This is a genomic window from Luteimonas sp. MC1782 (assembly GCF_014164605.1).
Taxonomy (GTDB): domain Bacteria; phylum Pseudomonadota; class Gammaproteobacteria; order Xanthomonadales; family Xanthomonadaceae; genus Luteimonas.
The window spans coordinates 677176-732546 of sequence record NZ_JACJFT010000002.1 but is presented as its reverse complement, the minus strand read 5'-3'; the positions used below and the strand labels follow the sequence as shown (position 1 = coordinate 732546).

General features: G+C 71.2%; 57 protein-coding genes and 1 pseudogene (2 of these 58 cut by a window edge). 30 read left to right on the top strand and 28 right to left on the bottom strand.

Annotated elements, in window-relative coordinates; all coding sequences use genetic code 11:
• Positions 1-161: the 3' end of a molybdenum cofactor biosynthesis protein B gene (gene moaB / locus H5368_RS12820; RefSeq protein ID WP_182825199.1), read on the top strand. It extends 358 nt beyond the left edge of the window; the window shows 161 of its 519 coding nt (coding positions 359-519); its start codon lies beyond the left edge, outside the window; its stop codon occupies positions 159-161.
• A gap of 40 nt (positions 162-201) precedes the next feature.
• Entirely contained in the window at positions 202-978 is a 777-nt protein-coding gene (ppk2, locus tag H5368_RS12815) for a polyphosphate kinase 2 (RefSeq protein ID WP_182825197.1), read from the top strand.
• 12 nt (positions 979-990) lie between these two features.
• Here the strand turns inward: ppk2 and H5368_RS12810 are convergent, their stop codons facing one another.
• Entirely contained in the window at positions 991-1629 is a 639-nt protein-coding gene (locus H5368_RS12810) for a TlpA disulfide reductase family protein (protein ID WP_182825195.1), read from the bottom strand.
• Between the two features lie 3 nt (positions 1630-1632).
• Positions 1633-2901 (bottom strand): YihY family inner membrane protein, encoded by a 1269-nt coding sequence (locus H5368_RS12805; RefSeq protein WP_182825193.1) that lies wholly within the window; start codon positions 2899-2901, stop codon positions 1633-1635.
• 85 nt (positions 2902-2986) lie between these two features.
• Between H5368_RS12805 and wrbA the strand changes: the two genes are divergently transcribed.
• From wrbA to H5368_RS12790, 3 genes are read left to right on the top strand one after another with little or no spacing between them, the layout of a single operon-like run.
• On the top strand, positions 2987-3577 hold the full coding sequence (gene wrbA / locus H5368_RS12800; protein ID WP_182825190.1) for an NAD(P)H:quinone oxidoreductase: 591 nt from the start codon (positions 2987-2989) through the stop codon (positions 3575-3577).
• The gene (locus H5368_RS12795) at positions 3577-3933 is read left to right on the top strand and encodes a DUF2069 domain-containing protein (protein ID WP_182825188.1); all 357 of its coding nucleotides are present in this window, start codon (positions 3577-3579) and stop codon (positions 3931-3933) included. Before wrbA ends, H5368_RS12795 begins: the two co-directional genes overlap by 1 nt.
• 58 nt (positions 3934-3991) lie before the next feature.
• Positions 3992-4477 carry an asparaginase domain-containing protein gene (locus H5368_RS12790; RefSeq protein WP_182825186.1) on the top strand — a complete coding sequence of 162 codons (486 nt, stop codon included), beginning with the start codon at positions 3992-3994 and terminating at the stop codon, positions 4475-4477.
• A 39-nt stretch (positions 4478-4516) separates the two neighbouring features.
• On the opposite strand, the gene H5368_RS12785 is transcribed toward H5368_RS12790, so the two are convergent.
• The 5 genes and pseudogenes from H5368_RS12785 to sufT all read right to left on the bottom strand — a co-directional run bounded on the left by H5368_RS12785 (position 4517) and on the right by sufT (position 10802).
• A complete protein-coding gene (locus H5368_RS12785; RefSeq protein ID WP_182825184.1) occupies positions 4517-5854 on the bottom strand; it encodes a M20/M25/M40 family metallo-hydrolase in 1338 nt (445 codons plus the stop codon).
• Positions 5855-5889: 35 nt separating this feature from the next.
• The gene (locus H5368_RS12780; protein WP_182825181.1) at positions 5890-7545 is read right to left on the bottom strand and encodes a PKD domain-containing protein; all 1656 of its coding nucleotides are present in this window, start codon (positions 7543-7545) and stop codon (positions 5890-5892) included.
• 119 nt (positions 7546-7664) lie between these two features.
• Complete coding sequence (locus tag H5368_RS13620; protein ID WP_343203910.1) at positions 7665-8621, bottom strand: proprotein convertase P-domain-containing protein; 957 nt, start codon at positions 8619-8621, stop codon at positions 7665-7667.
• Positions 8610-9992, bottom strand: a pseudogene (locus H5368_RS13560) (S8 family peptidase); the annotation flags it as partial. The pseudogene H5368_RS13560 and the gene H5368_RS13620, both read right to left, overlap by 12 nt.
• A 258-nt stretch (positions 9993-10250) precedes the next feature.
• Positions 10251-10802, bottom strand: a complete 552-nt coding sequence (gene sufT / locus H5368_RS12770) for a putative Fe-S cluster assembly protein SufT (protein ID WP_182825177.1) — start codon at positions 10800-10802, stop codon at positions 10251-10253.
• A 96-nt stretch (positions 10803-10898) separates the two neighbouring features.
• Here sufT and H5368_RS12765 point away from each other — a divergent pair, with 96 nt between their 5' ends.
• A complete protein-coding gene (locus tag H5368_RS12765) occupies positions 10899-11300 on the top strand; it encodes a hypothetical protein (protein ID WP_182825175.1) in 402 nt (133 codons plus the stop codon).
• A 40-nt stretch (positions 11301-11340) separates the two neighbouring features.
• Here H5368_RS12765 and H5368_RS12760 read toward each other — a convergent pair whose 3' ends face one another.
• Both H5368_RS12760 and H5368_RS12755 read right to left on the bottom strand, forming a co-directional pair.
• Positions 11341-12723 carry an NAD(P)(+) transhydrogenase (Re/Si-specific) subunit beta gene (locus H5368_RS12760; protein ID WP_182825331.1) on the bottom strand — a complete coding sequence of 461 codons (1383 nt, stop codon included), beginning with the start codon at positions 12721-12723 and terminating at the stop codon, positions 11341-11343.
• 23 nt (positions 12724-12746) lie between these two features.
• Positions 12747-13058: an NAD(P) transhydrogenase subunit alpha gene (locus H5368_RS12755; RefSeq protein ID WP_182825173.1), complete on the bottom strand. Its 312-nt coding sequence runs from the start codon at positions 13056-13058 to the stop codon at positions 12747-12749.
• A 168-nt stretch (positions 13059-13226) separates the two neighbouring features.
• On the opposite strand from H5368_RS12755, the gene H5368_RS12750 reads away from it, so the two are divergent.
• The 3 genes from H5368_RS12750 to H5368_RS12740 are packed head-to-tail and all read left to right on the top strand — an operon-like array spanning position 13227 to position 14629.
• Positions 13227-13811: an RNA polymerase sigma factor gene (locus H5368_RS12750; RefSeq protein ID WP_182825329.1), complete on the top strand. Its 585-nt coding sequence runs from the start codon at positions 13227-13229 to the stop codon at positions 13809-13811.
• On the top strand, positions 13808-14176 hold the full coding sequence (locus H5368_RS12745) for a hypothetical protein (protein WP_182825171.1): 369 nt from the start codon (positions 13808-13810) through the stop codon (positions 14174-14176). Before H5368_RS12750 ends, H5368_RS12745 begins: the two co-directional genes overlap by 4 nt.
• A 6-nt stretch (positions 14177-14182) precedes the next feature.
• Positions 14183-14629 (top strand): DUF3106 domain-containing protein, encoded by a 447-nt coding sequence (locus tag H5368_RS12740; RefSeq protein WP_182825169.1) that lies wholly within the window; start codon positions 14183-14185, stop codon positions 14627-14629.
• Positions 14630-14671: 42 nt separating this feature from the next.
• Here H5368_RS12740 and H5368_RS12735 read toward each other — a convergent pair whose 3' ends face one another.
• The 3 genes from H5368_RS12735 to H5368_RS12725 all read right to left on the bottom strand — a co-directional run bounded on the left by H5368_RS12735 (position 14672) and on the right by H5368_RS12725 (position 20555).
• Positions 14672-15766 (bottom strand): NAD(P) transhydrogenase subunit alpha, encoded by a 1095-nt coding sequence (locus H5368_RS12735; RefSeq protein WP_182825167.1) that lies wholly within the window; start codon positions 15764-15766, stop codon positions 14672-14674.
• Positions 15767-15866: 100 nt separating this feature from the next.
• The gene (locus H5368_RS12730) at positions 15867-18011 is read right to left on the bottom strand and encodes a DUF1631 family protein (RefSeq protein WP_182825165.1); all 2145 of its coding nucleotides are present in this window, start codon (positions 18009-18011) and stop codon (positions 15867-15869) included.
• Positions 18012-18110: 99 nt separating this feature from the next.
• Positions 18111-20555, bottom strand: a complete 2445-nt coding sequence (locus H5368_RS12725) for a DUF1631 family protein (RefSeq protein ID WP_182825163.1) — start codon at positions 20553-20555, stop codon at positions 18111-18113.
• Between the two features lie 101 nt (positions 20556-20656).
• On the opposite strand from H5368_RS12725, the gene H5368_RS12720 reads away from it, so the two are divergent.
• From H5368_RS12720 to H5368_RS12710, 3 genes are read left to right on the top strand one after another with little or no spacing between them, the layout of a single operon-like run.
• Entirely contained in the window at positions 20657-21226 is a 570-nt protein-coding gene (locus tag H5368_RS12720; protein WP_182825161.1) for a nitroreductase, read from the top strand.
• Positions 21208-22179, top strand: a complete 972-nt coding sequence (locus H5368_RS12715) for a 5'-3' exonuclease H3TH domain-containing protein (protein ID WP_255486550.1) — start codon at positions 21208-21210, stop codon at positions 22177-22179. Before H5368_RS12720 ends, H5368_RS12715 begins: the two co-directional genes overlap by 19 nt.
• On the top strand, positions 22176-22736 hold the full coding sequence (locus H5368_RS12710; protein WP_182825159.1) for an NUDIX hydrolase: 561 nt from the start codon (positions 22176-22178) through the stop codon (positions 22734-22736). Before H5368_RS12715 ends, H5368_RS12710 begins: the two co-directional genes overlap by 4 nt.
• 12 nt (positions 22737-22748) lie before the next feature.
• Here H5368_RS12710 and pip read toward each other — a convergent pair whose 3' ends face one another.
• The gene (pip, locus tag H5368_RS12705; protein ID WP_182825157.1) at positions 22749-23696 is read right to left on the bottom strand and encodes a prolyl aminopeptidase; all 948 of its coding nucleotides are present in this window, start codon (positions 23694-23696) and stop codon (positions 22749-22751) included.
• 34 nt (positions 23697-23730) lie between these two features.
• Entirely contained in the window at positions 23731-24582 is an 852-nt protein-coding gene (gene prmC / locus H5368_RS12700; protein ID WP_182825155.1) for a peptide chain release factor N(5)-glutamine methyltransferase, read from the bottom strand.
• A gap of 233 nt (positions 24583-24815) precedes the next feature.
• Between prmC and ahpC the strand changes: the two genes are divergently transcribed.
• The 3 genes from ahpC to H5368_RS12685 all read left to right on the top strand — a co-directional run bounded on the left by ahpC (position 24816) and on the right by H5368_RS12685 (position 28119).
• On the top strand, positions 24816-25379 hold the full coding sequence (gene ahpC, locus H5368_RS12695; RefSeq protein WP_182825153.1) for an alkyl hydroperoxide reductase subunit C: 564 nt from the start codon (positions 24816-24818) through the stop codon (positions 25377-25379).
• A gap of 153 nt (positions 25380-25532) precedes the next feature.
• A complete protein-coding gene (gene ahpF, locus H5368_RS12690; protein ID WP_182825151.1) occupies positions 25533-27113 on the top strand; it encodes an alkyl hydroperoxide reductase subunit F in 1581 nt (526 codons plus the stop codon).
• Positions 27114-27165: 52 nt separating this feature from the next.
• Entirely contained in the window at positions 27166-28119 is a 954-nt protein-coding gene (locus H5368_RS12685) for a LysR substrate-binding domain-containing protein (protein WP_182825149.1), read from the top strand.
• Between the two features lie 15 nt (positions 28120-28134).
• Here H5368_RS12685 and msrA read toward each other — a convergent pair whose 3' ends face one another.
• Positions 28135-28785: a peptide-methionine (S)-S-oxide reductase MsrA gene (msrA, locus tag H5368_RS12680; RefSeq protein WP_182825147.1), complete on the bottom strand. Its 651-nt coding sequence runs from the start codon at positions 28783-28785 to the stop codon at positions 28135-28137.
• A gap of 71 nt (positions 28786-28856) precedes the next feature.
• Positions 28857-31055, bottom strand: coding sequence for a diguanylate cyclase (locus tag H5368_RS12675; protein WP_182825145.1), 2199 nt, complete (start codon positions 31053-31055; stop codon positions 28857-28859).
• 197 nt (positions 31056-31252) lie between these two features.
• On the opposite strand from H5368_RS12675, the gene H5368_RS12670 reads away from it, so the two are divergent.
• The 5 genes from H5368_RS12670 to H5368_RS12650 all read left to right on the top strand — a co-directional run bounded on the left by H5368_RS12670 (position 31253) and on the right by H5368_RS12650 (position 35664).
• Entirely contained in the window at positions 31253-33007 is a 1755-nt protein-coding gene (locus tag H5368_RS12670; protein ID WP_182825143.1) for a glutamine--tRNA ligase/YqeY domain fusion protein, read from the top strand.
• 84 nt (positions 33008-33091) lie between these two features.
• Complete coding sequence (locus tag H5368_RS12665) at positions 33092-33517, top strand: hypothetical protein (protein ID WP_182825141.1); 426 nt, start codon at positions 33092-33094, stop codon at positions 33515-33517.
• Positions 33517-34092: a nucleoside deaminase gene (locus H5368_RS12660; RefSeq protein ID WP_182825139.1), complete on the top strand. Its 576-nt coding sequence runs from the start codon at positions 33517-33519 to the stop codon at positions 34090-34092. The genes H5368_RS12665 and H5368_RS12660 overlap by 1 nt, the downstream gene beginning before the upstream one ends.
• A gap of 34 nt (positions 34093-34126) precedes the next feature.
• On the top strand, positions 34127-35215 hold the full coding sequence (gene rlmM / locus H5368_RS12655) for a 23S rRNA (cytidine(2498)-2'-O)-methyltransferase RlmM (RefSeq protein ID WP_182825137.1): 1089 nt from the start codon (positions 34127-34129) through the stop codon (positions 35213-35215).
• A gap of 98 nt (positions 35216-35313) precedes the next feature.
• Positions 35314-35664, top strand: a complete 351-nt coding sequence (locus H5368_RS12650; protein ID WP_182825135.1) for a hypothetical protein — start codon at positions 35314-35316, stop codon at positions 35662-35664.
• Positions 35665-35691: 27 nt separating this feature from the next.
• Here the strand turns inward: H5368_RS12650 and H5368_RS12645 are convergent, their stop codons facing one another.
• Both H5368_RS12645 and ubiH read right to left on the bottom strand, forming a co-directional pair.
• Positions 35692-36885, bottom strand: coding sequence for an FAD-dependent oxidoreductase (locus tag H5368_RS12645; protein WP_182825133.1), 1194 nt, complete (start codon positions 36883-36885; stop codon positions 35692-35694).
• Complete coding sequence (gene ubiH, locus H5368_RS12640; protein ID WP_182825130.1) at positions 36885-38102, bottom strand: 2-octaprenyl-6-methoxyphenyl hydroxylase; 1218 nt, start codon at positions 38100-38102, stop codon at positions 36885-36887. Before ubiH ends, H5368_RS12645 begins: the two co-directional genes overlap by 1 nt.
• 81 nt (positions 38103-38183) lie before the next feature.
• On the opposite strand from ubiH, the gene H5368_RS12635 reads away from it, so the two are divergent.
• The 9 genes from H5368_RS12635 to H5368_RS12595 all read left to right on the top strand — a co-directional run bounded on the left by H5368_RS12635 (position 38184) and on the right by H5368_RS12595 (position 47224).
• The gene (locus tag H5368_RS12635; protein ID WP_182825128.1) at positions 38184-38786 is read left to right on the top strand and encodes a hypothetical protein; all 603 of its coding nucleotides are present in this window, start codon (positions 38184-38186) and stop codon (positions 38784-38786) included.
• 4 nt (positions 38787-38790) lie between these two features.
• Positions 38791-39345 carry a cob(I)yrinic acid a,c-diamide adenosyltransferase gene (locus H5368_RS12630; protein ID WP_182825126.1) on the top strand — a complete coding sequence of 185 codons (555 nt, stop codon included), beginning with the start codon at positions 38791-38793 and terminating at the stop codon, positions 39343-39345.
• 53 nt (positions 39346-39398) lie between these two features.
• Positions 39399-40319, top strand: a complete 921-nt coding sequence (locus tag H5368_RS12625; RefSeq protein ID WP_182825325.1) for a histone deacetylase family protein — start codon at positions 39399-39401, stop codon at positions 40317-40319.
• Positions 40320-40438: 119 nt separating this feature from the next.
• A complete protein-coding gene (lptD, locus tag H5368_RS12620) occupies positions 40439-42856 on the top strand; it encodes an LPS assembly protein LptD (protein ID WP_182825124.1) in 2418 nt (805 codons plus the stop codon).
• The gene (locus tag H5368_RS12615) at positions 42853-44157 is read left to right on the top strand and encodes a peptidylprolyl isomerase (protein ID WP_182825122.1); all 1305 of its coding nucleotides are present in this window, start codon (positions 42853-42855) and stop codon (positions 44155-44157) included. Before lptD ends, H5368_RS12615 begins: the two co-directional genes overlap by 4 nt.
• 1 nt (position 44158) lies before the next feature.
• Positions 44159-45178 (top strand): 4-hydroxythreonine-4-phosphate dehydrogenase PdxA, encoded by a 1020-nt coding sequence (gene pdxA / locus H5368_RS12610; RefSeq protein WP_182825120.1) that lies wholly within the window; start codon positions 44159-44161, stop codon positions 45176-45178.
• Positions 45175-45981 (top strand): 16S rRNA (adenine(1518)-N(6)/adenine(1519)-N(6))-dimethyltransferase RsmA, encoded by an 807-nt coding sequence (rsmA, locus tag H5368_RS12605; RefSeq protein ID WP_182825118.1) that lies wholly within the window; start codon positions 45175-45177, stop codon positions 45979-45981. Before pdxA ends, rsmA begins: the two co-directional genes overlap by 4 nt.
• Before the next feature lie 35 nt (positions 45982-46016).
• Positions 46017-46400: a Co2+/Mg2+ efflux protein ApaG gene (gene apaG / locus H5368_RS12600; protein WP_182825116.1), complete on the top strand. Its 384-nt coding sequence runs from the start codon at positions 46017-46019 to the stop codon at positions 46398-46400.
• Positions 46400-47224, top strand: coding sequence for a symmetrical bis(5'-nucleosyl)-tetraphosphatase (locus H5368_RS12595; RefSeq protein ID WP_182825114.1), 825 nt, complete (start codon positions 46400-46402; stop codon positions 47222-47224). Before apaG ends, H5368_RS12595 begins: the two co-directional genes overlap by 1 nt.
• On the opposite strand, the gene H5368_RS12590 is transcribed toward H5368_RS12595, so the two are convergent.
• The 7 genes from H5368_RS12590 to H5368_RS12560 all read right to left on the bottom strand — a co-directional run bounded on the left by H5368_RS12590 (position 47157) and on the right by H5368_RS12560 (position 52084).
• Entirely contained in the window at positions 47157-47852 is a 696-nt protein-coding gene (locus tag H5368_RS12590; RefSeq protein ID WP_220486649.1) for a helix-turn-helix domain-containing protein, read from the bottom strand. The two genes, H5368_RS12595 and H5368_RS12590, sit on opposite strands and share 68 nt — an antisense overlap.
• Positions 47853-47859: 7 nt before the next feature.
• Positions 47860-48528 carry a hypothetical protein gene (locus tag H5368_RS12585; protein ID WP_182825110.1) on the bottom strand — a complete coding sequence of 223 codons (669 nt, stop codon included), beginning with the start codon at positions 48526-48528 and terminating at the stop codon, positions 47860-47862.
• Positions 48529-48669: 141 nt separating this feature from the next.
• Entirely contained in the window at positions 48670-49176 is a 507-nt protein-coding gene (locus H5368_RS12580; RefSeq protein WP_182825108.1) for a dihydrofolate reductase, read from the bottom strand.
• Between the two features lie 13 nt (positions 49177-49189).
• A complete protein-coding gene (locus tag H5368_RS12575; RefSeq protein WP_182825106.1) occupies positions 49190-49984 on the bottom strand; it encodes a thymidylate synthase in 795 nt (264 codons plus the stop codon).
• A gap of 13 nt (positions 49985-49997) precedes the next feature.
• Positions 49998-50921, bottom strand: a complete 924-nt coding sequence (gene lgt, locus H5368_RS12570; protein ID WP_182825103.1) for a prolipoprotein diacylglyceryl transferase — start codon at positions 50919-50921, stop codon at positions 49998-50000.
• Between the two features lie 7 nt (positions 50922-50928).
• Positions 50929-51666, bottom strand: coding sequence for a TerC family protein (locus H5368_RS12565; protein WP_182825101.1), 738 nt, complete (start codon positions 51664-51666; stop codon positions 50929-50931).
• 37 nt (positions 51667-51703) lie between these two features.
• A complete protein-coding gene (locus H5368_RS12560) occupies positions 51704-52084 on the bottom strand; it encodes a diacylglycerol kinase (RefSeq protein WP_182825099.1) in 381 nt (126 codons plus the stop codon).
• 291 nt (positions 52085-52375) lie between these two features.
• Here H5368_RS12560 and H5368_RS12555 point away from each other — a divergent pair, with 291 nt between their 5' ends.
• Positions 52376-52867, top strand: coding sequence for a hypothetical protein (locus tag H5368_RS12555; protein WP_182825097.1), 492 nt, complete (start codon positions 52376-52378; stop codon positions 52865-52867).
• Between the two features lie 67 nt (positions 52868-52934).
• On the opposite strand, the gene H5368_RS12550 is transcribed toward H5368_RS12555, so the two are convergent.
• From H5368_RS12550 to H5368_RS12540, 3 genes are all read right to left on the bottom strand, one after another.
• Positions 52935-53594: a LysM peptidoglycan-binding domain-containing protein gene (locus tag H5368_RS12550; RefSeq protein WP_182825095.1), complete on the bottom strand. Its 660-nt coding sequence runs from the start codon at positions 53592-53594 to the stop codon at positions 52935-52937.
• Positions 53595-53739: 145 nt separating this feature from the next.
• Positions 53740-54753 carry an isoaspartyl peptidase/L-asparaginase gene (locus H5368_RS12545; protein WP_182825093.1) on the bottom strand — a complete coding sequence of 338 codons (1014 nt, stop codon included), beginning with the start codon at positions 54751-54753 and terminating at the stop codon, positions 53740-53742.
• 48 nt (positions 54754-54801) lie between these two features.
• Positions 54802-55371, bottom strand: partial view of an ABC transporter permease gene (locus tag H5368_RS12540; RefSeq protein WP_182825091.1) — the 3' end only. 666 nt of this gene lie beyond the right edge of the window; only the last 570 of its 1236 coding nucleotides appear in the window; its start codon lies beyond the right edge, outside the window; its stop codon occupies positions 54802-54804.

Genomic DNA, 55371 nt, shown 5'->3' with positions numbered 1-55371 from the left:
CGCGGGCCTTCGCGGGCCTGGCCAACGGCACCTTCCTGTTCTGCGTGCCGGGCTCGACCTCGGCCTGCCGCACCGCGTGGGAACGGATCATCCGCGCGCAACTGGATTCACGCACCCGCCCCTGCAACCTGGCCACCCTGAGGCCACGCCTGAAGGAATGACGCGGGGCGCAGGCCCACCACCACCGCACCGGAGCGGCACGTGAAAGAACTCAAGCGCAAGCAGTACGAGTCGCTGCTGGAACCGCTGCAGCACGAACTGGTGGCGATGGCCCGCTGGGCGCGCCACACCGGGCAGCGCATCGCCGTACTGATGGAAGGGCGCGACACCGCCGGCAAGGGCGGCGCGATCAAGGCCATCACCGAGCACCTCGACACCCGCCAGTACCGCGTGGCCGCCCTGCCCAGGCCGAGTGAGCGCGAACTGGGCGAGTGGTATTTCCAGCGCTACGTGCGCCACCTGCCCACGGCCGGCGAGATCGTGCTGTTCGACCGCAGCTGGTATAACCGCGCCGGCGTCGAACAGGTGATGGGCTTCGCCACGGACGACCAGGTCGCCGCCTTCCTGCGCCAGGCGCCCACCTTCGAAAAGCTGCTTACCGACGACGGCATCCTGCTCTTCAAGTACTGGCTGTGCTGCGACCAGGAACAGCAGGAGGCGCGCTTCGCCGAACGCCTGGCCGATCCGTTGAAGTCCTGGAAGCTGTCGCCGATCGACGTCGAGGCGCGCACCCGCTATGCCGATTACACCCGCGCCCGCGAAACCATGCTCGAGGCCACGCATACGAAGAACGCGCCGTGGACGCTGGTCGACTTCGACGACCAGAAACGCGGCCGGCTGACGCTCATCCGCCACCTGCTCGACCGCCTGCCGGACGTGCACGTGCCGCGCACGGCGCCGGAGTTCCCGCCACTCGACGGCAAGCCGAAGAAGGAACGCTTCGGCAAGCTCAAGCCCATCCCGCCCTGGGACGGCTGAAGCCGCCGCGCGTCAGGCGGCCGGTGCGGCCGGTGCGGCCGGTGTGCCCGGCCCGCCAGCCGCGGTGATCGCCGCCTCGAGTTCCGCCGCGGTGACCGGGCCGAGGAATTTTTCCGCGACCCGGCCGTCCGGCGCGATCAGGTAGGTCAGCGGCAGCCCGCGCGGGGTGGCGAAGTCCTTCGGCGGGTCGTAGACGTCCAGGATCGCGACCGGATACACCACCGGATGCCTGTCGAGGAACACGCGCATGTCCTCGACCGCGATGTCCTCGTACGCCAGACCCACCACCTCGATGTGCTCGCGCATCGCGTCGAGTGCCGACAGCTCGGGCATTTCCTTGATGCACGGCGCGCACCACGTGGCCCAGAAGTTGACCACCACCCACCGGCCGCGGCGCTCGGCGAGGGTGTAGCGGCCACCGTCGAGCGTGGTCACTTCAAGCGTCGGGAACGCGGCATCGGCGGAGTCGCCGGCACCCGCCTCGTCGGTCGCCACTGCCGCGGGAGGCGCGGTTGCATCGCCCGGTGGCGCGGCGGCCGGCGTCGTGTCGCCCGTGGTGGCCGGCGCATCGCCGCCGTCCGGCCGGCAGGCGGCAAGCGCCAGCAGCGCGGTCAATGCAAGGCAGGGGACGTACAGCGGGCGAAGACGCATGGGTCAGGTCCTGGCGGGGTCGTGGAGGTCGCCGACGCGGCGGCGCAGCAGGTCGCGCAACGGCAGGCGCAACTCGTCCAGCGCCGCGATCGCATTCGCGCCGAGGGCGTCGTCGCGACAGGGCAGCACCGCCTCGGCGATCGGAATGCGCAGCTGGCCGGCTTCATAGAGTTCGGCGAGCGACAGGCCGTCGAGGTCGCGCGCCAGCAGCCACTCGCCGCTCTCGGCGCGGCGCACCACGTCGATGTCCTGCAGCTGGCCGAGGATCTCCTGCACCAGCGCGTCGGTCAGCATCGGCTCGCAGGCCAGGATGTCGTCGCTGTGCAGGCCGCGGCCTTCGCGGCGTGCCTCGGCAAAGCGGCCCAGCAGGCGCAGGATGCCGTACAGCTCGTAGCCCTGCGGCAGGCGCATGTGCGCCGGCTGGTAGCGGAACGCGGAGATCGAGGCGGCGAACGATGCGCCGAGCAGGATCGAGATCCAGCCAAAATACAGCCACAGCAGGAAGATCGGCACGAACGCCAGCGGCCCGTAGATGTTCTGGTAGGCGTTGAAGCTGCCGAGGTAGAGCCCGAGCAGGCGCCGGCCGATCTCCAGCAGCACCACCGCCAGCACGCCGCCGGCGAATGCATGCCGCCACTGCACGGTGCGGTGCGGCACCACGCGGTAGATGGTGGCGAAGGCGAACAGCTCGATCAGCACCGGCGCGACCCCCAGCATCAGGTGTTGCAGCCACTGCCCGGCGATGCTGCTGAACACGTCCAGGGCGAAGAACCTGGCCGACACCGACAGGCTGGCCGCGGCGACCAGCGTGCCGAGGGTCAGCACCGTCCAGTACACCAGGAACCGCCCGAACCGTGGCCGCGCGGTGTGCACGCGCCAGATGCGGTTGAACGCGCCCTCGATGCCGAACAGGGTCACCAGCACCGACACCACCAGCGCCACCACGCCGACCGCGGTCAGCTGCCCGGTGTTTTCCGAGAACGACCGCAGGTAGCCCTCGATGGCCTGCGCGGAGCTCGGCACGAAGTTGGAGAAGATGTACGTGCTCAGGCGCGCGCTCCACTCCTCGAACACCGGGAACGCCGAGAGCACGCCGAACACCACCATCGACAGCGGCACCAGCGCGAAGGTGGTGGTGAACGACAGCGCGCCGGCGGCCTCGAACAGGCGGTCGTCTAGGAAGCGCCGCCACAGGAAGCGGCCGAACGAGGTCGCGCGCGCGCGGTCGCGCATGCGCTCCTTCCAGCGGTAAAGGGAATCCAGTGGCTCCATCGCGGCGAGGGTAACCGATCACGAACCACCGCCGCGGCACGGGGCTGGCGCATGCGGCTATGCTTTGCCGCCCGGAGGAAGCCGCATGCCCGATATCCTGGTCCTGTACTACAGCCGCGGCGGTTCGGTCGCGGCGCTTGCGCGCCAGGTCGCGCGCGGCGTGGGCGAAGTGGACGGCATGGCCGCGCGGCTGCGCACGGTGCCGCCGGTGGCGGCGGTCACGCAGGCGGCCGCGCCACCGGTGCCCGAAGAAGGTGCTCCGTACGTTGAACGCGCCGACCTCGACGAATGCAGCGGCCTGCTGCTGGGCAGCCCCACGCGCTTCGGCAACATGGCCGCGCCGCTCAAGCATTTCCTCGACGGGCTGGGCAGCGAATGGGCCAGCGGCACGCTGGTCGGCAAGCCGGCGGGCGTGTTCACGTCGACCGCCACCCAGCACGGCGGCCAGGAGTCGACGCTGCTGACCATGATGCTGCCGCTGCTGCACCACGGCTGCGTGCTGGCCGGCATTCCATTCACCGAACCGGGCCTCTCGGCCACCCGCAGCGGCGGCACGCCCTACGGCGCCAGCCACGTCGCCGGCGGCGACAACGATCCGCAGCCGACCGACGAGGAAGCGCGGCTGGCACGCGCGCTCGGGCGGCGCATCGCCATGCTTGCCGCGAGGCTCGGCTGATGGCGGCACCCGGCTCGCGGTACGTGCTCGCGGCGTTGCTCGCGGCGCTCGCCGCGCTGTTCGCGGCCTGGTTCAGCGCCGACCCGCGCTACCTGCAGGCGCTGGCGGTGTTCGCACTGCCGCCGTTGCTGCTGATGGCCGGCGTGCTCGCCGGCAGCCGGGTCGCGGTGTTCTGGTCCGGCGTGCTTGGCCTCGGCTGGTTCTGCCACGGCGTGATGGTCGGCTGGGAGCGCGCGGCCGGGCGTGGCTACGCGCTGGGCGAGGTGGCACTGGCGCTGGCCATCATCGTGGCGGCGAGCTGGCCGGGCCTGCAGGCGCGCTTCGGCCGTCGCGGTGCGCGCGGCGCGACGGACTAGAATGCGCACCCGGCCGGCGACACGCCCGCCACCGCGCACGGCATTCGAGGAACACGCGATGGATGAACTCCTGGTCGTCACCACCGGCGGCACGATCGACAAGGTCTATTTCGACGACAAGTCGGACTTCCAGGTCGGCGAACCGCAGATCGGCCGGATCCTCGAGGAACTCGGCGTGGCGTTCCGCTTCCGCGTGATTCCGATCATCCGCAAGGATTCGCTGCACATCGACAACGCCGACCGCGAACTGGTGCGCGCGACCATCGCCGCGCAGCCGGCGCGCCACGTGCTGATCACCCACGGCACCGACACCATGGTGGAGACCGCGCAGGCGCTGGCGTCGCTCACCGACCGCACGATCGTGCTGACGGGCGCGCTGAATCCGGCGCGCTTCCGCGGCTCGGACGCCGAGTTCAACATCGGCACGGCGGTTGGCGCGGTGCAGTCGCTCGCGCCCGGGGTCTACATCGCGATGAACGGCCGCATCTGGGACCCGCTCAAGGTGCGCAAGAACGTCGCCGCGAACCGCTTCGAGGCGACCTGAGCGCCACGCCGGCGCAACCCGCGGGCGTGGCGCGCGGCGTCAGGGCGGGCTGATCCGCGAGCGCCCCGGGCCGTCGCCCGGCAGCGGATCCGGCAGCGCCGGGTGCGGGCGGTTGCGTGGCACCTGTCCGGGCGGCGCCGGCGGCGGCACGACAAGCCGGTTCTTGCTCGACTTGGCCAGCTCGCCCATGAACGCCAGGCCCAGGCGCGCGATGATCGTCGCGTGCTGCGCGTTCCCGCCCATGTTGGCCAGGGTGTCGCCCGGCGTGTGCAGGAGCGGGAAGAACGGGCCTTCGTCGTACATCGCCGCCGGAAACCCGTTCTGGGTCCACGAGGCATGGTCGGAGCAGGCGTAACCGCAGGACGAATCGCTGCGCGTATAGCCCTGCGGCGCCATGTACTCGTCGAACAGCGCGCGCAGGAACTGCACCAGCGCCAGGTTGGAATTGTCGGTCATCACCCGGATGTCGCTGCCGCCGCCGGGCGCGCGGTAGTTGGTCATGTCCATCTGCAGCACGCCGACCACGGTGCGGCCCTGGGCGGCAAAGGACTGCGCGATCGCGCGCGAGCCGCGCAGGCCGACTTCCTCGGCCGCGTACGCCATCAGCTTCACCGTGCGCCGTGGACGGTAGCCGTCCGCCATCGCCACGCGCAGCACCTCGGTCAGCGTGGCGATGCCGGAGGCGTCGTCATCGGCCCCGGGCGCGACCATGGCGTTGCCGCTGCCGGTGCCGGAGATCGAATCGAGATGGCCGCCGAGCACCACGATCTCGTCGCCCAGGTCGCTGCCCTGGATGGTCAGGATCACCGACGGCTGGCCACCGCAGTTGGTGCAGGCGGTGAACAGCTCGGCGCTGACATCGCTGCGGCCGGCGGCCAGCGACAGCCAGTGGTCGCGGATCCACAGCGCGGACGCCTGCCCGTGGCTGCTGGCGAAATACCGGTTTGGCCACGCCGTGGACAGGTGGCTGATGGTGGCGGCGAGGTTGGCCGCGGACACCTGCGGCAGCCAGCGTCCGACCACCGCCTGGTTGCTGATGGTGTAGGCCGGCAGCGCGGTGCCGCGCAGGCCCTGCATTGGCGCCCGGCTGGCGACGAAGGCCTCGGCCTCGGCGCGGGTCGCGAACGCGAAATAGCCGCCACAGCGGCGTTCGACCTCGTGCACGTGGCGGGCCAGGTCCTGGATCTGGTGCTCGCGCAGCTCGGCCAGCACCAGCGCGTTGCCCAGCACATCGCGGCGCGCGACGAGCCGGCCGCTGAAGTCGCCAAGCGCGGCCTCGAACGTGGCGCGCTCGGCGACCACGTGCACCGGCGCCATCGGGTCCACGGCAGTTGCGCCATGCCCGTGTGCCGCCGCGGTACCCGTCGCAAGGAGCATCGCCGCAGCCGCCATCCCGCTGGCAAGCGCGCGCCTCACAGCCGCGTCCCGGGGCGCACGTTCCGCGTCGCGCTGGACGTGGCGCCGCGGTCGTCGGTGACCGTCAGGGTGACCCGATGGAACACCTTGGCCGCATAGGTACGGGTCGGGTTGGCGGCGGTGGAGGTCGTGCCGTCGCCGAAGTCCCAGTGCCAGGCCACGATGCTGCCGTCCGCATCGCTGGAGCGATCCTCGAAGCGGATGGCCAGGCCGCCGTCACGCTGGAATGCGAACCACGCGGTCGGGTCCTGGTTGGGTGTGGCGCTGCCGTCCACGCCATCGAGGACGCCCGCGCCGCTGCCGGTCGGATCCAGCCAGTCGCCAAGCCGGGTCGCCGCGGTTCCCCCGCCGGTCCACGAGGTGAAGATCCGACCGTAGTAGTCGCTGTGGTTGGTGCCGGTGGTGCTGCAGCTGGCGAGGCCGCCGTGCAGTTGGCCAACGACGCGCTTTTCCGGGCTGTACAACGGCGATCCCGAGGAGCCGCCTTCGGTGGTGCCGATGCCACCCGGCTCCCAGAACACCTGGTAGTGGCTGCTGCCTGCGCCAAAGTAGCCGCTTACCGCCAGCGGCGCGACCGAATGGGTGATGCGCTTCTCGGCCACGCGCGGGTGGTGGATGCCTGCGGCGTTGGCATGCACCACGTCACGGCGGTCCCAGCCGGCCCAGTACAGGTTGAACGCCGGATTGGCCGCGGTATCGAGTTCCAGCAGGGTGAAGTCGGACGCGGAGTGGGTCGCACGCACCTGCGCGCCGGTCTGGTTCCAGGCGAGCGAGCCATCGCCGTTCTGGCCGCTGGCCGCGCTGCCGGGGATCCGGCAGGTGGAATTCTGGTAGTTCCAGTACACGACGATGCTGGCCGCGGCCGCCGGCGTGCCCATGCTGCAGTGGTGCGCGGTCAGGAACAGCATGCGCCGGTCGTTGGCGGTGTTGTTGAGCAGCGAGCCGGTGCAGTAGAACGTGCCGAAGCGCGAGTACGCGCCGACCGAGCGGATCTGCGGGCGATGGGCATCGCCCTGCGGGCAGGCCACGTCGATGTTGCAGGCACCGGACACGCCCATGGCGCTGACCTCGTGCGCCGCCTCGCGCGCGATGCGGCCGAAGCCGACGTAGTCATGGTTGACGCTCGACAGTGCCAGCTTCAGCTCGCCGACCCGCTCGGCCGGCACCGAGACCTCGATCACCGCATGGTCGCCCGGCACGACCGGGGTCCACAGCTGGCCGTGCGGCTTGTTGTCGGCGGCGGTGAACACGCTCACCAGCTCCGCTGGATGCGCCTTGGGCAGGCCCGCGGGATAGACGCGCAGCTCGCCATCCTCCGGCATGCGGTAGGCCTTGAATCCGAAATTCAGCGACAACGCGCCGGGCGACTCGATGCGCAGGCGCCAGACCATCCGGTCCTTGCCCACCGCGTCCCAGTCACCCGCGCTGTCAGGCGTGATGTCGACCGCGTGCGCGAACGCGAACCGCGCCGGCGCGTCGCCACGGGCGGTGGCGCGGTCCTCGGCACGCAGTCGGGCCGCGTCGACGGCGGGCATGCGCAGCACCTCGACCGTGTGTTCGGCCGGCAGGCCCCTGGGTGCCGCCTTGTTCCCCGCCGCCATGGCGCTGCCTGCCACCAGCAGCGCGCACACCGCCAGGCAGACCCGATTCATTCTTCTCATTGCTGCTTCCCCGCAGTGGGTCTGGCCGACCGTTGACGGAATGCTGCCCCGGCACGGGGCCGGGGCAACAGACTGTAACCGGACAGGGGCCGGTCAGATCAAGCGATCGATCAGAACGTGACGCTCCAGCTGTTGATGTAGCCCGTGTCACCGGCCGAGTTGTCGTTCACGCGCAGCTTCCACGTGCCGTTGCGCGCCTCGCTGGACAGGTTCACGTTGTAGGTCGAGTTGATGTTGTCGGCACTCCCGCCGCTGCGGTTGTGCAGCACGTAGCCGCTGCCGTCCGGCGCCACCAGGTCGACCTTCAGGTCGCCGCGGTAGGTGTGGACGATGTTGACCGCGACCGGCGTCGACGCCGGCGCGTTGCCGCTGCGGCCGGAGACCGTGATCGGACTCTCCACCGTGGCGTTGTTGTTGATCGCGTAGTCGGTGCCATTGGTATAGGTCTGCGTCGAACCGCCGCCGCCGCCCGCCGTGTAGCTGCCGGTGAGGGTGACGCCGGAGAACGCCGAGTAACCGCGCAGCATCACGTGGTAGGTCCCCGCCTGCGGGGTGGCGAAGCTGCAGCTCTCGGCGTTTCCGGCGCGGTACGGGCGGCAGTCGTACGCCGTCGTGGTCGGTGCGGAACCGAACCGCACGTACAGGTCGGCATCACCGGTGCCGCCGCTGCTGGCAATGGTGAGGTTGCTGGCGCCGGCCGGTACGCTGATCGTCCACGACTGCGTGCTCGACGCCGCGCCGGCGATGCCGCTCACGGGCACGCCGTTCTGCAGCACGCTGCCCCCAACGCCGCCGCTGCTGACCGTCACCGACTGGGTGCGGCTGCTGGTCGCGCCGCCGTTGTCGGTCACGGTCAGGGTCACGCTGTAGGTGCCCGCCGCCGCGTAGGTCTTGCTGGGATTGGTCGCGGTGGAGCTGCTGCCATCGCCGAAGTTCCAGCTGCGCGAGGCGATGCTGCCGTCGCTGTCCGACGAACTGTCTGTGAAACTGGCCACCAGGCCGCTGGTGCTGACACTGAAGTTCGCGGTCGGCGGCGTGTTGGCGGTGCCGCCACCGGCGGCGTCCACGGCGGCCTTGGCGTTGACGATGCCCGCGCCGATGGTCTGCGAGGGCGTGCTCGGGAATGCGCTGGCGGTGCTCTTGATGAGCGCCTCGATCTGCGCGGGCGTCTTGGCCGGGTTGGACACCGACTGGATCAGCGCGACCACGCCGGCCACGTGCGGCGCCGCCATGGAGGTGCCGCTGTAGCTGGCGTAGCTCTCGCTGCCCGGGCCCTGGGTGCCCGAATTGAGCGTGGACATGATGCTGGAGCCGGGGGCTGCGATGTCGACCAGCGCGCCGTAGTTGGAGAAGCTGGAGCGCGCGCCGGTGCTGGTGATCGAGCCCACCGCGATCACGTTGTTGCAGTTGGCCGGCGAGAACCCGGACGTGTTGGCATTGCTGTTGCCCGCGGCGATCACGAGGGTCGTGCCGCGGCCGACCGCGCCGTTGATCGCGGTCTGCATTGCGCTGCCGCAGGTGCCGGTGCCGCCGAGGCTGAGGTTGATCACCTCCGCCGGATTGGCGTTGGCGGGCACGCCGCTGACGGTGCCGCCGGACGCCCAGATCACCGCGTCGGCGATATCGGAGTCGTAGCCGCCGCCGCGTCCAAGCACGCGCACCGGGACCACCTTGGCACCGAACGCGGTGCCGGCGACGCCCTTGCCGTTGTTGGTCACCGCGGCCACCGTTCCGGCGACGTGCGTGCCGTGCCAACTCGAGGAATAGCCGCCGGAGTAGTCGCCGGGATCGCTGGCGTCGCCGTCGCGGCCGTTGCCGTCGCCGGCGACGGCGGTGTCGATGATGAAGTCGTAGCCCGGCAGCATGTTCGCGTTGAGGTCGCTGTGGTTGGTGATGCCGGTATCGAGCACCGCGACCACGGCACCGGTGCCGGTGGTGACATCCCAGGCCTGGGTGGCGCGGATGCCGGCCGGCGTGGTGCCGAAGCCCCACTGCTGGCTGAAATTGGTGTCGTTGGGGGTCAGGGCCGCCTTGTTGAGCTTGTCGACCTCGACGTACTCGACGTTCGGGTTCGCCGCGATCTGGCGCATCAGCACTTCGGCTTCGACGCGGTCCAGCTTGCGGCTGCTGCGCACGACTTCGGCACCGACCGCCATGCGGCGCTCATGGCGCAGCGCGAGCGGCGCAGCCGCGCGCAGGCGGCTTGCATCGGGCACCGCGACCGCCGCGGACTTGAGCGCGGCATCGCGGACCGCGGCCTGGGCGTGTTCGGCACTGCCGTCGCGATACTTGACGATGAAGCGATCGTGCAACTCGGAGGCCTGCAGGCCACTCACGTTGATGCGGTCTGCGGCCGTGGTCGCGAGCGACGACAGCGCAATGGTGGTGGCAACGGCAAGCGCATGCAGGCGCACGCGGCGGTTCGAGTGATCGGTCATGTTGGATGGTCCCGGGAGATGTGACGTTGCCGCTTGGCGGCTGTTGCCGGCAGGACGGCTGTCCGGGACCCCTCCCCGTTCACGATCCTGCCGGATGCGAAACGGACTGACCAGATTGTCCGCGAAGTGACGCTACGCGACAGCTTGGCGTTCACACAAGCGCAGGCACGCGCCCCGGCCACACCGGAAATGTGGACGACGTCTCAAAACGTGAATTTCGGGGCCGCGGGCGACCCGCCGCAGCCGGGCGGGCCCCGCTCAGAGCATCCCGGTTTCCAGGCGCGCGGCCTCGGACATCATGTTGCGGCCCCACGGCGGGTCGAACACCAGCTCGACGTCGGCCTCGGCCACGGTCGGGATGATCTCCAGCTTGCTGCGCACGTCGTCCACCAGGATGTCGCCCATGCCGCAGCCGGGCGCGGTCAGCGTCATCTTGACGGCGACCTCGCGCTGGCCATCGTCGCGATGGGTGACCACGGCTTCGTAGACGAGCCCGAGATCGACCACGTTGATCGGGATCTCGGGATCGAAGCAGGTGCGCAACTGCTGCCACACCAGCCGCTCGACCGCGGCGTCGTCGGCGCCCTCTTCGAGCTCCAGCGGCTCGGGCGGCTCCTTGCCGATGGCGTCGCCATCGGGCCCGGCGATGCGGAACAGGTTGCCCTCGATGTAGACGGTATAGCTGCCGCCCAGCGCCTGGGTGATGTAGCCGATGCTGCCGGCGGGCAGCGTCACCTCGTCGCCCTGCGGGACGAGCACGGCGGCACAGTCGCGCTCGAGGCGCACGGGTTCGCTGCTGCGGGAGTACATGTCGGGGATGTGTGGCCGAGGGCGGCATGATGCAAGGCGCCCATTCTAGCGCCGCGGGGGCGCTATCCTGTGCCGCCCCGAGCGGTGCAGCGTTCCATGACCCCAATGCGATCCCGGCTGGCGCCCACGCTGGCGCTGGCTGGCGGCATCGGTTTTGCCTGTGCCTGGGTGCTGCTGGCGCAGGCCACCGGCCGGCAGTGCAGCTGGATGGCGGTGCTGGCCGCGCTCGACGCCGCCCTGCTGCTGCGCATGGCGCGCATGCAGCCCGGCATGGCACGTGCCGCCTGGGGCGTGCTGGCAACGGCGCTGGCGATCGTGCTGGCCAACTGGGGCATCGTCGCCGCCGAACTCGGCAAGGTCACCGGCCTCGCGCCATGGACGTCGCTCGGGCGCCTCGGATTCGAGCACGGCTGGCTGCTGGCGCGCCTGGCCAACGGCGCCGTCGACCTGGCGTGGCTGGGCGCGGGGGTCGTGGTGGCCGCGGTGACCTGCCGCTGAGTCCGCGCGCGGCGCGCCCGCCAGGGGGCGGAGGCGCGCTTCAGTGCCCGCCGTCGAGCGCCTTGAGCTCCGCGACCAGCGCGCTGGCCACTTCCGCGCCATCGCCATAGAGCATGCGCGTGTTGTCGGCGTAGAACAGCGCGTTCTCGATGCCGGCAAAGCCCGTGCCCTTGCCGCGCTTGATCACGATGGTGTTCTTCGAGTCGACCACGTCGAGCACCGGCATGCCGTAGATCGGGCTGGCCGGATCGGTCCGGGCCACCGGGTTGACCACGTCGTTGGCGCCGATCACCAGCGACACGTCGGTGTTGGGGAACTCGGGATTGATGTCGTCCATGTCGACGATCAGGTCGTAGGGCACGCCGGCTTCGGCCAGCAGCACGTTCATGTGCCCCGGCATGCGCCCGGCGACGGGGTGGATGGCGAAGCGGACCTTCACCCCGCGCTCGATCAGCCGCTGGCTGAGCTCCCAGATCTTGTGCTGCGCCTGCGCCACGGCCATGCCGTAACCCGGCACGATCACCACGCGTTCGGCGTAGGCCATCATCGCCGCGACGTCCGCGGCCTCGATCGGCTTCTGCGCGCCGGTGATCTCCTGCGCCTCCCCCGTGGCACCAAAGCTCGAGAACAGGACGCTGGCGATCGAGCGGTTCATGGCCTTGGCCATCAGCCGCGTCAGCAGCAGGCCTGCGGCGCCGACCATCATGCCGGCGATGATCAGCGCCTCGTTGCCGAGCACATAGCCTTCGAAGGCCACCGCAAGGCCGGTCAGCGCGTTGTACAGCGAGATCACCACCGGCATGTCGGCGCCACCGATGGGCAGCGTCATCAGCACGCCCAGGGCCAGCGCGACGATGAAGAACGCGACGATCACCGGCACGTCGAGGGTGTGGATGGCCATCGCGCCCAGCACCACGGCAGCCAGGAACACGAGCGCGTTGAACACCTGCTGGCCCGGGAACGTGAAGCGCCGGTCCATGCGCCCGTCGAGCTTGGCCCAGGCGATGACCGAGCCCGACAGCGACACCGCGCCGATCAGCGCGCCCAGCGTGCCGAGTACCAGCGCGGTCATCGGCGGCGTGGCGTCAGGACCCGCTCCGGAGAAGCGCAGCAATTCCACGGCGCCGATGGCCGCGGCCGAACCGCCACCCATGCCGTTGAACAGGGCGACCATCTGCGGCATGTCGGTGATCGCCACCTTCTTGCCCCACACCCAGGTCGACGCGATGCCGATGACCGTGGCCAGCACGATCAGGCCGATGTTCTGCAGCCCCGGCATGAACAGCGTGGCGACGGTCGCGATCACCATGCCCAGCCCGGCCCAGCGGATGCCGCTGCGCGCGGTGCGCGGCGACGCCATGCGCTGCAGACCGAGCAGGAACAGGGTGGCGGCCACCAGGTAGCTGGCCTTGACCAGCAGCATCAGCACATCCGCGAGGTCCCAGGTCACGGCGCGGCGCCTGGCTTGGCGGCAGGCTTGGCGCTCGGCTTGAACATGTCCAGCATGCGCTCGGTGACGATGTAGCCGCCGGCCGCGTTGCCGGCGCCCAGCAGCACCGCGACGAACCCGATCGCCTTTTCCAGCGTGGTGTCGGCATGGCCCAGCACCAGCATGGCGCCGATCAGCACGATGCCGTGGATGAAGTTGCTGCCGGACATCAGCGGCGTGTGCAGGATCACCGGCACCCGCGAGATGATCACGTTGCCGGCGATCGCCGCCAGCATGAAGATGTACAAGGCCACGAAACCGTCGCTCATCCGCTTTTCCCCCAGGCTGCCCTGCGCCCGATCATAACCGCCGTGGCGGCGGGCGCGACGCCGCTGTCAACCGCGGGCGTCGCGACGCGTTGACCACCCCGGACCCGAACCGGGAGGCGTGGAATGGATGGCGGCATGCAGCAACACCGCGCGCCTGGCGTGCTGGCTATGCTGGACGGCATGGGCCATCCCGCCGACATGCCTGCCGCCGCCGCGCACGCCGCCGTTGCCGCGCCCGTGCCGCCGGCGGAGACGCTCGAGCACTTCCTCGACGCCATCGCCCCGCGCGCGTTCCGCTTTGCCGAGGCCGGCCTGCGCCACCGCGACGACGCCATGGACGTGCTGCAGGACGCCATGGTGAAGATGCTCGGCTACCGCGAGCGTCCGGCGGCGGAATGGACACCGCTGTTCTGGACCATCCTGCGCAGCCGGATCGTCGACGCGCAGCGTCGGCGCACGTTCCGGCTGGGCTGGCTGACCTCGGCGGACGAGCGCCAGGACGCCGGCGTGGAATGGGCCGACGACGGCCCCGGCCCGTCGCGCAGCCACGATGGCCGCGAGGCCTACGGGGTGTTCGCGGCGGCGTTGCGCGAACTCCCGCGGCGCCAGCGCGAGGCCTTCACCCTTCGCGTGCTGGAGGAGCTCGACGTCGCGACGACCGCGCGCGTCATGGGCTGCGGCGAGGGCTCGGTCAAGACACACCTGTCGCGCGCACGTGGCGCGCTGCAGAAGCGACTGGAGGATTTCCGATGACCACCCAAGACGATTTCGACCGCAAGGTGCGCACGCTGCATGCGCAGGCCGTGCAACAGGTGCCGACGCGCACCCTGGAACAGCTGCGCATCCGCCGTGCCCGCGGCCTGTCGCCGGCGCCCGCGCGCGGCGCGCGGATCGCAGGCTGGTCGCTGGCGGCGGCCTGCACGGCGGTGTTCGCGCTCGCCGTCGGCCTGCGCCAGCCGGGAAGCGAGCAGGCCGTGACCGGCGCCGCGACCCTTGCCACGACCGCTGGCGCCGACGCCGGCGGCGAACCGTATGAAGCCTTCGCCACCCTCGACGAAGACCCCGACCTGTTCCTGTGGCTGGCGTCCCAGGACGCCCTGCCGCTGGCGATGGAGTAAGACCACATGCACATCCGACGCCTTACCGCCCTGCTGCTGCCGCTCGTGCTGGCGCTCGCCCTGCCCGTGGCCGCGCAGGCACCGCCAAGGAGCGAACCGCTCCCGGGCTGGGACCAGCTCGACAGCGAACAGCGCGAAACCCTGCTGGCACCGTTGAAGCAGCGCTGGGACGACAAGCCGGAACGCCGCGCCAGGATGCTGGCCCACGCGCGGCGCTGGCAGCAGATGACCCCGGAGCAGCGCGAGCGCGCGCGCCACGGCGCCGATCGCTGGCACGGCATGAGCCCGGCGGAACAGGCCGAAACGCGGGCGCTGTACGGCAAGCTGCGCACGTTGCCCGAGGCCGAGCGTCGCGCCCTGCGCGAGCGCTGGAAGGCAATGACGGCGGAGCAGCGCCGCGCCTGGGTCGCCGAGAACCCGCCGGCCGAGCGGTCGCCCGCGCCCCGGCGCTGAGCGTCGCGGGCCAGCGCGCGTGCGCTCCGGCGCGCGCCGCGCTCAGGCCTCGCGCGGCGGCCAGGCAGTCTTTGCCAGCAGCTCGTCGCTCCAGTCGAACACCAGCGCGCCGTCGCGCAGCAGCAGCGAGGCGAAATTGAAGACGTTGCGCGCGAACATCTCGCTGGCGTGCACTGCGCCGCTGCTGGCCAGGTCCAGCGGGCCCGCGACGGTCACGCCATCGACGTCGACCGTCCGGCCCGGCTGGGTCGACTCGCAGTTGCCACCCGTCTCGGCCGCCAGGTCGACGATCACGCTGCCGGCGCGCATGCCGGCCACCATCACCGCGCTGATGATCCGCGGTGCCGGTCGCCCGGGCACCGCCGCGGTGCAGACCACCACGTCGATGGTCTTCAGGTGTTCGCCGAGCCTGCGCTGCTGTTCAGCGCGCTCGTCTTCGGTGAGCTGGCGCGCGTAGCCGCCCTCGCCCGCCGCGCTCACGCCAAGATCGAGGAACCGGCCGCCGAGCGATTCGATCTGCTCGCGGGTTTCCGGGCGTACGTCGAAACACTCGACCTGCGCGCCCAGGCGCCGTGCGGTGGCGACTGCCTGCAGGCCGGCCACGCCGGCACCGACCACCAGCACCTTCGAGGGGCGGATGGTGCCGGCGGCAGTGGTCAGCATCGGGAAGAAGCGTGGCGCCAGCTGCGCGCCCAGCAGCACGGCCTTGTAGCCGGCCATGCCGGCCTGCGAGCTGAGCACGTCCATCGCCTGGGCGCGGGTGGTGCGCGGCAGGCGCTCGAGTGGAAATGCCAGCAGGCCGGCGGCGCGGATCGCCTCGGCGCGCGCCGGTTCGGCCTCGGGTTGCATCTGGCCGATGATCGCGGCTCCCCGCTTCAGCGTCGCCAGCACCGCGGGTGGCGGCGCCTGCACGCACAACACCAGGTCGGCATCGGCCAGCGCCGCGGCGCCGTCGTCGACCAGGGTCGCGCCCGCGTCGGCGTACGCGGCATCGCTGAAATGCGCGCGCGTGCCCAGCCCGCGTTCGACGAGCACGCTCGCGCCGGCGGCGACCAGCTTCCTGCAGGTCTCTGGAGTAAGCGCCACGCGCCGTTCAGCAGGCGCGGACTCGCGTGCAATGCCGATCTTGACTGCCATGCCTGCTCCCCCGGATGCGCAGCGGCCATCCTAGCGAATGCACCGCTGCCGTGCGACGCGCGGCGGACGCGCGTGGAGTCGCGCAGGAGGCCTGGCGCGCTTACGCCCCGAGGATGCCGCGGAGGGCGGCTTCGACCGGATCGGGGCCGGCGCGTGCAACGAGTTCGCCGCTGGCAAGCGCCGCGGCCATGCTCGATGGCGAAAGCACGGCGTGGCGCGCGCCCTGGCGGGTGACCAGCAGGCAGCGGCCGGTGAGCGGGCTGCGCCACGCCAGGCGCAGGTGGCGCGTCGCGCCGTGCTGGTCGCGCGCGACCAGCACGGCGCCGACCTCCGGAGCCGCGCCGGTCAGGAATCCAGGTGCGGACCCGGGCGCCGCGTCATCCGCCTGTCCGGCATCGGCGTCGCTGTCGGCGACCAGCGGGGCGGCTTCGGGCCTGGCGCGTGGTGCATCCGGAAGCGCGAGCCCCGCGGCAAGCGACACCAGCAGCATGTCGATGGCCCCGCCGTCCTCGCCCAGGGTGCCCAGGCAGGCGCGCAGCGGCGCTTCCAGGGCGAGCAGGCCGTCAGCCACGGCGGCACCGCGCGCACGCGCGGCATCGGCGTCGAGCCGGAGCATGCCATCGGCCAGTTCCAGCAGTTCCTGGTGGCGGGCCGACCCGGTGCCTTCGCGCAGCCGCGCCTGGACCAGCGCCCCACGCCACGGCCCGGCGAGGAACGCCCCGACCACCGGCAGCACGGCACGATCACCGATGCGTGCCACCAGCGTCTCGTCGGCGAAGCGGCGCGCGGCCTCGAGGCGTTCGCTGCCGTCGAGCGCCTGCCATGCGCGCCGCTCGCTGATGGCGGCGCGGCGCAGCATCGGCGCGCTGCCGGCATCGAGCTCGCCCAGCGCGCGCTCAATGACGGCGGCTTCGCCCTGGTAGCCGTTGGCGATCGCGTCCGCCGCGGCATCCGCCAGCGCATGCAACACCGCGTCGTCGCCGCTGCCCGGGTTGCCATCCCACAGCGTCACGATGGTGGCCAGCGCGCGCACTGCAGGATGCGCCTCGGTGTCGAACAGCTGCGGATCGTCCAGCACCAGCCGTATCCACGGCCAGGCCAGGCGCGTGAGGCGCGCCTCGGCGCCGGGAGCGAGGCACGCCGATGCGCGCAGCGCGTCGAACAGCAGCGCGGTGATGTCGAGCGCGTCGTCCTGCGCCGCCGACGGCAGCGCCGCGTCCACGCCCATGCCCAGGCCGGAGGCACCGGCCAGCATGGCGCGGCGCAGCTGCAGCGCGAACGGCGCCGGATCGGCGGGTGGCCAGCGCGTCGGCGTCTCGCTGCCCTGCAACAGGGACAGCACCGCCAGGAACTCGCGGTCGCCGAACGCGCGGCGGGTGTCGTCGGCCGCCCGCGCCGGTCGTCGCGCGCGCACCAGCGCGCGCAACAGGGTTCCGCGCATCGCAATGGCGTCGCCGCCACGGTTGGCCGGCGTGGCGGTGCCGTCATCGGGTCCGCGTGGCGCCAGGCCATCGCGCCCGCGCCATGACGCCCCTTCGGCGGTACCCACCGGCTGCGAGACCATGGCCGCGTGCACGCTGCCGCCGAGCATGGCGAAGCCGCCAGCGGCCAGCGCGCCGTTGAGCCAGGCGTAGGCCGGCCCGAGGTGGGTGCCGCACAGCCGCTCGTAATGGCGCAGCAGCGACTGGCGCAGCAGCGGCTCGCAGTCGATCGGCGGAAATGCCAAGAGGAACGCATCGACCACCACCGGCGGCGCGAACGGATTGGCCGGCAGGCCATCGCCGCCCATGCGCGCGGCCAGCGACACCAGCCGGCTTTCGACGACCGACAGCGCATCGGCGAACCGGCGTTGCAGCGCCTCGATCGCCGGCTGGCCGATCAGCTGGGTACTCAGTTCACCTTCGGACAACAACGCATAGGCCGCGGGATCGCCATCGGCGGTCGGCGCGCGCGCAGGCCATCCGGCGAATGCCGCGTCGATCCGCGCCTGCCAGCGCCGCTCATGGCGCAGCGCATCGCGCCGCAGCATGGCCACGTTGGCCAGCGCATCGCCGACCGCCACGTCGGGCGCCTCGGCGTACATCTGCTGGAGGTCCTTTTCCGCCGCGAATTGCGCCTCGGCCAGCAACGGCTGCAGGCGCGCGCGAAACTCCTGGCGGAGCGCGTCGAGCTGTTGCGCCGGCGGGGCCGCTGCGCGCTGCGCTCCGGCAACCGCTTCGCCGCCGGATCCTTGGGGCGTTCGCATACGTGGTGGTCACGGGTCGGCGTGGAGACGTACACGATAGCCGATACAACGTGACCTGCGACACGCTTCAACACCGGAAACGTACGCCGACCTCCGGACTCAGCCGCCGGCTTGAGCCACCTGCCGCGGGTTGAGGTGTTGCCAGACCTGCTTCATCGCCTGGTCGAAGGGCGCGTCCACCGAACGGATCACGGCGCGCCCGCGCGCGACCAGCACGGTGAGTTCTTCCGGCGACACCACCATCCTGCGCACGCCGCGGCGGTTGACCACCAGGAAACGGCCGGTCAGCGGGCTGATCCAGGCGATGCGCGCGGCGGTCTCGTGGCCGTCCTCTTCGATCAGCCGCAGCCCCTGGCCCACGCGCAGGCGACGCATGCGCGCGGCGATGTCGGGGTCGAAGGCCAGCGTGTCGGTGCCGCCCGCAAGGTGCAGCGCGGACAGCGGCGACGCGTCGTCGGCCGCTTCGACCTCGTCGACCGCCTGCTCCGGGTGGTGCACCTTGCGCGGCGCATCCGGCAGTCCCAGCGCGGCGATGATCCGCGCCATGGCATCGCGCGCGGCGGTCGCATCCATGCCGCAGCTGCCATAGCACTCGCCCAGCGGGACCTGCAGGGCGAGCAGTTGCTCGGCGACCACGCGTCCGCGCGCCTGGGCGGCGTCGGCATCGACCTGGACCATCGCGTCACCGACCGCGATGGCCTGGTGGTGGCGATCGGTGCCGTGCCCTTCGCGCAGCCAGGCCTGGGTGAGATGGTGGCGCCAGTGGCGGTCGAGGAAATGCGCGACGGGCGTGGTCAGCCTGCGCCCGGCCAACCGTGACGCGACCATGTCTGCGGCATGGGCGCGCGCCTGCTGCAGCCGCTCGCGCCCGTGGATGGCTTCGCCGGCGCGCTTCTCCGCCAGGTCGGTGCGGCGGCGCTGCTGCTCCAGCTGGTCACGCAGCTCGCTGGCGGCCAGCTCGAAGATCGCCTGGTCGTCGTCGTATTCCTCCACCACGCGGTCGACGGCGCGCTCGGCGCGGTCCAGCGTCTCGCGGTCGTGGGGCGTCTCGCCGGCGTTGCCGTCGCAGGCTTCGGTGAGCACGTCGAGCAGGCGCCGCGCCGGATGGCTGCGGCGGTTGAACATGGAATCGTCGGTCAGCGCGACCTTCAGGTAGGGCACCACCAGCCGGCCATAGAAGTCGCGCGCGCGCTGGGCCAGTTCGGTGGAGTCGCTCAACGAACTGAACAGCATGCCGACGAGGTCGATGGCGTCTTCTTCGTCGACGCTGAAATGGGTGGCGTCGGGATCGAAGCCGAGCTGGCGCACGCCACCGAGGATCGCCTCGCGGATCACCCGCGACAATTCGCGCGAATCGCTGGCGGCCAGTGCCTCGGTGTACAGGCTGGCATCGTCGCCCTGCAGGATCTGCGCCACGCTGAGCAGGTCCTCGGTGCGCAGTACCTGCACGCCGGCGGCCATCGCCGCGGCGCCTTCGGCGAGACCGCCGGCAGCGGGGCTCCAGGCGTCGGAATCGTTTCCGGCAGCGCGCCAGTGGCGGAGCTGCTCGCGGACCACGTCGCGATAACGCGGCGCACGCCCTTCGGCCATCGCCGCATGCATGCCTCCGCCGGCGGCGATCGCGGCACCGATGCCGCCGCCCGCGTATCCCCCACCGCCGTGAGCCCCACCATCCGCCGCGCCGCCGGCAAAGCCCTGCTGCGGGGCGGCCATTCCGCCGGCCGGCCCGCCTGCCTGCGCGCTGCCCATGTGCTCGACCATGCCGCCGTCGGGCACCCATTGGCCGCCGCCGTCCGTCCCACTTGCGGCGGGCGCAGCGGGTGCGCTTCCGCCCGAATGCACGGTGTCCCGCCCGCGACCGCGCGCCGGCGCATCGGATGCCAGCGCATAGCCGAAGCCGGCCGCCTCGAGCATCGAGTTCAGTTTTTCGTACAGTTCGCCCAGCACTTCCGGCAGGCGCTTGTCGAACTGGTTGAACACCAGCGGCCGCAGCCCGCGGGTGAGGTCCTCCGCGCCGAACAGGTTCACGAACGCCGCCACGGTGGCCTCGGGGCGCACCGGGTTCGCGCGCTTGCCCTCCACGCCGAGCGCAGTCGCCAGCGCCTGCAGGCGCTCGTCCATGAGTTCCAGCGGGTGCAGGAACTGGTGGTCGAGGAGTTCGGTGGTGTGCTGGCCGGCGAGGTGGATCTCCAGCTCGCCTTCCGACATCAGGCTCAGCGACTTGTCGCCGCCGCGCTCGACCGGCGGCTTGCGCCATGCATCGAACTCGCGCTCGAGCGAGTCGCGATAGCGCGTGGCGAGCTCCAGCGCACGATGGCCGAGCGCCATCACCGCCATGCGGTCGTCCTGCGCGCCGCTGTAGTCGTGGCCGGCCAGCGCCTCCAGGCGCACCTGCTCCTCGATCGTGCCCCAGAACCCGGACAGCACGCCGCCGAGCGTGGTCACCGCCTCGCGCTTGATCGCCTCGAACACGCGCGCCGGCTCGCGCAAGGCGCCAGCGCGGCTGCGTGGAGGGGAAAACTGACGGGGTTCTTCTGCGATCATGGGGGCACTGCCGGTGTTCGGGGGACACCCGTGCATACCATCCCTGAATGGAGCACCCGAGGTCTGTGACTGCAATCCCAGTTAGTCCACGCATCCCCGCGATGCTCGAGGCAATCGACGCCCGCCGCTCGGTTTCGTCCAGGCACCTGGCCGAGCCGGCGCCCGACGACGCCACCCTGCTGCGCATGCTGCGTTCGGCCGTGCGCGTTCCCGACCACGGCAAGCGCGTGCCGTTCCGCTTCATTCGCATAGCCGGCGATGCGCGCATCGCGCTTGGCGACGCGGTCGCGGCGCGCGGCCTCGCATTGCGTCCGGATGCCGGCGATGGCGCGGTCGAAAAGGACCGCCTGCGCTTCACCCGTGCACCGCTGGTGGTGGCCGTGGTCGCCGTGTTCGACGATGCCGACACCGCGATCCCGGCGCAGGAACGCCTGCTGACCGCGGGCAGCGTGTGCTTCGCGCTGCTGCAGGCCACGCAGGCATTCGGCTTCGGCGCCTGCTGGCTGACCGGGTGGCCGGCCTACGACGCCGACGTGCTGCGCTTGCTCGGCCTGGGCGTGCAGGAGCGCATCGCCGGCTTCATCCACATCGGCACGCCGACCCAGGAGGCCAACGAGCGGGACCGCCCGGACCCCGCCGCACTGCTCGGCGACTGGTCGCCGCCGGCGTGAGCGTTCCGCTGCCGGCGCCACTGCCCACGCTGCACCTGGTGGACGCCAGCCTGTATGTGTTCCGTGCCTGGCATTCGATGCCGGCTGACGGCTTCCATGACGCCGACGGCTGGCCGACCAACGCCGTGCACGGCTTCGCCCGCTTCCTGCTCGACCTGCTCGAGCGCGAGCGCCCGCGGCACATCGCCATCGCCTTCGACGAAGCCCTCGACAGCTGCTTCCGCAACGCGCTGTACCCGGCCTACAAGGCCAACCGCGACCCTGCCCCGGCGGAGCTGAAGCGACAGTTCGCCTACTGCAAGTCGCTGTGCGTGGCGCTCGGCCTGCCGGTGCTCGCGCACCGCGAATACGAGGCGGACGACCTGATCGGCAGCGCGCTGGTGCAGGTGCGCGCGCTGGGCTTCCGCGGCGTGATCGTGTCCGCCGACAAGGACCTCTCGCAGCTGCTCGCGACGCACGACGAGCAGTGGGACCTCGCGCGCGGCGTGCGCTGGGGCGCGGCCGGGGTGAAGGCGCGCCAGGGCGTGCATGCCCACCAGGTGGCCGATTTCCTGGCGCTGAGCGGCGACGCGGTCGACAACATCCCCGGGGTCCCCGGCATTGGCAGCAAGACCGCGGCGGTGCTGCTTGCGCACTTCGGCAGTCTCGATGCGCTGCTGGAACGCATCGACGAGGTCGCGTTCCTGCGCTTCCGCGGCGCCGCGCAGGCTGCCGTCCGGCTGCGCGAGCATCGCGCACAGGCGCTGCTGTGCCGCCAGCTGTCGACGGTCGTGCTGGACGCGCCGATCGACGACGCCACCGCGCCGTTCGTGCGCGGCAACGGCGACGCCGGCACCCTCGTGGCGCTGGCCGACGCCGTGGGCTTCGGGCCGATGACACGCCGCCGGCTGCATGCCGCGGCCGGGCTGGCCGACGCGCAGGACGCGCCGCAGCACGTAGGATCGGTGCCATGACCGGCACCCGAAGCGACGAACACCCTGAAATCCTCTACCAGGGCGACTGGCTGCGCATGGTCAGGCGTGGCCACTGGGAATCCTGCGAGCGCACCCACGGCAAGGACGGCCTGGCGGTGCTGGTGATCGCGGTGACGCCCGACGACGACGTGCTGTTCGTGGAGCAGTACCGGGTGCCGCTGGGCGCGCGCACCATCGAGATGCCGGCCGGCCTGGTCGGCGACGATCTCGAGGGCGACACCCTCGAATCGGCCGCGCGCCGCGAACTCATCGAGGAAACCGGCTGGGAGGCCGGCCGCATCGACGTGCTGCTGGTCGGGCCGACTTCGTCGGGCATGAGCAACGAGCGCATCGCCTTCGCCCGCGCCCGCGACCTGCGCAAGGTCGGCGAAGGCGGCGGCGTGGCCGACGAGGACATCACCGTGCACGCGATCCCGCGCGCGACCGCGCCGGCCTGGCTGATGCGGAAGTACGCCGAAGGCTACGAGCTCGACCTCAAGCTCTGGGCCGGGCTGTGGATGATCGACCACGAGCCGGACGGATCGCCGGCCCGCTGACCGCCGCGCGCGTCAGCCCTGTGCGAAGCGGTCGGTGGCGCGCACCAGCGCGTCGACGTTCTCGGCCTCGAACGCCGAATGCCCCGACCCCGGGGTAACCACCATCTCCGCCTTGGGCCAGACCTGGTGCAGGTCCCAGGCGTTCTGCACCGGGCAGACCACGTCATAGCGGCCGTGCACGATGACGCCGGGGATGTCGACGATGCGGTAGGCATCGCGCAGCAGCTGGTCGTCGACCTCGAAGAAGCCGCGGTTGCTGAAGTAATGGTTCTCGATGCGCGCGAACGCCAGCGCGAACTCCGCGTCCTCGTGGTCGGCGACGAAGCGGTCGTCGACGTGCAGGAAGCTGGTGGCACCTTCCCACATGCTCCACGCGCGTGCGGCGGCCAGGCGCGTGGGCGCGTCATCGGACGTCAGCCGGCGGTGGAACGCGGCGATCAGATCGCCCCGCTCGTTTTCGGGGATCGCGGCGATGTAGCGCTGCCAGGCTTCCGGGAACAGGCGCGAGGCGCCTTCCTGGTAGAACCACTCCAGCTCCCAGCGGCGCAGCATGAAGATGCCGCGCAGCACCAGCTCGGTGACCCGCTTGCAGTGCGCCTGTGCGTAGGCCAGCGCCAGCGTCGAGCCCCAGGAACCGCCGAAGACCTGCCAGCGTTCGATGCCGAGCGTCTCGCGCAGGCGTTCGATGTCGGCGACGAGGTGCCAGGTGGTGTTGTCGACGAGGTCGGCATGCGGCGTCGACCGCCCGGAGCCGCGCTGGTCGAAGAGCACGATGCGGTACTTCGCCGGATCGTGGAAGCGGCGCATCTTGTCGGTGCAGCCGCCGCCGGGTCCGCCGTGCAGCAGCACCACCGGCTTGCCGTCCGGGTTGCCGCACTGCTCGTAATGCAGCGAGTGGCGATCATCCACCTGGAGGCGACCGGTGTCGTAGGGCTCGAGCTCTGGATACAGGGTGCGCATGCAGCGGAAACCTCTTGGAAATCCGCCCCCGAGTCTAGCAGGCGGCCCCGTCACCCCCGCCGCGGCGGCCCAGCGTGACGCGGTCGCGGCCTTCGAGGTCGGGGATCGTGGCGACCGCGGCGAAGCCCGCCGCCCGCAGCAGCGCCGCCACCGCCGCCCCCTGGTCCCAGCCGTGCTCGATCAGCAGCCAGCCGCCGCTGGCGAGGTGCCGGGGCGCCGCAGCGGCGATCACGCGGATCGCATCCAGGCCGTCGCGCCCGGACGCGAGCGCCTCGGCCGGCTCGTGGCGGAGGTCACCGCGGCCGAGGTGCGCGTCGCCCTCGGCGATATACGGCGGATTGCTTGCGATCAGGTCGAAGCACGCGCCGGCCAATGGCGCGAACCAGTCGCCTTCGCGGAACTCGACGTTGCCGATGCCCAGCGCGCGCGCGTTGGCGCCGGCGACCGCCAGTGCCGCGGCGCTGCGATCGGTGGCCAGCACGCGGGCTTGCGGGCGCTCGCTGGCAATCGCCAACGCGATCGCGCCGCTGCCGGTGCCCAGGTCCGCCACGCGCGTGGCCGTGGCCGGCGGTATCCGCGCCAGCGCCTGTTCGACCAGCAGTTCGGTCTCCGGGCGCGGGATCAGCGTGTCCGGGGTCACGACGAGGTCGAGCGACCAGAATCCGCGCCGGCCCACCAGGTAGGCGACCGGCTCACCGGCCGCGCGGCGCGCGACCAGCGCGTCAAGGCGCGCCGCGTCATCGCCCGCCAGCGGTGTGTCGCCGTGCGCGTAGAGCCAGCCATGGCTGCGGCCCAGCACGTGCAGCAGCAGCGTCAGTGCGTCATCGGGGTCGATCCGGGTGCGCGACGCGCGGAGCGCCTCGTCGGCGGTGCGGCCGCCGGTCATGCGCCGCCACCGGGCCAAATCTGACCCCCGCACGCCAAGCAACCGCCCCCGAAGACCAAAAATTGGATCGCTTTCAATGAGTTGCCTTGTGAATTACGCGGAGTGGCGCCATATCGATAGCGTAGACCTATCGATTACATAGAATCAATCAGTTTCACTTTTCGATAGGTTTTGCCTAAAGTTAACCGCATCCGGCACGCGCCGGTTTCTTCCCCACCGACCCCGAGGATTCCATGTCCGTCATCAATACAGAAATCAAGCCGTTCAAGGCTACCGCCTACCACAACGGCGAGTTCATCGAAGTCTCCGACACCGATCTCAAGGGCAAGTGGTCGGTGGTGGTGTTCTACCCGGCCGACTTCACCTTCGTCTGCCCGACCGAGCTTGAAGACCTGGCGATCAACTACGACGCGTTCCAGAAGCTCGGCGTGAACGTGTACAGCGTGTCGACCGACACCCACTTCTCGCACAAGGCCTGGCACGACACCTCGGACGCGATCGGCAAGATCCAGTACCCGATGATCGGCGACCCGACCGGCACCATCACCAACAACTTCGACGTGATGCGCCCCGGCGTCGGCCTGGCCGACCGCGGCACGTTCATCATCGACCCGCAGGGCGTGATCCAGTCCGTCGAGATCACCGCCGAGGGGATCGGCCGTGACGCGCTGGAAGTGCTGCGCAAGGTCAAGGCCGCCCAGTACGTTGCCGCCCATCCGGGCGAGGTGTGCCCGGCCAAGTGGAAGGAGGGCGAGAAGACGCTTAAGCCGTCGCTCGACCTGGTCGGCAAGATCTAAGTACCCGCACTACTCCACTCCATCCCCGCGCGAGCGGGGGTGGGGCTGGACCGGAGTCCGTGCGCTGCGCGGCCTGCGGTCCATCCCCACGCCGGTGGTGCCCCGTCCGTGACGGGGTGCTGGCCCCGCATTGCCGAACATCAGGAGTCCGACATGCTCGAAGACGATCTCAAGACCCAGCTCAAGGGCTACCTGGAGCGCCTGCAGCGCCCGGTGGTGCTCGTCGCCAGCGTCGACGACGGCACGAAGTCGGCCGAGCTGCTGGAACTGCTCGAGGACATCCGCACCCAGTCCGACAAGGTCTCGGTCGAGATCCGCCGCGACGACGACCAGCGCAAGCCCTCGTTCGCCGTGTCCTCCCCCGGGCATGACATCGACCTGCGCTTCGCCGGCCTGCCGATGGGCCACGAGTTCACCTCGCTGGTCCTCGCCCTGCTGCAGGCCGGCGGCCACCCGTCCAAGGCGGCCCCGGCGCTGCTCGAACAGGTTGCCAACCTGGAGGGCGAGTACCGCTTCGAGACCTACTTCTCGCAGTCCTGCCAGAACTGCCCCGACGTGGTGCAGGCGCTCAACCTGGCGGCGGTGCTGAATCCGGGCATCCATCACGTCGCCATCGACGGCGCCCTGTTCCAGGAGGAAGTCGACGCGCGCGAGGTCATGTCGGTGCCGACCGTGTTCCTCAACGGCGCGCTGTTCGACCAGGGCCGCATGAGCCTGGAGCAGATCGTGGCGCGGCTCGACACCGGTGCCGCCGAGCGCGCCGCCGCCGTGATCGCCGGCAAGGACCTGTTCGATGTGTTGGTGGTGGGCGGTGGCCCGGCCGGCGCCGCGGCGGCGGTCTACGCCGCACGCAAGGGCATCAACACCGGCGTGGTCGCCGAACGCTTCGGCGGCCAGGTGCTCGACACCATGGCGATCGAGAACTTCATCTCCGTGCAGGAGACCGAGGGTCCGCGCCTGGCGGCGCAGCTGGAGGCGCACGTGAACCAGTACGACGTCGACATCATGAACCTGCAGCGCGCCGAGGCGCTGTCGCAGGACGCCGACGGCATCACCACCGTGAGCCTGGCCAGCGGCGCCTCGGTGCGCGGCCGCACCGTGGTGCTGTCCACCGGCGCGCGCTGGCGGCAGATGGGCGTGCCCGGCGAGGACCAGTACCGCAACAAGGGCGTGGCCTATTGCCCGCACTGCGATGGCCCGCTGTTCAAGGGCAAGCGCGTCGCGGTGGTGGGCGGCGGCAACTCGGGCGTGGAAGCTGCCATCGACCTGGCCGGCCTGGTCGCCCACGTCACGCTGATCGAATACGACGACAAGCTCCGCGCGGACGAAGTGCTGCAGCGCAAGCTGCGCAGCCTGGCGAACGTCCGCATCATCACGTCCGCGCAGACCACCGAGGTGCTCGGCGACGGCAGCCGCGTCAATGGCCTGGTCTATCGCGACCGCGCCGGCGGCGATTCCCATCGCGTGGAGCTGGAGGGCGTGTTCGTGCAGATCGGCCTGCTGCCCAACACCGAATGGCTCAAGGGCACGCTGGCGCTGTCGCCGCGCGGCGAGATCGAAGTGGACGCCGCGGGCCGCACATCGCTCCCCGGCGTGTTCGCCGCGGGCGATGCCACCACGGTGCCGTACAAGCAGATCGTGATCGCCATGGGTGAAGGCGCCAAGGCCGCGCTCGGCGCGTTCGACCACCTGATCCGCAGCAGCAGCCCGGTCGCCGAGACCGCCGCCGCGTAAGGGCACATCCGGCCACGGCCACGCGGCCGCGGCCGCGCCACGAGGGGACAGCATGAACCTGCGCGACCTGACGTATTTCATCGCCCTCGCCGAACACCTGCACTTCGGGCGCGCGGCGGCGGCCAGCTTCGTCAGCCAGCCGACGCTGTCCACCCAGGTGCGCAAGCTCGAGGAAGAGCTGGGCGTGGTGCTGGTGGAGCGGGCGCCGCGCAAGGTCATGCTGACCCCGGCGGGCCGCGACGTGGCCATCCGCGCGCGGCGCATCGTCGCCGACGTGGAGCAGATGCGCGAGTCGGCGCGGCGCAGCCGCGACCCCGAGGCCGGCACGGTGCGCCTCGGCTTGTTCCCCACGCTGGGTCCTTACCTGCTGCCGCACGTGGTGCCCGGGATCCGAGCCCGCTTCCCGCAGCTCGAGCTGCTGCTGGTCGAGGAAAAGAGCGACGTGCTGCTGTCGCGCCTGCAGGAGGGCCGCCTCGATGCCGCCCTGCTGGCGCTGCCGGTGAATGAGGAGCAGCTGCACGTCGAATTCCTGTTCGAGGAGCCGTTCGTGCTGGCGGTGCCCGACACGCATGCGCTGGCCGGGCGCGACGCACTGGCGATGAAGGACATCGCCGGCGAGCGCCTGCTGCTGCTCGCCGACGGGCACTGCCTGCGTGACCAGGCGCTGGATGTCTGCCACCTGTCCGGTGCCAGCGAGAAGGACGAGTTCCAGGCCACCAGCCTCGAGACGCTGCGACAGATGGTCGCGGCCGGTGTGGGCATCACCCTGCTGCCGACGCTGGCGGTCAAGCCACCGGTGGCGCGTTCGCAGAGCATCCAGCTGGTCGGCTTCCGCGATCCGCCGCCGAGTCGCCGCGTGGCGATGGTCTGGCGCAAGAGCTCGGCGATGCACGAATTCCTGCTGGCGCTGGCCGAGGTGCTGCGCGACCTCCCGCCGGGCCTGCTTGCACCCGCCGCCGGCGCGACCGCCGTGCCGCTGCATGCCCCGGGCGCCTCGGGCGCCTGAGCGCGCGCGCCGGCGTCAGGCGCCGACGCCCACGGGGCAGGACACGCCGGTGCCGCCGATGCCGCAATAGCCCCCCGGGTTCTTGGCGAGGTATTGCTGGTGCTCGTCCTCGGCGTAATGGAACGCCGGCGCGGGATGCACGATGTCGGTGGTGATGGCGCCGAGCCCGGCCCCGGTGAGCCGCTGCTGGTAGGCATCCCGGCTGGCCAGGGCCTGCGCCTGCTGCGCCTGCGTCGCGCAATGGATCACCGAGCGGTACTGGGTGCCGATGTCGTTGCCCTGGCGCATGCCCTGGGTGGGGTCGTGGCCTTCCCAGAAGCGTGCCAGCAGCTGCGCGAACGGCAGCACCGCGGGGTCGTGGACCACCAGCACGACTTCGGCATGCCCGGTCTCGCCACTGCAGACCTCGCGATAGGTCGGATTGGGCGTCAGCCCGCCGGCATAGCCCACCGCCGTGGTCTCCACGCCGGGCAGCCCCCAGAACAGGCGCTCGGCACCCCAGAAGCAGCCCATCCCGAAGGCGACCCGCTCAAAGCCCTCGAACCCGCCCCGCAGCGGTCGGCCATGCACGTGGTGGATGTTGTGCAGCGGCAACGGCGTGCTGCGACCCGGCAAGGCCTGCTCCGCCGTCGGCATGCGCTGCTTCCACGATCCGACTCCCAGCATGTCCGCACTCCCTCTTGACGTCGCGACCATGATCCGCGCGCCGCGCCACCCGATCAAGGCGCGGTCGTCGCTCAGCTGAACACCGCAGGCGCGACGTGCACGCAGTTGCGGCCGGCGTGCTTGGCCGCGTACAGCGCCTTGTCGGCGCGCTCGACCAGGGCCGCGGGCAGGTCGTCGCCGGACAGGCGGGTGGCCACGCCGACGCTCGCGCTCAGCGGCACCGGTTGCCCTTCCCATTCGAACGCCAGGCACTCGACCGCGAGGCGCATGTGCTCGCCGATCGCGCGCGCGGCGGCCCCGCCACGACCTGGCAGCACGGCGATGAATTCCTCGCCACCGTAGCGTCCGAGCAGGTCGCCTTCGCTCAGCGCGGAGTGCAGCGCCTTGGACACCGCGCGCAGGCAGGCATCGCCGCAGCCATGGCCGAGGCGGTCGTTGATCGCCTTGAAACGGTCGAGATCGATGAACAGCACCGAGATCGGCTGCCCGCTGCGCACCGACTCGGCGAAGCCGCGACCCAGCCACTGGTCGATCGTGCGCCGGTTGAAGGTACCCGTCAGCGCGTCCAGCTCGGCCGAGCGCTGCAGGGCCACCGCCGACCGCGCGTGCTCGATGCCGACCTGGGTCGCGCGCGAGAATTCGCCTGCCAGCGCCAGCTCCGCCGGAGTGAAGGCCTCGCCGCCGGTGCGCTGCAAGAGCAGCACGCCCCAGGCCGGCGCGCGGATGGCGAGTGGCAGCACGGCTTCCATGGCCACCACGCCGCGGTCACCGGCAGCCGTGACCGGCTGCTGCAGGGGGATGCCATTGGCCGCGTGGCGCTTGAGCGGCAGCAGGCGGCTGGCGACAATCGCGTCCACCGCCGTCTTGCTGGCCTGGGGCACCACCAGGTCGATGTCACGCCCGTCCTGGCTACGCGTCAGCAACGCCGCGAACGCCACCGGCACCTGCGGCACGAGGTGGTCGAGCATCAGCCGGTAGGCGGTCCAGGCCAGGTCGGTTTCCGGCACTCCGCGCAACGCGGTCTGCAGCGCCGCATTGAGGTCGGCGCGCGCCGCCTCGCGCCGCATGCGCGTCTCCGACTCGGCGCGTGCAATGCGATCCTGGTCGCGCTGGTCGCGGTACTGGCCCACGCGGCTCACCAGCCCGACCGCCAGCACCGCGGCCGCGAACGCGAGCACCAGCTGCCCGCCGTAGCGCAGCCACACCGGGTCCAGCCAGCGGCCGGCAGCCACGAACTCGATCACCAGCGACACCACCGCGACCAGTGCGAACAGCAGCACCAGCGACCAGGCCATCGGCACCCGGCGGCGGCCGGCGTCGACCAGCATCGCCACGCCCAGTGCGGCCGCGACCAGTTGCATGGCCAGCGCCACGCCGGGCAACACGGCGCGCAACGCCTCCACGCGCAGCAGGCAGACCGCGGCCAGGATGCCGAGCGCCCAGACATGGCGATCGGCGAGGCGCGACAGTCGCGGCATCGCCAGCGCGGTTCCTGCGTAACGTTGCAGCAGGGGGAGCACGGCGGCCAGGAACAGCAGCCCGAGCACGCGGATTCCGTCCCCGCGCCAGGCCGAGGCGATCCCGAACACGGGCAGCGCGTACAGGTGCCCGTTGTCGGCCGCCGTGGCCAGCAGGGCAAGCACGGCGGCGGCGAAAAACCGCAGGAAGGCGCGATCGCGGACGGCGCCGTACAGCGACAGCGACAACAGGGCCAGCACGAACAGCGCGGCGTATACCGAGGCACTGATGGCCGACCCGAGCTGCGCGATGCGCATCGCCGCGTCCGCGCGCACCACCCGCACGCGCAGCACCTCGCGCTCGCTGCCGATCACATGCAGGTCGATGGTGGCGTCGCCCCGCAGGTCCCCTGGCAGGGGAAACAGATAGCCGGACGGCAGCATGCCGTCGTCGGCCGGCGGGGCGAAGAAGTCGCCGCGCCCACTTCGCCAGCCCGCGCCTTCAAGCCAGACCTCGTCCACGGCGCCGCGGCTGACCCACGCGACCCAAGGTGGGCCCCCGTCGGCCTCGTCGGGCAAGGAGACGCGGACGGGAAGCACGGTCAATCCTGTGGGCCGCACCGGCAGGACCAGGGTGTCCGCGGCCGCACCCGCCTGGCCTGCGCCCTGGGGTTCGCCGAGTGCCAGGGGCAGCCCGTCCAGGTCACCGCGGAACGCGCCGGAACTGGCGGTCACCAGCAAGGCCAGCAGCAGCGCGACCCCCGCGGCGAGCGGCCACTCCTGGCGAAGCGCCATCCACCAGCGGGGCGTCATCAGGCACCTCGGCCGGGGCGACGCGCCCGCGGAGCGGCACATGGTGGCCAAGCGCGATCCGGGATGTCCCTGTCCATAGCCGCCCCCCAACCGATGGCAAACACGCAAGCAAGCAACATGCCACTGCGCCCCGCGGCGCCGCTCGGCTACACTTCGCGGCCCGTGGCGCAGCCCGCGCCGGCAGCGTCCATCGCCACATGAGCCTACCCGCAGACCCGACCGCCACCGCGCCCGCAGCGCCCGCCGAGAAGCAGGACTTCATCCGCCAGATCGTGCGCCAGGACCTCGCGGCCGGCCGCCACCGGGCGATCCGCACCCGTTTCCCGCCGGAGCCCAACGGCTACCTGCACATCGGCCACGCCAAGGCGATCTGCCTGGACTTCGGCATCGCCGGCGAGTTCGGCGGCACCTGCAACCTGCGCTTCGACGACACCAATCCGGCGAAGGAAGACCCCGAGTTCGTGCAGGCGATCCAGGACGACGTGCGCTGGCTTGGCTTCGAGTGGGCCAGCCTGCGACATGCCTCCGACTACTTCGAGGTCTTCTACCTGGCCGCCGAAAAGCTCATCCGCCAGGGCGATGCCTTCGTTTGCGACCTCAGCGCCGACGATGTGCGCGCCTGGCGCGGCTCGCTCACCGAAGGCGGCCGCGACTCGCCGTTCCGCGGGCGCGGCGTGGACGAGAACCTGGACCTGTTCCGGCGCATGCGCGCGGGCGAGTTCGCCGACGGCGCGCGCACGCTGCGCGCGAAGATCGACATGGCCAGCGGCAACATCAACCTGCGCGACCCGGCGCTGTACCGCATCAAGCACGTCGAGCACCAGAACACCGGCGCCGACTGGCCGATCTATCCGATGTACGACTTCGCGCACGCCCTTGGCGACGCCGTCGAAGGCATCACCCATTCGCTGTGCACGCTGGAATTCGAGGACCACCGCCCGCTGTACGACTGGTGCGTGGACCGCGTGGACCTCGCGGGCAACCCAGAGCTGCTGGCACCGCTGGCCGCCAAGGGCCTGCCGGTCGAGGCCGCCAAGCCACGCCAGATCGAGTTCTCGCGCCTCAACATCAACTACACGGTGATGAGCAAGCGCAAGCTGACGCAGCTGGTCGCCGACGGCCTGGTGGACGGCTGGGACGACCCGCGCATGCCGACCCTGCAGGGCCTGCGCCGCCGCGGCTACACGCCGGCCGCGCTGCGCCTGCTGGTGGACCGCGTCGGCATCAGCAAGCAGAACTCGGTGATCGACTACTCGGTGCTCGAAGGCTGCCTGCGCGACGACCTGGACACCGGCGCCGAGCGGCGCATGGCCGTGGTGGAACCGCTGAAGCTGACGCTCACCAACCTGCCCGATGGCCACGCCGAGCAGTTGCTGTTCCCGAACCATCCCAAGGACGAAGCGCTCGGCACGCGCCAGGTGCCGTTCTCGCGCACGCTGTGGATCGAGCAGGACGACTTCGCCGAAGTGCCGCCCAAAGGCTGGAAGCGCCTGGTGCCGGGTGGCGAAGTGCGGCTGCGCGGCGCGGGCATCATCCGCTGCGACGAGGTGCGCAAGGATGCCGACGGCAACATCGTCGAACTGCTGTGCACGCTTGACCCGGAGTCGCGCCCCGGCATGGAAGGCGCCAACCGCAAGGTCAAGGGCACGATCCACTGGGTCGACGCCAGCCGCGCGGTTGCCGCCGAGATCCGCCTCTACGACCGCCTGTTCGCGGTGGCCGACCCCGATGACGAGAGCGACGGCCTGGGCTATCGCGACCGCATCAACCCGGCCTCGCGGCGCACCGTGCAGGGCTGGGTGGAACCGGCCGCCGCTGCCGCCGAGCCCGAGCAGTCGCTGCAGTTCGAGCGCATCGGCTACTTCGTCGCCGACCGCCGCGACCATCGCACCGACGGCCCGGTGTTCAACCGCAGCGTGACCCTGCGCGATACCTGGGCCGCCAAGGCCTGAGCCGACCCGCGCGCCGGCCTGCACGTCGGCGCCACCGCCGCGCGGCTAGCATTGCCCGCGCACCTTTCCGCCAAGGAGCCCCACATGCGCCGGATCGAACCCCGCACGCTGCTGTCCCTGCTTTCCCTGCTTTCCCTGCTGCTCGCTCCGCTGCTGCTGGCCGCCTGTGCCGCACCGCAGTCGAGTGCCGGCAACGGCGTCGGACCGCCGACGGCATCGGAACAGCCACGCGAGTCCGTGCCACGCCAGCGCCCGGGCACCGTGGCCGGGGTGCCGGTGCTCGACCGCAGCTGCAAGGTCGACAGCGACTGTGCGGTGAAGGACGTCGGCAGCTGCTGCGGCTACCGTCCGGCCTGCGTCAACAAGGACGCCAAGCCTGATCCGGCCGCGGTCCAGGCCGCCTGCGCCGCCAACGGCGTGATGGGCACCTGCGGCTTCCGCGAGATCGAAGCCTGCAGCTGCGTCGCCAACACGTGCGAGGCCTCGGCCTCCGCGGCGGTGGCGCGCTGATGCTCTACGCCCAGGTCCACCTCACGCTGCCGGCATGGGTCCATGACGTCGTCGACACCTCCCGCGCCTATGCCAGCGACGAGGACAAGGTCGCGCTGGCCATCGAACTGGCGGGCCGCAACGTCGCCGCGCAGACCGGTGGCCCGTTCGGGGCGGCGGTGTTCGGCCCTTCCGACCGCGTGGTCGCCGCGGGCGTCAACGTGGTGCTGCCGCAGAGCACGTCGCTGGCGCATGCCGAGAACATGGCCTACATGCTGGCCCAGCAGCGGCTGCAGCGCCCGCGCCTCAACCAGGACGAGGACGGTCGCCATGATGGCCCCTACACGCTCGCCACCTCGGCGCAGCCCTGCTGCCAGTGCTATGGCGCGACGGTATGGGCGGGCGTGGACCGCCTGCTGATCGGCGCGCGCGCAGAGGACGTGCACGAACTCACCGAATTCGACGAAGGCCCGCTGCCCGCCGACTGGATCGGTGAACTCGGGCGCCGCGGCATCGAAGTCGCGCGCGACCTGCGCCGCGACGACGCCCGCGCCGTGCTGGCCGCCTACGGCCAGACCGGCGGCCGGCGCTACTGATGCCGTCAACGCTCCTGCCATGGACCGTGGCGGCATGAGCGGCCTGCTCTGCTATTGCCGCGCGGGCTTCGAGCCGGAGCTCGCCGCCGAACTCGGCGAACGCGCGGCGGCCGCCGGCCATGCCGGCTATGCCGTCACCGACCGCGACAGCGGCTACGTGCGCTTCCTCGTGCCGGGTGGCGATGCGCATGCGCTGTCGCGCGCGCTGCCGTGGCGCGACCTGGTGTTCGCGCGGCAGAAACTGCAGCTGCTGGCCGACCTGCCGGCGCTCGACCCCAGGGACCGCATCGCGCCGATCATCGCGATGCTGCAGTCCGTGTCCCTGGCGGGGCCACCCGCGGCCGCGGGCCAGGCGCCGTACGGGACCCTGCTGGTCGAGCATCCCGACAGCGATGCCGCGGGGCCGCTCTCGGGACTGGCGCGTGCGCTTGGCAATGCCCTGCGCCCGGCCCTGCGCAAAGCCGGCCTGCTGGCCGCCAGCGAGGACCCGCGCCGCCCGCGCCTGCACGTCTGCCTGCTCGCCGGCGACCACCTGCTGCTCGCCTGCAGCGACAGCCGCGACTCCTCGCCGTGGCCCAACGGCGTGCCGCGCCTGCGCCTGCATCGCGATGCGCCCTCGCGCTCGGCGTTGAAGCTCGAGGAAGCCTTCATGTCCATGCTCGACGACGGCGAACGCGAGCGCCTGCTGCGCCCCGGCATGCACGCCGCCGACCTCGGCGCCGCGCCCGGCGGCTGGACCTGGGTGCTGCTGCGCGAAGGCCTGCAGGTGATGGCGATCGACAATGGCCCGCTGCGCGAGCATGTGATGGATACCGGACGCGTGACCCACCTGCGCGAGGACGGCTTCCGCTGGCAGCCGCCGCGCCCGCTGGACTGGATGGTGTGCGACATGGTCGAGCAGCCGCGCCGGGTCGCCTCGCGGATGGCGACCTGGTTCCGCGAGGGCTGGTGCCGGCAGGCGGTGTTCAACCTGAAGCTGCCGATGAAGAAGCGCTGGCTCGAAACCACGCTGTGCCTGGACCTGTTCGCGCGCGAGGCGGGGCGGCCGCTGACCGTGCGCGCGCGGCAGCTGTACCACGACCGCGAAGAGATCACCGTCATCGCGATGCCGTCCGGCAGCTGAAGACGCGCGCGGTATTCAGCGGACAGTCCACGATTCCCTACGCTGACGTCATGGCGTGGCCGCTAGTGTCCGCTGACCACCAGCCCGGAGACCCGAAGATGAAGCCACGCACCCCGACCAGCCTGGTGCTCGCCGCGCTGGGTGCATTCGCCGCCAGCGGCAGCGTGCTGGCGCAATCCTCCCTGGACACGCCCACGCAGGCGCCGGTCACCGGCACGGTCACATCGACCCAGCCCGCCGAAGCGCCGGTGACGATCAGCAGCCGGCTGCCCGATTCCGTGATCGGCGAGTACCGGATCGACATGGCGGCGCTCGACGCGAACGCCGACGGCAAGCTGACGCGCCGCGAGGCCCGCACCAATGCCACCCTGAGCGCCGAGTTCCGCGCCGTGGATGCGAATGGCGACGGCGTGCTCGACAGCCATGAACTCAAGGGTTGGATGCGATAACCCGCACGAGGCCGCGCGGCCGGCCGCTCAGGTCCCGGCGGCGTGCCGCCAGAGCGCCGAGGACAGCAGCGGCATGCGCCCGGCCATGCCGAGTAGCGGTCCGCGCAGCAACGTCGCCGGAAACGACGCGCTGGTGAAGGCCCGGTTGATGCCGTCGAACGCGCGTGCAGCCAGCGTGTCTTCGCTGCGGCGCGCGCGTGCCCAGCGCGCGAGCCGCTGCGGCGTGGCCCAGTCCTGCTTGCGCGTGCGTGCGCCTGCAATGGACTCGCGCAGCGCGGCGACATCGCGCAGGCCCAGATTGACGCCTTGCCCGGCGAGCGGATGCACGGCATGCGCGGCGTCGCCCACCAGCAGCACGCGGCCCGCGATGTAGCTGCGCGCGAGCTGCATGCGCAGCGGGAATGCGACGCGCCGCGAACATGGCGCGGTGCGGCCAAGGCGCGCATCGAAGGCCCGTGTGAGGGCGTTGCCGAACGCGGCGTCATCCATCGCCAGCGCAGCCTGCGCCGCGGCGGTGGGCTGCGACCAGACAATCGAAGAGCTGCCGTCGGCGCAGGGCAGGAACGCCAGCGGCCCACCCGGCAGGAAGCGTTGCCAGGCGGTCGCTTCATGCGCCTCTTCCGTGCGCACGTAGCCCACCACGCCCGATTGGCCGTAATCACGGCCGTCGACGGCGATTCCGGCCAGCCCGCGCAGGGTGGATGCGGCGCCGTCGGCCGCGATCGCGACGCGCGCGAAAACGCGGCGGCCATCGTCAAGGCGCAGCTGCACGCCGCCTTCGTCCTGCACGAGGCTCTCGACGCGGGCGGGACAGCGCAGTTCCACGCCGGCGGCTGCCAGACGCGCCCACAGCCTGTCGACCAGCAGCGCATTTTCGACGATCCAGCCCAGCTCGCGGCGCCCGTAGGCGTCGGCGTCGAACATCAGCTCGCCGCCGCCGGCGGCGTCCCACACCCGCATGCGCCGGTACGGCTGCAGGCGCGTCGAGGGCGCACCGTTGCGGCCAGCGACCGCGTCCCAGGCGCCGAGCGTCTCGAACAGCGCGGCGTTGTCGGGCGCGAACGCGTAGACGCGCAGGTCCGGGGCGTCGGCGGACCAGGGCGCGGGCGCGTGGCCCTCGACCAACACCACTGAAAGATCCTGTTGCGCCAGCGCGAGCGCGGTTGCCGCACCGACCACGCCGCCGCCGACCACCACGGCATCGACCTGGCCGCGGCGCATCAGCCCGCCTCCGCGCGGCACGCGGCAGGCACGTCGCCGCGATAGCCCATGGCGCCGCCGACCAGTCCCGCCTGCAGCGCCGGCACGGCATCGAGCGCCATCAGGCCCAGGCTGCGCAGCAGCGTCACGCCGGGCGCGGGATTTGACGTCAACCGCGCGAAGCCGTGCGAGAACGCCAGCGTGCGGCTGCGGTCCTCGGCGCGGCGCGCGGCGTAGGCGGCCAGCAGCGCAGGGTCGCCAGGATCGGCGCCCGCCGCGGCCTGCTTTGCCAGCAGCTCGGCCAGCGTCATGGCATCGCGCAGGCCGAGGTTGAATCCCTGCGCACCGATCGGGTGCAGGCTCTGTGCGGCGTTGCCGACCAGCACCGCGCGCGCCGCAACGGTTTCCGCGGCGGTGACCGCGACCGCCGGGTAGGCGCTGCGCGGTCCGGCCTCGAACAGGCGGCCGACCCGCCAGCCGAACGCATCCTGGACGTGGGCGAGGAAAGCGGGCTCATCCAGTGCCTGCACGCGCGCGGCGTCCGCGGTGGCCACGCCGTGCACCAGGCCCCAAGCGCGATCGCCGCGCGGCAGCAGGGCCGTCGGGCCGTCGTCGCCGAGGCGCTCGTAGGCGGTGCCGTCCGGCGCGCGCGACGCGCGCAGCCGCGCCACCAGCAGCACCTGGCCATAGTCATGCTCACCGGCGTCAATCCCGAGCGCGGCGCGCACGCCGCTGCGCATGCCATCGGCGGCGACGACCAGGCGCGCGCGCAGCACGGACGCGGCACCGCCCTCCACATGCACTTCGCGCACGCCGTCGGCGGCAACGCCCAGCGCAGTGAAGCGCGTGCCGCGATGGCGCGTGAGCCCGGCCACGTCGCCCAGCCGCGCTTCCAGCGCCTCGCCGAAGTCCCGCGCCACGACCACCTGGCCGAAACACGCGCGGCCGTAATCGGCCGCGGCCAGGCGAATGCGGCCGAAATCGCCGCGGCGGCTGACATGGATGCGCTCGATGGCGCCGGTGGGCGCGCGCAGGCGCGTCATCACGCCAAGGTGCGCCAGGGCGTTCACGGTGGCCTCGGCAAAGCTCAGGTTGCGCTCGTCGAACACCGCCGGCATCGCCGCCGCGGGCGCTGCCTCGACCAGCGCGACATCGAGCCCGGTGGCTTCCAGTGCGATTGCAAGGCTGGCGCCGACCAGGCCGCCGCCGATGATCACCACGTCGTGGGTTGCGCTCATGCGGGCATGATACGGCCCCTCGTGCCGCCAGTTCGCTAGAATGGCCGCCACCTCGAAGTCCGTGCCGGAGCTCCCAGCGCCATGAACACCACCCTGCAACGCGCCATCGTCCTGTCACTGCTCGTGCTGCTGATGGCGGCGACCCGCAGCCATGTGTTCAACCACTTCACGCCGCTGCCCGACGCGTCCTGGGCGGTGTTCCTGATCGCCGGCTTCCATCTGCGCAGCTGGTCGCGGCTGGTGCTGCCGGGGCTGCTGGCGCTGGCCGTGGCCATCGACTGGGCGGTGATCACCGGCCAGGGCATGTCGTTCTGGAGCCATTACTGCGTGTCCGCGGGCTACTGGATGCTGCTGCCGGCGCACGCGGCGATGTGGGCCGCCGGGGCGTGGCTGCGCCGTGGCTATACCGGTGCCGGCGTGTCCGCACTCGGCCGCCTCGCGGCGGCGGTGGTGCTGGCCACCGCAACCTGCCACCTGCTGGCACAGGGCGGTTTCTACTGGCTGTCGAACACCGTCGCCGAGCCGACGTTCGCCGGCTGGGCGCGCAACTACGGCCACTGGTTCCTGCCCTACCTGAGCGCCACGGCGATGTTCGTCGCGCTGGCGGCGATCGCGCAGGTGGTGGCCGAAGCCGTCGCGCGCCACGCCGGGGCCAGCGCGCAGGCGCGCGACAGCCAGCGCTGACGCCATGGGCAACCGCCTGTCCAAGATCTATACCCGCACCGGCGACGACGGCAGCACCGGGCTTGGCGACGGCAGCCGCACCGGCAAGGACTCGCTGCGCGTGGAGGCCTACGGCACGGTCGACGAGGCCAACTCCACGCTCGGCCTGCTGCTGGCCAGCGACATCCCGGAGGCGATGCGCGAGCTGCTGACGTCTGTGCAGCACCAGCTGTTCGACCTGGGTGGCGAACTGTGCATCCCGGGGCACTCGGCCATCAGCGATGACGACGTGACCCGCCTCGAGCAGCACCTGGACCAGTACAACGCGCCCCTGCCGCCGCTCAAGGATTTCATCCTCCCCGGCGGCGGCGACGCGGCGGCGCGCTGCCACATCGCGCGCACCGTGGTGCGCCGCGCCGAACGCTGCACGGTGGCGCTGTCGCGCGCCGAGGATATCCGCCCGCAGCCGGTGCGCTACCTCAACCGCCTCTCCGATCTGCTGTTCGTGCTGGCCCGCGTGCTGGCGCGCGAGAGCGGCCACGGCGAGGTGATCTGGCGGCACGAGCGCCGCAACGGCTGACACATGAGCGACCGCGCGCCCGTGCTGGAGTCGGCGCCTTGAGCGCGACCGGCGTGCCGGTCTTCACCCACGCCGCGTGCTTCGCGCACGACACCGGCCCCGGCCACGCCGAAAGCCCGCAGCGCCTGGGCGCCGTGGTCACCGCGCTGCGCGACCATGTCCCCGGCCTGGAATGGCTGGAAGCACCCCGCGCCACGCGCGGACAGCTGCTGCGCGTGCACGATCCGATCCTGCTGCAGACGGTACTCGAGGCACCCGACCGGCTGGTCCAGCTCGATCCCGACACGGTGCTGTCGCCGGGCTCGCCCGAAGCCGCGCTGCGCGCGGCGGGCGCGGTGGTCGCGGCCGTCGACCATGTGATGGGCGGCCTGTCGCGCACGGCATTCTGCGCGGTGCGCCCGCCTGGCCACCACGCCACCGACCTGCATGCGATGGGCTTCTGCCTGTTCAACAACGTGGCCGTCGGTGCCGCGCATGCGCTGGAGCGCCACGGCCTGTCGCGCGTGGCGATCGTCGATTTCGACGTGCACCACGGCAATGGCACGCAGGCGATCTTTGCCGCCGAAGCGCGCGTGCACTACAGCAGTGCGCACGAAATGCCGCTGTTCCCCGACACCGGCGATCCGCGCGAACGCGGGGCCGGCAACGTGCGCAACGCGGCGCTGCGGGCAGGGACCGGCAGCCACCGCTTCCGCGAAGCCTGGCGCGAGCAGCTGCTGCCCGCGGTGGATGCGTTCGCGCCGCAGCTGCTGCTGCTGTCGGCCGGCTTCGACGGCCATCGCGCCGACCCGATGGCGCACATCCAGCTGGAAGCCGACGACTACACGTGGATCACCGCCGAACTGGGCGCGATCGCCGCGCGTCACGCCGATGGGCGCATGGTGTCGGTGCTCGAAGGAGGCTATGACCTTCCCGCGCTCGCCGAATGCAGTGTCGCCCACGTTGCTGCGCTCGCGGCGGGCTCCGCGCGCTGAACGCCGCGTGCACGCCAGGGGTCCGCGGCCGCTGGCGAGGCCGGCGTTCACCCGGCGCGCATTGCCGCTGCACGGGCGATGCGGCAAGCTAGCCGCCGCCCCACCGACCGGATGAACGCGTGCACAAACCCCTCCGACTGCTCCCGTTGTCGCTGTGCATCGCCTGCGCACTGGCGACGCACATCCCGGATGCGCGGGCAGCGGATGAACCGGAACCCGACTGGGGCCTGTGCCCGGTCGACGATTCGGTGCCGGCGTTCGCCGATGCGCAGCCCGCGGTGGGTTCGATCGAGGAGCGTGCCTCGCAGCCCACCGACATCGCCTGCGACGACATGAGCGGCGTCGACGGCGAGAACGTCGCCTGCAAGGGCAACGTCACGCTGCGCCGCGGCGACCAGTTCCTCGGCGCGGACGGGCTGGAGTTCGAGAACGAGACGTCGACCTACGTCGCCACCGGCAGCGTGCGCTACCAGGACTCCGGCATGCGCATGGTCGCCGAACGCCTCGAGGGCGACCAGGAGGCCGACACCCACCGTGTCGAGAACGTGCGTTACCAGCTGACAGACCGCCGCGGCAACGGCGGCGCGGAGCGCATCGAGATGAAGGGCTCGCAGGGCGCGCTGTACGGCTCCACCTATTCCACCTGCCCGCCCGACGACCGCTGGTGGGAATTGCGCGCGGGTCGCATCGACATCGACAACGAGCGGGGCCAGGGTATCGCGCGCAACGCCACCCTGCGGGTCGGCAAGGTGCCGGTGCTGTACGTGCCGATCTTCGCGTTCCCCACCGACAACCGCCGGCACACCGGCCTGCTGTATCCGGCCATTTCATATTCCAGCCGCAACGGCTTCGACTGGCGGCAGCCGATCTACCTCAACCTCGCGCCCAATTACGACATGACGCTCGAGCCGCGGCTGATGACCAACCGCGGTCTGCAGCTCGGCACCGAATTCCGCTACCTCGTCAATGGCGGCGGCGGCGTGCTGGAGCTCGACGTGCTTCCCTCCGACAATCTGGCCCGTGACGGGCGCGCCGACGAGATCGCGTCGCCGTACCCGGCAGAGAACTACCGCAAGGAAGACCGCGGCATGTTCCGGTTCAACGCCTACCAGAACATGGGCCCGCACTGGCAGGCGCGGACCAACCTGGCTTGGGCCAGCGATCCGCGCTACCTGGAAGACTCGAGCAACGCGCTGAACGGCCTGACCAACTTCTCGATCAAGAGCGATCTCGGGCTGTACGGCCGTGGCCGCGACTGGGACGCCGGCGTGATGGCCGACTACTGGCAACTCGGCGACTGGACGCTGGCCGACGCCAACCTCCCCTTCCACCGCCTGCCGCGTGCGTACGTCAACTGGGAACGCGGCGTCGGCGACTGGCTGGTGGCCGGCGTGAACGCCGATGCCACCCGTTTCGCGCATGCCGACAGCGCGGCGCAGCCCGGAGGCAGCCGCATCGACGTGCGGCCCTATGTGTCCATGCCGCTCGAAGGCGCCAGCTGGTTCGTCAAGCCCACGCTCGCCTGGCGCTATACCGGCTACGCGCTCGAGGACGTGCTGGCGCAGCGGATCGCCGCCGCAAACGGCACCAGCGCCGATGACTCGCCATCGCGCAGCCTGCCGATCACCACCATCGACGCCGGGATGTTCTTCGACCGCGACACCATGTTCCGCGGCGAGAGCTACCTGAACACCCTCGAGCCGCGCCTGTATTACGTCAACGCGCCCTACCGCGACCAGTCCAACCTGCCGCTGTTCGATACCCAGTTCATGTCGTTCGGGTGGGGCCAGCTGTTCCGCGACAACCGCTTCACCGGTGCCGACCGCCAGGCCGACGCCAACCAGCTCACCCTGGCCCTGACCACCCGGCTGATCGAGTCCGAATCCGGCGCGGAGAAGCTCTCCGCGAGCATCGGCCAGATCCGCTATTTCGAGGACTCGCGCGTCGGCCTCGATGCGACGTCGCCGGTCATAGGCGAAGGCAAGTCGGCGTGGATCGCGGATGGCAACTACGCCATCAACGACCGCTGGAGCATCGGCGCCACCTACCACTGGAACCCGGCCACGCGGCAGGAGGACCTTGCCAGCGTCCGCACCCGTTACCTGATGGGCGACGACGGGGTGGTCAACCTGGCCTATCGCTACCGCCGCAACGCCGCCGACCAGCGCGACCTGCTCGAGCAGGTGGACCTGTCGTTCCTGTACCCGATCAACACGTCCTGGAGCCTGGTGGGCCGTTACTACTACTCGCTGCTCGACAACCAGCTGCTCGAGGGCATCGCCGGGGTGCAGTGGGACAGCTGCTGCATGGCGGCGCGCCTGGTCGCCCGCCGCTACGTCCGCAACCGCACCGGCGAGATGAACGACGCGATCCAGTTCGAGCTTGAATTCAAGGGCCTCGGCTCGGCCGGACCCGACACGGCCAGCCGCCTGCGCCGTGCTATCCTCGGTTACTACCGCGAGGACCTGTACCTGGTGCCTCCTGCCGAAGTCCGCAGCGGCCCAGGCAACGACCCATCCCTCGACGCGACCCCATGAAAAACATCCTGATTCCCTGCCTCGCCCTCGCCGTGGCGGCCTTCGGCCTGCCTTCCATGGCGCAGGACGCCCAGCCGCTAGACGGCATCGCCGCGGTGGTCAACGAGGACGTGATCCTCGAGAGCGAACTCGACCGCGCGACCGCCAACATCGTGGCGCAGTACGGTGACCGCCCCGGCCAGCTGCCGCCAGCCGAGGTGCTGCGCCGCCAGCTGCTGGAGCGCCTGATCCTGGTGCGCCTGCAGACCGCGCGCGCGCAGGAGACCGGCGTGCGCGTGACCGACGAGGAAGTCGACGCCGCGATCGGCGGCATCGCGCAGCAGAACAGCATGACCCCGGACCAGCTCCGCCAGCAGCTGGCACGCGACGGCCTGAACTTCGCCGACTTCCGCCGCTCGCTCGGCGAGGAGCTGATGATCCAGCGCATGCGCCAGCGTTTCGCGCAGACGCGGGTCACGGTCACGGAAGGCGAAGTCGACGCCGCGCTCGCCAACCAGGCCACCGGCACCCAGTACCGCCTGGCCCACATCCTGGTCGCGCTCCCCAGCGGAGCCACCCCGGAGCAGATCGCCACCGCGCAGCAGAAGGCCGATGGCGTGAAGAGCCTGCTGGACCGCGGCGAGATGGATTTCCAGGCCGCCGCCGTGCGCTATTCCGACAGCCCCAACGCGCTGGAGGGCGGTGACCTCGGCTGGCGCAGCACCGACGAGATCCCGACCGCCTTCACCGGCTCGATCAGCACCATGCAGCCCGGCCAGGTGCTGGGCCCGTTCCGCGGCCCCAGCGGTTTCCAGTTGCTGCAGTTGATGGAAACCCGCGACGCCTCGGCCGCGGCCACGCAGACCGTGACCCAGTACCAGGCGCGCCATGTGCTGGTGCGTGGCGACGACGCCGCCGCCAAGGCGCGCATCGACACCCTGCGCGCGCGCATCGCCGGCGGTGCGGATTTCGCCACCGTCGCGCGCGAGGATTCCCAGGACCGCTTCAGCGGCGACAAGGGTGGCGACCTCGGCTGGTTCGTGCAGGACCAGTTCGGTCCCGAATTCGGCGCCCAGATCGGTGGACTGGCCGATGGCGAAGTCTCGGCTCCGTTCCGTACCCAGGCGGGCTGGCATGTCGTGCAGCGCCAGGCGACGCGCCAGGCCAACGTGGGTGACGAGAACCGTCGTGCCCAGGTCCGCGAGACCATCGGCCAGCGCAAGCTGGAAGACGAATGGAACCGCTACCTGCGCGAACTGCGCGGCGAGGCCTACGTCGACATCCGCAGCGCGGCCGGCGTCGCCGGCGCCAACGGCGACTGATTTGCAGCGTCCACGGCTCGCGCTGGTCCCGGGTGAACCGGCCGGCGTCGGGCCGGAGCTGTGCGTGCGCGCCCTGCAACGCACCTGGGATGCCGACCTCGTCGTGTACGGCGACGCCGCGGTCCTGATCGCCGCCGCCCGGCGGCTCGGCATCCCGCTCGATCGCCCCGCGCCCGACACCCTCGCCGCCGAGGGCGGCCCTGTCCGCCTCGTCGACCTGCCGGGCACCCAGGTGGTTGCACCCGGACGGCCCGCCGCGGCCAATGCACCGGCCGTGGTCGCCGCACTCGTGCGTGCCGCCGATGCCTGCCTGCGCGGCGAGTGCGATGGCATGGTCACCGGCCCGGTGCACAAGGCCACGATCAACGACGGCGGCATCGCCTACACCGGCACCACCGGCCTGCTGGCCGCCCATGCCGGGCGCGAGGTGGTGATGATGCTGGCCAATGACCACATGCGCGTCGCCCTCGCCACGGTGCACCTGCCGCTGCGCGCGGTGGCCGACGCGCTCACCCCCGCCCTGCTCGAACGCAGCCTGCGCATCGTCCACGACGCCCTGCGCGGCGATTTCGGCATCGGCGACCCGGTGATCGCGGTGCTCGGCCTCAACCCCCACGCCGGCGAGGATGGCCACCTGGGCCGCGAGGAGATCGATGTGATCATCCCGGTGCTCGCGCGCCTGCGCGGCGAGGGCCTGCGGCTCGAGGGCCCGCTGCCGGCCGACACCGCCTTCCTGCCGCGCAAACTGGCCGGTGTCGACGCCGTGCTGGCCATGTACCACGACCAGGGGCTTCCGGTGCTGAAATACAGTGGTTTCGAGCAGGCGGTGAACATCAGCCTGGGCCTGCCCTACCCGCGCGTGGCGGTCGACCACGGCACCGCGTTCGACCTCGCCGGCAGCGGCCACGCCGATCCTTCCAGCCTGTTCGCGGCGATCGAGACCTGCACGCGGCTGGCACGCGTGCGCCTCGCCGCGCGGCCCGGCACCCGCGACGCCCTGCACCCGGACCGGGTGCCATGACCACCACCGGCCACGACGGCGCGTTCCGCGATCCGGCGAAGAAGTCCCTCGGCCAGCACTTCCTGCACGAGCGCGGCGTGGTCGACAAGATCGTGCTGGCGGTCGACCCGCGCCCGGGTGACCACATCGTCGAGATCGGCCCCGGCCAGGGCGCGATGACCTGGCCGCTGCTCGACCGCCACGGCCGGCTGACCGCGATCGAGTTCGACCGCGACCTGCTCGCGCCCCTGGCGGCGCGCGCGCGCGCCCATGGCGAACTCGAGCTGGTGCACGCCAACGTGCTCGACGTCGACTTCACCGCGCTGGCCGCGGGCACGCCGATCCGCCTGGTCGGCAACCTGCCGTACAACCTGTCGTCGCCGATCCTGTTCCATGCCCTCGACCACGCCGCGGTCGTGCGCGACATGCACTTCATGCTGCAGAAGGAAGTCGTGGACCGCATGGCGGCCGGCCCGGGCAGCAAGGTGTACGGGCGCCTGAGCGTCATGCTGCAGGCCTACTGCCGGGTGACCGCGCTGTTCACCGTCGGTCCGGGCGCGTTCAAGCCGCCGCCGAAGGTCGATTCCGCGGTGGTGCGCCTGGTGCCGCGGCCGCCGGCCGAGATCGGCATCGACAACCCGGCGCGGTTCGCCGCGATCGTGCGCGCGGCGTTCGGCCAGCGCCGCAAGACCCTGCGCAACGCGCTGCAACCGCTGTGTTCGGCCGACGCGATCAGCACCGCGGGCGTGGATCCGTCGCAGCGCGCGGAGCAGCTCGCGGTCGCGGATTTCATCCGTATCGCCAACCTGCCGGTCACCACGTAGCCCCTGGATTCACACCGACGGCTTAAACTGCCGGCATGGACGACACGCCGGACTACACCCTCGAGATCCAGATCGCCACGCGCTTCCTCGCCGACGAGTCGGCACCCGAGGAAGACCGTTATGTATTCGCGTACACGATCCGCATCCGCAACCTCGGCAAGTGCGCAGCGCAGCTGCTGGACCGGCACTGGGTGATCACCGATGGCAACGGCCGCGTCGAGGAAGTGCGCGGCGAAGGCGTGGTCGGCGAACAGCCGCGCCTGGAACCTGGCGAACAGTTCACCTACACCTCGGGCGCGGTGCTGCAGACCGCCGTGGGCACGATGGAAGGCAGCTACGGCATGGTCGGCGATGACGGCACGCAGTTCGATGCGCCGATCCCGCCGTTCACGCTCGCCGTGCCGCGAACGCTGCACTGATGGCCATCTGGGCGATTGGTGATCTCCAGGGTTGCCTGGGCCCGACCGAGCGCCTGCTCGAGCGGATCCGTTTCGATCCGGCACGCGACCGCCTCTGGTTCTGCGGCGACCTGGTCAACCGCGGCGGCGAGTCGCTGGAAACGCTGCGCCTGGTGCACTCGCTGCGCGCGAATGCGGTCACCGTGCTCGGCAACCACGACCTGTCGCTGCTGGCGATCGCCGACCGCCGCGAAGACGAGCAGCGCAAGGTCAACGCCGACCTGCAGCGCGTGCTGTTCGCGCCCGACCGCGACGAACTCCTCGACTGGCTGCGCGTGCAGCCGCTGGTGCACGCCGACCACGACCTCGGCTGGATGATGGTGCACGCCGGCCTCGCGCCGAAGTGGACGGTCGCCGACGCCGAGGCGCTCGCGCGTGAAGTCGAAGCCAGCATCCAGGGCAAGGACCGCCGGCGCCTGTTCAAGCAGATGTACGGCGACCGCCCGGCGTGGTCGCCGGGCCTGCGCGGCACCGACCGCGAGCGCGCGATCATCAACACCTTCACGCGCATGCGCTACTGCAGTCCGCGCGGCCGCATCGCGTTCGAAGAGAAGGGCGCACCGGGCACGCAGCAGCCCGGTCTGTATCCCTGGTACGCGGTGCCCGGCCGCATCGAACGCGGCCTGAAAGTGGTCTGCGGGCACTGGTCGTCGCTGGGCCTGTTCATCGGCCACGGCGTGCACGCGATCGATACCGGCGCGGTGTGGGGCGGCATGCTCACCGCGCTGCGCCTGGACTCCGAGGAGCTGCAGGTGGTGCAGGTTCCGGGGCGCCCGCAGCCATAGCCGGGCCCAGCCTGAAGCGACAGGCGTGTCCGCCGCGCACGATGCACTCGACGTGGTGGACGCGGCGCCCCGTGGTCGCTTCCATGTAGGCAAGGTCGAACCTGCAGACCTGTGGATGCTGTCGCGCCAGGTCATGGAACACGCAGTTGAAGGCTTCGACCTGCCAGTCCTCGCCGTGGCGCGCGGGCACCGCCTCGTAGCCGAGCGCATCCAGCCGCTGCGCCAGGGCACGCGCCAGGCCTTCACCGCGTTCGGCGTCGAGCGACGGCTGGGTCGCCGCGATGCCGCGGCCAAGCTCCTGCAGCAGCGCGCCGACCTCGTCCTCGCCCATGCGCGCATGCAGCTGCGTGAGCAGCGCGGCCGCGATCGCACCGTAGTTGCGCGGGAACAACGCACGCCCCTCGGCGGTGATCACGTAGCGCGACTGCGGCCTGCCTCCCGTGGCGCGCGGCTGTCCGTGGTCGACGAGCCCACGCGCGGCCAGCGCGGTGATGTGCTGACGCACCGCGTTGTGGCTGATGCGGAGCCGCTCGCACATCTCCTCGACGCCGAGGCCATCGGGCGCCGCCAGCAGCTGCCGGAGCAACCGCTGCCGCGTCCCGCTGAAGTGTGCAAGCGCGGATGCCATTGCCGGCCTAGGTCGCCTTGTCCGGGAACTGCCTGGCGATGGCCCCTGCCAGCGCGTCGGCGATCATGTCCATGTGGACCTGCATCGCGTTCCATTCGGCCGCTTCGCCTGCGGTGTCGTCCGCGAGGACCAGGTCGATCTGCCGCGAATGGTGCGCGCCATGGGCCAGCATCAGTCCGTGCACGGTGTCTTCGGGCAGGTTCGGATTGGCGGCGGCAAGGAACTTCGCGATCTCGCCCGCATTGGCGGTGAGGTCGGCCATTGCCGCGTCCGCCGCGGCTTTCCCGCCAGTGGCCCGCGCGTCGGTGAGCGCCTTCACCGCGCCCCAGTGGCCACCGAGCAGGGCCAGCATCTGCTGGCCGCCGGCGTCGCCATAGAAGCCGGCAACCGCGGTGCTGATCTGCCTGGCGTTCTCGACCACCGCGTCCGCCGCGGCCTGGGCGTCCGCTTCGTTACCGGCGTGGACCGCCAGCGCGTAGTCGCGGGCGTGCGCGATATGGCCTTGCCACAACTCCCGCATGGCCGCGTGGAGCTGCGGTGCGACGACGGCGTCGGCCTCGGGCGCTGGTGCTGGTGCCGGCGCCGCGGCTGCTTGAGCGGTGGCCTCCGGCGCGGTGGCGGGATTGTCCGGCGGCACGGCCCGGTCGCAGCCGGCAAGGACCAGTGCCAGCGCCACGGCCGCGGCAAGGGGTTTGAGTGGAATCGACATGGAAGGACTCCCGGAGGCATCGCGGGCTGCGACCGGACCATGATGGGTCGCGCGGCCCCATTTGCCATGTTGCCATGTGTAAAGCCGCCAGGCTGGGCCTGGAGGCGATCAGGTGCGCCGATACTCGACGAAATCGAAGGCGAAAGCGTGGCGCGCGTCGGCCGGATGGTGTTCACGCGACACCTCCCGCCAGCCCGCTTCGTCGAGGGCCGGGAAGAACGCGTCGGCGCCTTCGACCGCGGTATCGACATGGGTCAGGTACAGCACCGCGGCCCGCGGCAGCGCCAGGGCATAGACCTCGGCGCCGCCGATGACGCACAGTTCGGCAGCCCCTGATGCCAGCGCGCAGGCCTCGTCGAGCGAGGCCACCGCGTCCATGCCGGCGAACGGCACCCGCCCGCTGCGCGTGAGCACCAGGTTGCGCCGCTTCGGCAGCGCGCGGCCCAGCGACTCGGCCGTCCTGCGCCCCATCAGCACCGGCTTGCCGAGCGTCAGTGCCTTGAAGTGCGCGAGATCCGCCGGCAGGTGCCACGGCAGGCCATTGTCGCGGCCGATCGCGCGCCGGCGGTCCAGGGCGGCCACCAGCGACAACGCCGGGGTGGTCTGCTGCTGCATCATCGCGTCGTGCTCAGACCGCGACCGGGGCCTTGATGGCCGGCAGCGGATCGTAGCCTTCGATGCTGATGTGCTCGTGAGTGAAGGCGAACACATCGCGTATCGACGGATCCAGCACCAGCCGCGGCAGTGCGCCGGGCGCGCGTTCGAGTTGCTGGCGCGCCTGCTCGAAATGGTTGCTGTACAGGTGCGCGTCGCCGAGCGTGTGCACGAAGTCGCCCACGCCCAGCCCGCAGGCCTGCGCCACCATGTGCGTCAGCAGCGCGTAGCTCGCGATGTTGAACGGCACGCCGAGAAAGATGTCGCCGCTGCGCTGGTAGAGCTGGCAGCTCAGGCGGCCGTTGACCACGTAGAACTGGAACAGCGCGTGGCAGGGCTGCAGCTTCATCGCCGGGAGCTCGGCCACGTTCCAGGCCGACACCACCAGGCGCCGCGAGTCCGGGTTGCGGCGGATCTCGTCGATGACCCAGCAGATCTGGTCGACCTCCACGCCGTCGGCACCTGCCCAGTGCCGCCACTGCTTGCCGTACACCGGGCCCAGTTCGCCGTCGGCGTCGGCCCACTCGTCCCAGATGCCGACCTTGTGCTCGCGCAGGTAGGCGATGTTGGTCTCGCCGCGCAGGAACCAGAGCAGCTCGTGGATGATCGAGCGCAGGTGCAGCTTCTTGGTGGTGACCAGCGGGAACCCGTCGTTCAGGTCGAAGCGCATCTGCCAGCCGAACACGCTGCGCGTGCCGGTGCCGGTGCGGTCGGCCTTGTCGGTGCCGTTCTCGAGGACGTGGCGCAGGAGGTCGAGGTACTGGCGCATGGCGTCGGGCTCCTCAGTCGGTGGTGCGGGGGCCGGAAGCGGTCGGGAGCACGGGCTGCAGGGTCGGCGAGCGCCGCGCCAGCCACAGCCAGTACAACCCGACCAGGACCAGCGGCAGGCTCAATACCTGGCCCATGGTCAGCCAGCCGAAAGCCAGGTAGCCAAGATGGGCGTCAGGCTCGCGCACGAACTCCACCAGGAAGCGGAACGCGCCGTACAGCAGCGCGAACATGCCGGCAACCGCATAGCGCGGACGCGGACGGCGCGAGAACCACCACAGCGCCGCGAACATCACCACGCCCTCGAGGAACGCCTGGTACAGCTGCGACGGATGGCGCGCGAACTGTGCCAGCTCGCCCGCCTGGAACTGCGCGCGCAGCGCGGCCTCGGGCAGGCTGGCCAGCTCCGGCGGCAGGGCGTTGCGGAACACCACGCCCCAGCCGGCGTCGGTCGGCTTGCCCCACAGCTCGCCGCCGATCCAGTTGCCGATGCGGCCAAAGCCCAGCCCCAGCGGCACCAGCGGCGCGACGAAGTCCATCGTGTCGAACACGTGCAGGCGGCGCGCGCGCGACCACAGCCAGATCGCCACCAGCACGCCGAGCAGGCCGCCGTGGAAGCTCATGCCGCCGTCCCAGACCTTGAACAGCATCAGCGGGTCGGCCAGCAGGTCGCCAAAGGCATAGAACAGCACGTAGCCGATGCGGCCGCCCAGCACCACGCCGAGCATGCCGTAGAACATCAGGTCGCCGAAGCCGGCGTCGTCCACGCCGGGCAGGCGCCCCGCGCGGATCCGTGAGCGCCCGAGCCACCATGCGCTGGCGAACGCCAGCAGGTACATCACCCCGTACCAGTGCACCGCCGGCTGGAACGTCCGCCCGAACAGCGCGAACGCCGGGGACTGGAGCGCGATCGGATCGATCAGGTGCAGGTAGGCCATGCCGTGGTCAGTCCGGAGCCACGTGGCGCAGCGCGCGGCGCTTGGCCCACAGGTTCAGCAGCTCCACGAACGCGGAGAAGCCCATCGCGCCGTAGATGTAGCCACGCGGAATGTGCAGCTCGAAGCCCTCGGCGACCAGGTACGCACCGATCAGCACGATGAACGCCAGCGCCAGCATCTTGATGGTCGGGTTGTTGTCGATGAACGTGCCCAGCGGGCGCGCCGCAAGCAGCATCACGCCTACCGCGATCAGGATCGCGATCACCATCACCGGCACGTAGTCACCGGCCATGCCGACCGCCGCGATCACCGAGTCCAGCGAGAACACGATGTCGATGACCGCGATCTGCGCGATCACCATCGCGAACGACGTCGCCGCCTTGCCGGCGCCGCTGGCGTCCTCGTGCGCACCGGCGACCAGCTCGCGGATCTCCATCGCGCCCTTCACGATGAGGAACAGGCCGCCAAGGATCAGTACCAGGTCGCGCACGGAAACGCCCTGGCCGAACACCGTGAACAGGTCACTGGTCAGTCCCGCCAGCCACGCCAGCGTCAGCAGCAGGCCGATGCGGGTGATGCAGGCCACGGCGATGCCGAACTTGCGGGCGAACTCGCGTTTCTCGGCCGGCAGGCGGCTCACGGCGATCGAGATGAACACCAGGTTGTCGATGCCGAGCACGATCTCGATCGTGGCCAGCGTGACCAGCAGGATCCAGACCTGCGGGTCGGAGATCAATTCCATCATCGCTTGCATATCCTTGGGAAAGTCGTTTCCAGCCGTGTCACGCCAGGCGCGGCCACAGCAGTGCGCCCCAGACCAGCAGCACGTTGAGCATCAGCACGAACACGGCGGCGGAGCCCATGTCCTTGGCGCGCCCGGCCAGTTCGTGGTGTTCATCGCCATAGCGGGCGATGACCGCCTCGATCGCGGAGTTCAGCAACTCCGCCGACAGCACCAGCAGCAGCGAGCCGACCAGCAGCGCGCGCTCCACCCCGCCCTGCCCGAGCCACAGGCCGAGCGGTGCCAGCACGGCGAACAGGCAGACTTCGAGCCGGAACGAGGACTCGTGCAGCCACGCCGCGCGCAGGCCCTGCATCGACCAGCCCGCGGCCTTCAGGATGCGCGCGGGTCCCCTGGGCATGTGTCCGGTTTCGTCGGCCATTGCGAAGGTATCGCTCAACGCGCTCGGTCGCTGCGCGGCGGGAACTGGAACTGCATGCTGGTTTGGCTGCCGCGTCCGACCGGAAGCTGCCAATTTTGCCACAAGGGCGGTGTCGGGACCCGATCGGCTACCGTTTGGCGCGCCGGGGGCGCCGCAGGCCCGGTCCAGGTCCCGCTTCACCGGGCGCAACGGCCCCGCCTGGCAGCATGCGCGCACACCGCACGGGAGATCCGCATGCACCGGCACGCTGCTATCCTCGGACCGTTCTTCGCACTCGCCATGGGAGCCCTCATGAACCCAGCGTTCGCACAGGCCACACCCCGCCAGATGCAGGCGGGCGATGACGGCTATGCGCTGCTGCTCGAGACGGCCGGAGCACCGCTGCAGGCTCGCCTGGGCCATGCCGTGTCACTGGACGTCGAGCGCCTCGACCGCCTCGGCAACTGGGCCTTCGTGCTCGGCACGCTGCGCGCCGCGGGCGGCGGACGCTTCGATTACCAGGGCACGCCGTTCGCCGCGGCTGCCGCGCAGGGCGGCATGTCCGATGTCTACGTCGCGCTCCTGCGCCGCGAGCCGGATGCCGGCGACGTCGACCAGGCCGCGGCGGCGGCACCCGCCGAGGCCGCCGCGCGCGACCAGGCCGGTGTCGAAGGCGCCGATGACGGCGGTTTCCCGCCCGGTGGCCGCTGGACGGTGCTCGATTTCGCGATCGGCCCGGGTGACGTGGCCTGGCTCGGCTGGCCGCAGGAACACGCCGCGCCGCGCGCCCTGTTCGGCTTCTGAACACGCCTCCGCGGCAACGGAAAAGGCCGGGCAATGCCCGGCCTTTTCCGTTGCACGCCAGGCGCGATCAGCCGCGCGGGCTGATGATCTCGTAGTTGCCGGACGCGCCGCCCCAGCTGATGCGCTGCGAGCCGTCGGCATTGACGTTGTTGGAGCCGATGAAGGTCGGCCTGCCGTTTTCCATGCCGGCGAACAGCACGACATGCGACTGGCCGTTGCGCTGCATCAGCACCACGTCGCCCGGACGCGCGTCCGCAAGCGACACCGTCTGCCAGCCGTCACCCTTCAGGTTGCCGGCCAGCGTGTCGACCGAAGCACTGGCCTGGCTGGCGTCAATCAGGCCCGCCTTCTGCAGGCAGGCGGAAACGAAATTGGCGCAGTTGACGTTGTTCGGCACCCAGCTCTGCATCGGCAGCTCGCTGCTGTGCTTGAGCTCGCCGGCATTGCGGCCGATGAACTGTTCGGCGATTGCGGCGGCGTTGTTGCCACCGACGATGGAAGACCCGCTCACGCCCTGCGTACCGGCCACCCCACCCGAGCCTCCGCTCCCGCCCGCATCACCCATGGCGCCCGGGATGTTCAGCGTATCGCCGGCGTAGATCAGGTCGGCATCCTTGATCTGCGCGTTGTTCGCCATCAGCGCGTCGACGCTGGTGCCGTAGCGCTGCGCGATATGCGACAGGGTATCGCCGCTGACGATGTGGTGGCTGCTGCCGATGGCGGTCATCGAGCTCTCCGTGCCGCGGGCTGCGCGGCTGCGTGGTCTACGCAACGGAGTCTCGGCGCGGGAGCTGGAGGCCACAACCCGGGGCCGGCCCCTATCGGGTTTACCCCAGGTCGCCCACGCCCGCCGAACGGGCCGGTGCCGCGACCTACTCCTCGCGGAAGATCGCCGTGCCGCGCGAGCCGTCCGGCTTCACCCAGCCGCGGTACATGCCGGAGGTGTTGAACGGCATGGCGATGTTGCCGTCGGCATCAAGCGCGATCGCGCCGCCATCGCCTCCCAGGCCGGGCACCACGTTCATCAGCACCTCGTCGGCCGCCGCCTGCAGGCTGTCGCCGCGGTAGGCGACGCGCGCGCAGATGTCATGCGCCACCGCGGCGCGCAGGAAGAACTCGCCCCAGCCGGTGCCGGACACGCCGCAGCGGTCGTCGGCCCAGGTACCGGCGCCGATCACCGGCGAGTCGCCGACGCGCCCCCAGCGCTTGTTGGTCATGCCGCCGGTCGAGGTGGCGGCGGCGATGTGGCCCTGCGCGTCGAGTGCCACTGCGCCAACCGTGCCGAAGTACGTGCCCTTCAGGTCCGCCGGATCGGCGGCGCCGGACTGGCGCGCCGCCGCTTCGCGCGCCTGCGCCTGCTCGAGCTGCTCGCGGCGGTGGTCGGTATCGAACCAGCGGTTGGCGACGCGCTCGAGTTCCGGCCGGGTGTCGGCGAACGCCTCGGCGCCGTCGCCGATCAGCATGACGTGCGGCGAATGCTCCATCACCGCGCGCGCCAGGCGCACCGGGTTGCGGATCGTGGTCACCCCGGCCACCGCGCCCGCGCGGCGGGTGTGGCCCTCCATTACCGAGGCGTCCAGTTCATGGCGCCCTTCGGCGTTGAACACCGCGCCCTTGCCGGCGTTGAAGCGCGGCGACTCCTCCAGCGCGCGCACCGCCGCCTCGGCGGCATCCAGCGCGCTGCCGCCGCGGGCGAGCACGGCGTGTCCGGCATCGAGCGCACGGTCCAGGTCGGCGCGGATCGCCCGTTCCTCGCCGGCATCCAGCGCGTCGCGCTCGATGACCCCCGCACCGCCGTGGATCACCAGGGCGGTCGGACGGTCATTGGCATGGGCAGGGCTGGTCATGGCGAGCGTGGTCGTCAGCAGGAGGGCGATCAGGCGCATGGCGGATCCCCGTGGATGGACCGCAAGGATAGCCGACGCCAGCGCCGGCTACTGCGAGCGCAGGGCCTCGATCGGATCGAGCTGCGATGCCTTGCGCGCGGGGTAGTACCCGAAGAACAGGCCGGTCGCGATCGAGAAGCCCGCGGCCAGCGCAATCACCTGGCCGTTGAGCGCCACCGGGAGGTCGCCGAACCTGGCCACCAGCAGCGCACCGGCGATGCCGATCACGATGCCGAGCGCGCCGCCGATCAGCGACAGCAGCATCGCCTCCGCCAGGAACTGCCGGCGCACGTCGGTGGGCCCGGCGCCGACCGCCATGCGCAGCCCGATCTCGCGGATGCGCTCGGTGACCGACACCAGCATGATGTTCATGATGCCGATGCCGCCGACGATCAGCGAGATGCTGGCCACCGCGCCCAGCAGCAGCGACATCAGCCGCGTCGTGGCGGTGCGCGTGGCGACGATCTCGCTGATGTTGCGCACGCTGAAGTCGTCCTCCTTGCCGGGGCCGATGCGGTGACGCTGGCGCAACAGTGCTTCCACTTCGCCCTGGGCGTAGCCGAGGTCATCGGCGTCGGCCACGGTGAGCGCGACCTGCATCACCGCCCCCGGCGGCAG

Bases quoted from the DNA above. Each gene is read 5' to 3' on its own strand.
- H5368_RS12810 (WP_182825195.1), bottom strand. From the start codon at position 1,629: ATGCGTCTTCGCCCGCTGTACGTCCCCTGCCTTGCATTGACCGCGCTG.
- H5368_RS12805 (WP_182825193.1), bottom strand. From the start codon at position 2,901: ATGGAGCCACTGGATTCCCTTTACCGCTGGAAGGAGCGCATGCGCGAC.
- wrbA (WP_182825190.1), top strand. From the start codon at position 2,987: ATGCCCGATATCCTGGTCCTGTACTACAGCCGCGGCGGTTCGGTCGCG.
- H5368_RS12795 (WP_182825188.1), top strand. From the start codon at position 3,577: ATGGCGGCACCCGGCTCGCGGTACGTGCTCGCGGCGTTGCTCGCGGCG.
- H5368_RS12790 (WP_182825186.1), top strand. From the start codon at position 3,992: ATGGATGAACTCCTGGTCGTCACCACCGGCGGCACGATCGACAAGGTC.
- H5368_RS12785 (WP_182825184.1), bottom strand. From the start codon at position 5,854: ATGCTCCTTGCGACGGGTACCGCGGCGGCACACGGGCATGGCGCAACT.
- H5368_RS12780 (WP_182825181.1), bottom strand. From the start codon at position 7,545: ATGAATCGGGTCTGCCTGGCGGTGTGCGCGCTGCTGGTGGCAGGCAGC.
- sufT (WP_182825177.1), bottom strand. From the start codon at position 10,802: ATGTACTCCCGCAGCAGCGAACCCGTGCGCCTCGAGCGCGACTGTGCC.
- H5368_RS12765 (WP_182825175.1), top strand. From the start codon at position 10,899: ATGACCCCAATGCGATCCCGGCTGGCGCCCACGCTGGCGCTGGCTGGC.
- H5368_RS12760 (WP_182825331.1), bottom strand. From the start codon at position 12,723: ATGCTGCTGGTCAAGGCCAGCTACCTGGTGGCCGCCACCCTGTTCCTG.
- H5368_RS12755 (WP_182825173.1), bottom strand. From the start codon at position 13,058: ATGAGCGACGGTTTCGTGGCCTTGTACATCTTCATGCTGGCGGCGATC.
- H5368_RS12750 (WP_182825329.1), top strand. From the start codon at position 13,227: ATGCTGGACGGCATGGGCCATCCCGCCGACATGCCTGCCGCCGCCGCG.
- H5368_RS12745 (WP_182825171.1), top strand. From the start codon at position 13,808: ATGACCACCCAAGACGATTTCGACCGCAAGGTGCGCACGCTGCATGCG.
- H5368_RS12740 (WP_182825169.1), top strand. From the start codon at position 14,183: ATGCACATCCGACGCCTTACCGCCCTGCTGCTGCCGCTCGTGCTGGCG.
- H5368_RS12735 (WP_182825167.1), bottom strand. From the start codon at position 15,766: ATGGCAGTCAAGATCGGCATTGCACGCGAGTCCGCGCCTGCTGAACGG.
- H5368_RS12730 (WP_182825165.1), bottom strand. From the start codon at position 18,011: ATGCGAACGCCCCAAGGATCCGGCGGCGAAGCGGTTGCCGGAGCGCAG.
- H5368_RS12725 (WP_182825163.1), bottom strand. From the start codon at position 20,555: ATGATCGCAGAAGAACCCCGTCAGTTTTCCCCTCCACGCAGCCGCGCT.
- H5368_RS12720 (WP_182825161.1), top strand. From the start codon at position 20,657: ATGCTCGAGGCAATCGACGCCCGCCGCTCGGTTTCGTCCAGGCACCTG.
- H5368_RS12710 (WP_182825159.1), top strand. From the start codon at position 22,176: ATGACCGGCACCCGAAGCGACGAACACCCTGAAATCCTCTACCAGGGC.
- pip (WP_182825157.1), bottom strand. From the start codon at position 23,696: ATGCGCACCCTGTATCCAGAGCTCGAGCCCTACGACACCGGTCGCCTC.
- prmC (WP_182825155.1), bottom strand. From the start codon at position 24,582: ATGACCGGCGGCCGCACCGCCGACGAGGCGCTCCGCGCGTCGCGCACC.
- ahpC (WP_182825153.1), top strand. From the start codon at position 24,816: ATGTCCGTCATCAATACAGAAATCAAGCCGTTCAAGGCTACCGCCTAC.
- ahpF (WP_182825151.1), top strand. From the start codon at position 25,533: ATGCTCGAAGACGATCTCAAGACCCAGCTCAAGGGCTACCTGGAGCGC.
- H5368_RS12685 (WP_182825149.1), top strand. From the start codon at position 27,166: ATGAACCTGCGCGACCTGACGTATTTCATCGCCCTCGCCGAACACCTG.
- msrA (WP_182825147.1), bottom strand. From the start codon at position 28,785: ATGCTGGGAGTCGGATCGTGGAAGCAGCGCATGCCGACGGCGGAGCAG.
- H5368_RS12675 (WP_182825145.1), bottom strand. From the start codon at position 31,055: ATGACGCCCCGCTGGTGGATGGCGCTTCGCCAGGAGTGGCCGCTCGCC.
- H5368_RS12670 (WP_182825143.1), top strand. From the start codon at position 31,253: ATGAGCCTACCCGCAGACCCGACCGCCACCGCGCCCGCAGCGCCCGCC.
- H5368_RS12665 (WP_182825141.1), top strand. From the start codon at position 33,092: ATGCGCCGGATCGAACCCCGCACGCTGCTGTCCCTGCTTTCCCTGCTT.
- H5368_RS12660 (WP_182825139.1), top strand. From the start codon at position 33,517: ATGCTCTACGCCCAGGTCCACCTCACGCTGCCGGCATGGGTCCATGAC.
- rlmM (WP_182825137.1), top strand. From the start codon at position 34,127: ATGAGCGGCCTGCTCTGCTATTGCCGCGCGGGCTTCGAGCCGGAGCTC.
- H5368_RS12650 (WP_182825135.1), top strand. From the start codon at position 35,314: ATGAAGCCACGCACCCCGACCAGCCTGGTGCTCGCCGCGCTGGGTGCA.
- H5368_RS12645 (WP_182825133.1), bottom strand. From the start codon at position 36,885: ATGCGCCGCGGCCAGGTCGATGCCGTGGTGGTCGGCGGCGGCGTGGTC.
- ubiH (WP_182825130.1), bottom strand. From the start codon at position 38,102: ATGAGCGCAACCCACGACGTGGTGATCATCGGCGGCGGCCTGGTCGGC.
- H5368_RS12635 (WP_182825128.1), top strand. From the start codon at position 38,184: ATGAACACCACCCTGCAACGCGCCATCGTCCTGTCACTGCTCGTGCTG.
- H5368_RS12630 (WP_182825126.1), top strand. From the start codon at position 38,791: ATGGGCAACCGCCTGTCCAAGATCTATACCCGCACCGGCGACGACGGC.
- H5368_RS12615 (WP_182825122.1), top strand. From the start codon at position 42,853: ATGAAAAACATCCTGATTCCCTGCCTCGCCCTCGCCGTGGCGGCCTTC.
- rsmA (WP_182825118.1), top strand. From the start codon at position 45,175: ATGACCACCACCGGCCACGACGGCGCGTTCCGCGATCCGGCGAAGAAG.
- apaG (WP_182825116.1), top strand. From the start codon at position 46,017: ATGGACGACACGCCGGACTACACCCTCGAGATCCAGATCGCCACGCGC.
- H5368_RS12595 (WP_182825114.1), top strand. From the start codon at position 46,400: ATGGCCATCTGGGCGATTGGTGATCTCCAGGGTTGCCTGGGCCCGACC.
- H5368_RS12590 (WP_220486649.1), bottom strand. From the start codon at position 47,852: ATGGCATCCGCGCTTGCACACTTCAGCGGGACGCGGCAGCGGTTGCTC.
- H5368_RS12580 (WP_182825108.1), bottom strand. From the start codon at position 49,176: ATGCAGCAGCAGACCACCCCGGCGTTGTCGCTGGTGGCCGCCCTGGAC.
- H5368_RS12575 (WP_182825106.1), bottom strand. From the start codon at position 49,984: ATGCGCCAGTACCTCGACCTCCTGCGCCACGTCCTCGAGAACGGCACC.
- lgt (WP_182825103.1), bottom strand. From the start codon at position 50,921: ATGGCCTACCTGCACCTGATCGATCCGATCGCGCTCCAGTCCCCGGCG.
- H5368_RS12565 (WP_182825101.1), bottom strand. From the start codon at position 51,666: ATGATGGAATTGATCTCCGACCCGCAGGTCTGGATCCTGCTGGTCACG.
- H5368_RS12560 (WP_182825099.1), bottom strand. From the start codon at position 52,084: ATGGCCGACGAAACCGGACACATGCCCAGGGGACCCGCGCGCATCCTG.
- H5368_RS12555 (WP_182825097.1), top strand. From the start codon at position 52,376: ATGAACCCAGCGTTCGCACAGGCCACACCCCGCCAGATGCAGGCGGGC.
- H5368_RS12550 (WP_182825095.1), bottom strand. From the start codon at position 53,594: ATGACCGCCATCGGCAGCAGCCACCACATCGTCAGCGGCGATACCCTG.
- H5368_RS12545 (WP_182825093.1), bottom strand. From the start codon at position 54,753: ATGCGCCTGATCGCCCTCCTGCTGACGACCACGCTCGCCATGACCAGC.